This window comes from Enterobacter sp. UPMP2060, from assembly GCF_053709655.1.
The window spans coordinates 457,149-511,023 of sequence record NZ_JBSKJQ010000001.1 but is presented as its reverse complement, the minus strand read 5'-3'; the positions used below and the strand labels follow the sequence as shown (position 1 = coordinate 511,023).

Genomic DNA, 53,875 nt, shown 5'->3' with positions numbered 1-53,875 from the left:
ATCCGCAGTTCGCTACCCACAACGCCCATACCCTGGCGGCAATCTACAGCCTGGCCGGGCAAAACTACTATCCGGGACAGTACGAGTTCCAGTGCCTGCACGGCATGGGTGAACCGCTGTACGAGCAGGTCACCGGTAAAGTGGCGGACGGCAAGCTGAACCGCCCGTGCCGTATCTATGCTCCGGTGGGAACGCACGAAACCCTGCTGGCGTACCTGGTGCGTCGTCTGCTGGAAAACGGCGCGAACACCTCCTTCGTCAACCGCATCGCCGACACCACGCTGCCGCTGGACGAGCTGGTGGCCGATCCGGTGCAGGCCGTTGAGAAGATGGCGGCACAGGAAGGCCAGGTTGGCCTGCCGCATCCGAAGATTGCCCTGCCGCGCGAGCTGTACGGCAAAGGCCGCGTCAACTCGGCGGGTCTGGATCTCGCCAACGAACACCGTCTGGCGTCCCTCTCCTCTGCCCTGCTCAACAGCGCGCTGCAGAAGTGGCAGGCCAAACCGATGCTGGAGCAGCCCGTTGCAGACGGCGAAATGCAGCCGGTGATCAACCCGGCCGAGCCGAAGGATATCGTCGGCTACGCGCGAGAAGCGACCGAAGCGGAAGTGGATCAGGCGCTGGACAGCGCGGTGAACAACGCCCCTATCTGGTTTGCCACGCCGCCGCAGGAGCGCGCCGCGATTCTGGAGCGCGCGGCGGTGCTGATGGAAGATCAGATGCAGTCGCTCATCGGCATTCTGGTGCGCGAGGCGGGTAAAACCTTCAGCAACGCGATTGCCGAAGTGCGCGAGGCCGTCGACTTCCTGCACTACTACGCCGGTCAGGTGCGCGATGATTTCGATAACGAAACCCACCGTCCGCTGGGTCCAGTCGTCTGTATCAGTCCGTGGAACTTCCCGCTGGCGATCTTCACCGGCCAGATTGCCGCCGCGCTGGCCGCAGGCAACAGCGTGCTGGCAAAACCGGCAGAGCAGACCCCGCTGATTGCCGCGCAGGGCATCAACATTCTTCTCGAAGCCGGCGTGCCGGCGGGCGTGGTTCAGCTGCTGCCGGGCCGCGGTGAAACGGTCGGTGCCAAACTGACCTCCGATAACCGCGTGCGCGGCGTGATGTTCACCGGTTCGACCGAAGTGGCGTCTCTGCTGCAGCGCAATATTGCCACCCGTCTGGATGCGCAGGGCCGCCCTACTCCGCTCATCGCGGAAACCGGCGGGATGAACGCCATGATCGTTGACTCCTCTGCCCTTACCGAGCAGGTGGTGGTCGACGTGCTGGCCTCCGCGTTCGACAGCGCCGGTCAGCGCTGCTCCGCCCTGCGCGTGCTGTGCCTGCAGGACGACGTGGCGGACCACACGCTGAAGATGCTGCGCGGCGCGATGGCCGAATGCCGCATGGGCAACCCGGGCCGTCTCACCACCGATATCGGGCCGGTGATCGACGCGGAAGCCAAAGCCAACATCGAAAACCACATTCAGACCATGCGCGCGAAAGGCCGCCCGGTGTTCCAGGCGGTGCGCGAGAACAGCGAAGATGCGCGCGAATGGCGGACCGGCACCTTTGTGCCGCCAACGCTGATTGAGCTGGCAAGCTTCGACGAGCTGAAAAAAGAGGTCTTCGGCCCGGTGCTGCACGTGGTGCGCTACAACCGTAACAACCTGAACGAGCTGGTTGAGCAGATCAACGCCTCCGGCTATGGCCTGACGCTCGGCGTGCATACCCGTATCGACGAGACTATCGCGCAGGTCACCGGCAGCGCCAAAGTGGGCAACCTGTACGTTAACCGCAACATGGTTGGCGCGGTCGTGGGCGTGCAGCCGTTCGGCGGCGAAGGCCTTTCCGGCACCGGTCCGAAAGCGGGCGGTCCGCTCTACCTGTACCGCCTGCTGGCGAACCGTCCGGAGAACGCCCTGGGCGTCATCCTGGCACGCCAGGATGCGGACTATCCGGTGGATGCGCAGCTGAAAACCGTGCTGACCCAGCCGCTGGAGGCGCTCATTACATGGGCAGAAAAACGTCCTGAACTGCGTGCCGTCGCGAAGCAGTACGGCGAGCTGGCGCAGGCGGGCACGCAGCGTCTGCTGCCGGGGCCAACCGGCGAGCGCAACACCTGGACGCTGATGCCTCGCGAGCGCGTGCTGTGCGTGGCCGATAACGAGCAGGACGCGCTGGTGCAGCTGGCCGCCGCGATGGCAACCGGCTGTGAAGTGCTGTGGCCGGAAGATGCCCTGCATCGCGATCTCGCCAAACAGCTGCCGAAAGCGGTCTCGGCCCGCATTCGCTTCGCGAAAGCCGATAGCCTGCTGACCCAGCCGTTTGATGCGGTGATCTACCACGGTGATTCCGATCAGCTGCGCGAACTGTGCGAGCAGGTTGCGGCCCGCAGCGGCGCCATCGTTTCCGTGCAGGGCTTTGCGCGCGGGGAAACCAACCTGCTGCTGGAGCGTCTGTACGTGGAGCGCTCGCTCAGCGTCAACACCGCGGCGGCAGGCGGTAACGCCAGCCTGATGACAATAGGCTAACGCTGTGTTAATAAGGCTCCGGAGACGGAGCCTTATTTTATTGGGGAGTATATGAAACGATTTCTTATCGCCAGTGCGGCACTGCTAATGAGCGCCAGCGCGCTGGCCGACGAGTGCGACAACGCGACCACCCAGCTTGAACTGAATACCTGTAGCGCGCAGCAGTACCAGGCTGCCGATAAAAAACTCAACCAGACGTATCAGGCCGCCATCAAACGCGCGGCAGCTCCTCAGCGCGACCTGCTGAAAAAAGCGCAGCAGGCGTGGATTACCCTGCGCGATGCGGACTGCGCGTTTATCGGTTCGGGGACGGAAGGCGGGAGCGTCCAGCCAATGATTGTTAACCAGTGCCTGGCGGAAAAAACCGTGGAGCGCGAAGCGTTTCTGGCCTCGCTGATGCAGTGTGAAGAGGGCGACTTAAGCTGCCCTCTCCCGCCGGGCTGAGGGATCCCCACAAAATAATACCTGCGCGGACGGCCCCCTCTCCCTTGAGGGAGAGGGCTGGGGTGAGGGGAAACTAGCGCAGGCGGATCCCTTCGATAATCATCCGCTGCACGTTTTCCAGGGTGCTGTGGAAAAACGCCTCGTCCTGGAGCGTTTTACCGGTCACCGCCTCAACCTGGGCCGCAAAGTCAGCGTAATGCTGGGTGGAGGCCCAGATCATAAAGATCAGATGATGCGGGTCGACCGGGGCCAGTTTTCCGCTGGCGACCCATCCGGCAATAATGGCCGACTTATCGTCCACCAGCTGCTTTAAATCTCCGGTTAATTCCGCCTGCAGCAGCGGCGCGCCCTGCAACATCTCAAGACAAAACAGTCGCGACGCCTGCGGGTAATCGCGCGACACCTCCAGCTTCAGGCGAATGTACTCTTTGATCGCCACCAGCGGGGCCAGCTCTGCGCGGAACGCTTTGAGGGGCGCCAGCCAGATATCGAGGATCTGCTGCATAACCGCCACATAGAGCGCCTCTTTCGACGGGTAATAGTAAAGCAGATTGGTTTTGGATACGCCGGACTGCTCCGCCACCTGCTCCAGGCGCGTGCCGTGAATACCAAACTGCGAAAAAGTCTCCAGCGCCGCGCTGAGGATCGCCTGCTTCTTGGCGCTCACCGCCTGCGAACGTTTACCTGGTGTTTTCACTGCGCCTTGTGCCATTCCCGCTCTCCTTATTCTGCGTTGCCCTCAGCATAGCAAAACCCCCGACTCGCCACGACACCCTGCACTCCGATCGCGCATGAATGCCTGTTTTCTGTGCAATGTTTTTGACCAGTTAGTCCACATTTGGCCGCATCAATCCACCAACTTCTGATTAACACATTAATAACACAGCCATTTTCAAAACTGGCACCGCCTTTGCAAAAACACCGATACACCTGCGACGTAATGAAGAGAGGTTCGTGATGAAAATTGGCGTATTTGTACCCATCGGCAACAACGGCTGGCTTATCTCGACCACTGCACCGCAATACATGCCGACCTTTGAGCTCAATAAAGCCATCGTGCAGAAAGCAGAGCACTACCATTTCGACTTTGCGCTTTCGATGATCAAGCTGCGCGGCTTTGGCGGCAAAACTGAATTCTGGGATCACAACCTGGAGTCCTTTACCCTGATGGCCGGGCTGGCCGCGGTCACCTCGCGGATCCAAATCTACGCCACCGCCGCCACGCTCACCCTGCCCCCGGCGATCGTCGCGCGCATGGCCTCCACCATCGACTCCATCTCCGGCGGGCGTTTTGGCGTCAACCTGGTCACCGGCTGGCAAAAACCGGAGTACGAGCAGATGGGGCTCTGGCCGGGTGACGAGTACTTCTCGCGTCGCTACGACTACCTGACCGAATACGTGCAGGTGCTGCGCGACCTGTGGGGGACCGGCAAAAGCGATTTCAAGGGCGATTTCTTCACCATGAACGACTGCCGCGTCAGCCCGCAGCCGTCGGTGCCGATGAAGGTGATTTGCGCCGGACAAAGCGACGCGGGGATGGAGTTTTCCGCGAAATACGCCGACTTCAACTTCTGCTTCGGTAAAGGCGTGAACACGCCTGCCGCCTTCGCCCCGACCGCCGCGCGCATGAAAGAGGCCGCCGACAAAACCGGGCGCGACGTGGGCTCCTACGTGCTGTTTATGGTGATCGCCGACGAGACCGACGACGCCGCGCGCGCCAAATGGGAGCGCTATAAGGACGGCGCCGACGAGGAGGCCCTGAGCTGGCTCACCGAACAGAGCCAGAAGGATACCCGCTCCGGGGCGGATACCAACGTTCGCCAGATGGCCGACCCGACCTCCGCCGTCAATATCAACATGGGCACGCTGGTCGGCTCGTACGCCAGCGTCGCCAGAATGCTGGACGAAGTGGCGGCCGTGCCCGGTGCGGAAGGCGTTCTACTGACCTTCGACGATTTCCTCACCGGCGTGGAGACCTTCGGCGAGCGCATCCAGCCGCTGATGCAGTGCCGCGCCCACATCCCTGCCGTCACGAAGGAGGTGGCGTAATGACGACCCTTAACGCACGCCCGGAAGCCATCACCTTCGCGCCGCAGCAGAGCGCGCTGATCGTGGTGGACATGCAAAACGCCTACGCCAGCCAGGGCGGTTATCTGGATCTGGCTGGGTTCGACGTCTCCGCCACCCGGCCGGTGATCGAGAACATTAAAACTGCCGTCGCCGCCGCGCGCGCCGCGGGCATGCTCATCATCTGGTTCCAGAACGGCTGGGATGACCAGTACGTCGAGGCAGGCGGCCCCGGCTCGCCCAACTTCCACAAGTCGAACGCCCTGAAAACCATGCGTAAACGGCCCGAACTGCAGGGCAAGCTGCTGGCGAAAGGCGGCTGGGACTATCAGCTGGTGGATGAGCTGGTACCGCAGGCGGGCGATATTGTTCTGCCCAAACCGCGCTACAGCGGCTTTTTCAACACCCCGCTCGACAGCCTGCTGCGCAGCCGGGGCATTCGTCATCTGGTGTTCACCGGCATCGCCACCAACGTCTGCGTGGAGTCGACCCTGCGCGACGGCTTTTTCCTCGAGTATTTTGGCGTGGTGCTGGAAGACGCGACCCACCAGGCCGGGCCGGAATTCGCCCAGAAAGCGGCCCTGTTCAACATCGAAACCTTTTTTGGCTGGGTCAGTAACGTCAATGATTTCTGCGACGCCCTGACTCCCCCGCTCGCCCGTATCGCCTGAGGAGACGCCTGATGCCAAAATCCGTGATTATTCCGCCGGGCACCAGCACGCCGATTGCCCCGTTTGTTCCCGGCACCCTCGCCGACGGCGTGGTGTATGTCTCCGGCACGCTGCCGTTTGATAAAGACAACAACGTGGTGTTTATCAACGACCCAAAGGCGCAAACCCGCCACGTGCTGGAGACGATCAAAACCGTGATCGAAACGGCGGGTGGCACGATGGAGGATGTGACCTTCAACAGCATCTTTATCACCGACTGGAAAAACTACGCCGCGATTAACGAGATTTACGCCGAGTTCTTCCCCGGCGATAAACCGGCGCGGTTCTGCATTCAGTGCGGGCTGGTGAAGCCAGAGGCGCTGGTTGAGATCGCCACCGTTGCGCACATCGCGAAGTGAGGCAGGTATGAAACTTTCCGTCTCGCCGCCCCCGTACGAGGGCGCGCCCGTGGTGGTCTTTATTTCCGGTCTCGGCGGCAGCGGCAGCTACTGGCTGCCCCAGCTGGCCGCGCTGGAGCCGGAGTATCAGGTGGTGTGCTATGACCAGCGGGGAACTGGCAATAACCCCGCCACCCTGCCGGAAGGGTACAGCCTTGCGCAGATGGCGGACGAGCTGGCCCAGGCGCTGGCTGAAGCCGGGATTGTCCGCTACAGCGTCGTGGGTCACGCGCTGGGGGCGCTGGTCGGCCTGCAACTGGCCCTCGACAGGCCCGACGCCCTCACCGCGCTGGTGTGCGTTAACGGCTGGTTGACCCTCAACGCCCACACCCGCCGCTGCTTTCAGATCCGCGAGCGCCTGCTGCATTACGGCGGCGCACAGGCGTGGGTCGAGGCGCAGCCGCTGTTTCTCTACCCTGCGGACTGGATGGCCGCCCGCGCCCCCCGTCTGGAGGCCGAAGAAGCGCTGGCGTTGGCCCATTTCCAGGGCAAAACCAACCTGCTGCACAGGCTCAGCGCCCTGAAAAAGGCCGACTTCAGCCGCCATGCCGCGCGCATTCGCTGCCCGGTACAGATTATCTGTTCTGCCGACGACATGCTGGTGCCCTCAGTCTGCTCATCCGAGCTGCAGGCGGCGATCCCGCACAGCCACAGCGTGGTAATGCGCCAGGGCGGGCACGCCTGCAACATCACCGAGCCGGATACCTTTAACACCCTGCTGCTGAACGGGCTTGCCAGCCTGCTGCACAGCCCGGAACCCGCTTTATAAGGAGCTTTAATGAGCGAAGCCATTACCCCCGCCGCGCTGGAAACGCTGTTCACCGGCGCGCGCACCCACAACGGCTGGCAGGATATGCCCGTCAGCGACGAAACGCTGCGCGAAATCTACAACCTGATGAAATGGGGGCCCACGTCCGCCAACTGCTCCCCGGCGCGAATTGTGTTTGTGCGAAGCGCGGAGGGAAAAGAGAAGCTGCGCCCGGCGCTCTCCAGCGGCAACCTCGAGAAAACGCTCACCGCCCCGGTCACGGCGATTGTCGCCTGGGACGGTGAATTCTACGAGCGCCTGCCTGAACTGTTCCCGCACGGCGATGCAAAGAGCTGGTTCACCACCAGCCCCGCGCATGCGGAAGAGACCGCCTTTCGCAACAGTTCAATGCAGGCCGCTTACCTGATTTTCGCCTGTCGCGCCCTGGGGCTGGACACCGGCCCGATGTCGGGATTTGACCGCCAAAAGGTCGACGAAGCCTTTTTCACCGGCACGACGCTTAAAAGCAATCTGCTGATCAACATTGGCTACGGCGATACCCGCAAACTTTACGGGCGCCTGCCGCGTCTGGACTTTGACGATGCCTGCGGGCTGGCGTAAGGAGCGATGATGACAACACCGGATAAACAAACCTTTCGCGACGCCATGGCCTGCGTTGGCGCGGCGGTCAACATCATCACCACCGACGGCCCGGCGGGGATGGCAGGCTTCACCGCCAGCGCGGTGTGCAGCGTCACGGATTCACCGCCCACCCTGCTGGTGTGCCTGAACCGCGGTGCGTCCGTCTGGCCAACGTTTAGCGAAAACCGCACCCTTTGCGTGAATACCCTGAGCGCCGGACAGGAGCCTTTATCTAACCTGTTTGGCGGTAAAACGCCGATGGCGGAACGCTTTGCCGCCGCCCGCTGGCAGACGGGCGACACGGGCTGTCCGCGTCTGGAAGATGCGCTGGCCTCGTTTGACTGCCGCATCAGCCAGGTGGTGAGCGTCGGCACCCACGACATTCTGTTTTGCGACATTATTTCGATTATTCGCCACCCCGCGCCGCAAGGGCTGGTGTGGTTTGACCGCGGCTACCACGCGCTTATGCGACCCGCCTGTTAACCCGCCTTAAGGAGACAGACCATGTTCGGATTTCCCCACTGGCAGTTGAAATCGACCTCCACAGAAGCAGGCGTGGTCGCGCCGGATGAACGTCTCCCGCTCGGGCAGACGATGGTGATGGGCGTTCAGCACGCGGTCGCCATGTTTGGCGCCACGGTGTTGATGCCGATGCTGATGGGACTCGATCCCAACCTGTCTATTCTGATGTCGGGTATCGGCACGCTGCTGTTCTTTTTCGTCACCGGCGGGCGCGTGCCCAGCTATCTCGGCTCCAGCGCCGCCTTTGTCGGCGTTGTCATCGCCACCACCGGGTTTAACGGCCAGGGGATCAACCCCAACCTGAGCGTGGCCCTCGGCGGCATCATTGCCTGCGGCCTGGTGTACACCCTGATTGGTCTGGTGGTGATGAAAATCGGCACGCGCTGGATAGAGCGAATGATGCCTCCCGTCGTGACGGGCGCCGTGGTGATGGCAATTGGCCTCAACCTCGCGCCAATTGCGGTCAGGAGCGTCTCCGCCTCGCCGTTTGAAAGCTGGATGGCGGTGATCACGGTGCTGTGCATCGGCCTGGTGGCGGTGTTCACGCGGGGCATGATCCAGCGTCTGCTGATCCTGGTTGGGCTGATTGTCGCCTGTCTGGTCTACGCCCTGCTGGCTAATGTTTTCGGTCTGGGCAAGCCGGTTGACTTTACGCTGCTCCATCAGGCCGCCTGGTTCGGCCTGCCGAAGGTGACCTCGCCCACCTTTAACACCCAGGCGATGATGCTTATCGCACCGGTGGCGGTGATCCTGGTGGCGGAGAACTTAGGCCACCTGAAGGCGGTTGCGGGGATGACCGGGCGCAGCATGGATCCGTACATGGGCCGCGCGTTCGTCGGTGACGGGCTGGCGACCATGCTCTCCGGTTCCGTAGGCGGCAGCGGCGTCACCACCTATGCCGAAAATATCGGCGTGATGGCGGTGACCAAGGTCTACTCGACGCTGGTCTTCGTGGCGGCGGCGGTGATGGCGATGCTGCTCGGCTTCTCACCGAAGTTCGGCGCGCTGATCCACACCATTCCGTCCCCGGTTATCGGCGGGGCATCGATTGTGGTGTTTGGGCTGATCGCCGTGGCCGGCGCGCGCATCTGGGTACAGCATCGCGTCGATCTCAGCCAGAACGGCAACCTGATTATGGTGGCGGTCACGCTGGTGCTGGGCGCAGGCGATTTTGCCCTGACGCTGGGCGGGTTTACGATTGGCGGGATTGGCACGGCGACCTTTGGGGCAATTCTGCTTAACGCCCTGCTGAGCCGCCGGATGGCCGCCGCGCCGCAGGGCGCCGTAGTGCATCAGGATTCGTGAAATCACCATGTCGGGTGACGGCCAGGCCTTACCCGACGTGTACATTCCTTCAGAACAACAGGTAATAAAGCAATCACTCTTGCTCAAACAGCCGTTCGATAGATTTTGTAGGGAAGAACAAAGAATGGCTGTTTTCAGCTGTCAGCGGGATAAAGCCCTGCTTCAGATAAAATCGTTTTGCCCGCTCGTTAAGGGCATCAACAAATATTCCGTGTACCCCCACAGCCTGTGAAGCCAGGTAGACAACGCGCATAGCATGCGCGACGAGCGTTGTTCCCCACTCGTTTCCCTGTAGTGTTTTATCTACAGCCAGACGTCCCAGCGTCACGCTGGGTACGTTGATATAAGGGATTCGGCGCTGCAGAGTCTTAGAAGGAAGCATCGCTCTTTCAAAACAGCTTCCCGATAACGTGTAATAACCCAGGACACGCGGACGATCGCGCTCTTTAAGCAGGTAGGCTCGTAAAATACGCCCATTGTGCTGACGCACCAGATGTTCAGCAAGGAAGGCATTTAGCGAGGGTTCGCCACAATCAAAATCCTCGAAGTCATAATCGGTTCCCTCTGATAACATTTCGATCGTGAGATTCTCCACGGCGCTTCACTCCATGTTTCGAAGCCGTTTTGCTGCTCGTTTCAGGCGTTCATTTGGCTCAGGCGGATTGTCGATGGCATCCATCACCGCATTCCATGATGCTTCGTTTAATACGAGACGACGGTGCTGCTCAATGACCTCTGCAGCACGCTCTGACGCACTGTTCACCATAAACTGGGTGATCGTTTGGTTCGTCATCGCCGCCGCTTCTTCAATCATTGTTTTGTCTTCGTCCGTTAAGCGAAGATCGATACGCTGTTTTTTAAGTGCTGGCATGGTTTACATCACCGTGTACGGTATTTATCCGTACACATCGTAAATAAGCCTGTCCATTTTTTCAATCTAAACCTTCTTTTGCCGTCAAATCCCTGACCTCACTCCGACGTTTTCTGAGCTTTAACTCGCTCACCAGCACCCCGGCGACAATAAATGCCGCGCCCACCAGCGCCAGAAGCGGCAAACGCTCACCTGCAATGCGTCCGAAAATCCCCGCCCAGACCGGTTCGCCGGTATAAATCACCGTCGCGCGGGTTGGCGATACGCTGCGCTGCGCCCAGTTCATGGTGACCTGAATAATGGCGCTGAAAATACCCAGCCCCAGTGCGACCACCACCAGGCCGGTGGACATCGGCGGCACGGACTCACCTGCCGGCACCATCGTCGCAAACGCCACCAGCGACGCCGTGGCGAGCTGCACCACCGTTACCCGCTTGACGTCGACCTTGCCCGCCCAGGCGCTAATCAGAATAATTTCCGCCGCAATGGCAATCGCCCCTATCAGGGTGATGATTTCGCCCGGCCCCAGCGCAAGCAGGTTGTTTTCCGGCCCGGCCAGTAAGATCAGGCCGATAAACGCCAGCACGATGCCAATACAGGACATCAGCCCCGGCAGCCGCCCCAGGCACAGCCACTGCAGCAGCGGCACCAGCGGCACATACATGGCGGTGATAAACGCGGATTTACTGCTGGAGATGGTCTGCAATCCCCATGTCTGCAGGCTGTAGCCCATCGCTATCGCCACCCCAATCGCCACGCCGGCCTTAAGTTCTTTCAGCGTCAGCCCCCGCAGCGTTTTAAGCGAAATCAGCCCCACGGCAAGCGCCGCCGTCGCAAAGCGCAGGCCAACAAAAAAGAACGGATCGCTGAGGGTCACCGCGTACTGAACGGCCAGAAACGTCCCGCCCCAGAACATGGTGATGAGAATCAGGATGGCTTCCTGCGGTTTAACGGAGAATTTGAAGCGTGAAACAGACATGCGGCACTCGCAGTTAAGATCAATTCCCTAGTGTGCGTTGCCTTTGGTTACAGTTCAATGTTGCAGAAATAAAAAAACCGCCGGGAGATCCCGGCGGCAGGGGTTCAACCCGGCGTGTTACTTACTGCTGCCGTGGCTGTTTTTCCCCCCTTTCTTGCCAGCTTCAGATGCGCGTTGCGGGTCATTCTTGAAGTTGCCCCCGCTATGCTGGCCACCTTTACGGCCTGCTTCTGATGCTCTTTCACGGTCTTCTGCGAAATTACCTGAACCACCACGATGGTTTGCCATCTCTAACCTCCAGAATGTGAAACATTAGACATCATATTGCATTCAGTAAAAGAGGATTCTTTCACCTCGCAACACAAGGACAGTGCCTTTATCTGTGCCGCGTGAAACTAAGCTTAGTGGAATGCCGCTATCCGGCAAGCCGCAGGTAATATTCTGCAACATGAACTCAGCCTTTCGGGTGAGATGACGCGGCGGCGATTCATAAACCTTTCTTATCATTTCAAAAATCTGCTGCCAAAAAGTTGTTTCATTTTGCTACAAAGCCTTTTTGTAACCATATTGTTATAAATCAAAGAAATGCCGTTCATTTTTGCAGTCTGGCTGTGATGGCATATCTTTAAAAGAACGCAGCGATCCGCTGTCAGAAAAACCAACGAGGAGTGATGCAAAATGGCAAAAGTTCTGGTGCTCTATTATTCCATGTATGGACACATTGAAACCATGGCTCACGCGGTTGCAGAAGGTGCGAACAGGGTTGATGGCGTTGAGGTTGTGGTGAAACGCGTACCGGAAACCATGCAGGCGGAAGCCTTCCTGAAAGCCGGGGGGAAAACGCAAAACGCCCCGGTCGCCACCCCGCAGGAGCTGGCGGACTATGATGCCATTATCTTCGGCACACCGACCCGCTTCGGCAATATGTCGGGCCAGATGCGCACCTTCCTCGATCAAACCGGCGGACTTTGGGCATCCGGGGCGCTCTACGGCAAACTCGCCAGCGTATTCAGCTCTACCGGCACCGGCGGCGGTCAGGAGCAGACGATTACCTCAACCTGGACTACCCTTGCTCATCACGGGATGGTGATTGTGCCGATTGGCTACGGCGCCCAGGAGCTGTTTGACATTTCCCAGGTGCGTGGCGGTACGCCGTACGGCGCAACCACCATTGCCGGTGGGGATGGCTCACGTCAGCCAAGCAATGAAGAACTGTCTATCGCCCGCTATCAGGGTGAATACGTCGCGGGTCTGGCCAAAAAACTGAACGGCTAACACCCAACAGGAGGACAAGCATGCCAACTCAAGAATCCAAAGCTCACCACGTGGGCGAATGGGCAAGTTTACGCAACACCTCTCCGGAGATTGCCGAAGCTATCTTTGAAGTCGCGAAGTACGATGAAAAGCTGGCCGAGCAGATTTGGGAGGAAGGTAACGATGAGGTGCTGGTGCGCGCCTTCGAAAAAACGGATAAAGACTCGCTCTTCTGGGGCGAGCAAACCATCGAACGTAAAAACGTCTAAGCGTTTCCCCCCGCCGCAGCGGGGGGTTCTCTTTTACTTCGCCGCGTTATTCATCACCGCATTGAATTTATCGACAGGACAGAAGCCGTTCGCATCCACCGGGCAGCCTTTCAGCTCCAGCGTCACGCGCTGCGCGGGCGACTGCAGCGACAGGACGCTGGCGTTACGCAGCTGCTCTGAGCTCTGGTAGACATACTCAATTTTCATCAGCTCCTGGTTGGCATTTTTGTCATGCCAGCGCTGGAAGACAATCTTGCCGCCAATCGGGGTTCGCTCCTGCTGGTCGTGCAGCTGATACGGTTTGAAATCCAGGGCCGTCAGCAGGGAAGCAATGTTCGAGTCATGCCCCACCAGCAGGGTGATTTTCGGCGCTTTTGCCTGCTCGGTAACCAGCGTTTTATCAATGTACTTCACCAGCGGCTTCGCCACGTTTTGCGCCACTTCGGTGGAGGTAAACAGCGAGTCCTGATAGCCGTTCTTCAGCTTCGACAGCACGCGCCACTGCTGGTCGGTTTTGATTTCGCCCCAGGCCACCTGGTCGGCCGGGAAGCCTTCGTAATACTGCAGCGTGAACGCGTCCACCAGCGAGTTACCCACCTTCAGCGGCCCGGATACGCCAGGCTCTTTTTCATAGTCGGCGCTAAAGGTATCTTTCGCGTCCGCCAGCGAGCAGACCTTTTTCTCTTTGCAGGACGGGGAATCCGCGTAGTTCGTCATCTGCTCCAGCAGCTTATAGCTTTCGCCCAGCTGCATTTTCTGCCGCTCGGACTCCATCGCCTTGAGCGCTTTTTCGCGAAATTCCGGCGAGTTATCGGTAATCACCGGATTAAAGGTCGGATCCATGGTGCCCATTTTTTCCTGATGGTGCACGGGAACGTCGCAGCCCGGGAACGCGCCGGTGATGAAGAACTGCGCGGTGGCGACGGTACGCTGCAGGCTGTTGGCGTAAGCATAAACGCTATCCGCCGCTGGGCACTCTCCCGTCTTCACCATCCCCTGCTGCGCCAGCCACTCGCGCATGTAATGGCCCATATAGACTTCCAGCACGCCGCCCTTGGTGGTGAGCTGACCGCCCGGCACCTCCCACTCCGGCCACTGCTTGGGCGTGGACTGCTCCAGCACGCTGCCGTTATTGGCGAGCGGCGCGCGCAGGTTATGACGGCTCATGATTAAAACTTGCTCCAGCTGATACCCTTCCGGCGTCTCTTGCGCCTGCACGCCAAACGTTGCTGAAATGGAACCGGCGACTGCCAGCGCGAGTAGTGCTTTTCTCATCCCTAATTCCTCACTCGTTTTAAAATGTCGCGTTCAGTGTGACAGATTCGTGACAATTTTCCGGGAAGCATTTCTCAAACTGATGATTAACGTGCTTACGGTGTGCACCAATAAGTTTTATAATAAAACCACACCCCACCGGAGAATTGACCGTGAAACGTACCCGCCTCGAAGAGAGCACCTGCCCCGTCGCCCGTTCGCTGGATATCATCGGCGACTGGTGGTCGCTGCTGATTGTGCGCGACGCGCTGCGCGGGATTAAACGCTTCGGCGAGTTCCAGAAAAGCCTCGGCATCGCGAAAAACATGCTGACCACGCGGCTGAAACTGCTGGTCGACGAAGGCATCCTCCGGCTTCAGCCCGCGTCCGACGGCAGCGCCTGGCAGGAATACGTCCTGACCGACAAGGGGCGTGCCCTGCAAACGGTGCTGGTTGCCCTCTCCCAGTGGGGCAATGAATTTTTGTTTGCGGATAACGAATGCGGCACCGTGCTGGTCGATACCGAACAGCGCAAACCCCTGCGCAAACTGGCGCTTATCGCCGACGATGGCCGCGAACTGACGCCTGAAGAGATCGTGGCAAAACTCCCATCCTGATCGTTCCCGACGGCAACAGCACAAAATGCTCGCAAATACGGTTGCATTATAAAACCAAATAGCAGAAAGTTCATTCAGTTTCATCTTGAAACCAAATAAGCCACTTTGCCCTGAGGTAACACACGATGACTACGCAAATCACCACCGCCCTGATTACGGGCGCCTCTTCCGGAATTGGTGCTGTTTATGCCGATCGCCTTGCCGCGCGCGGCGCTAACCTGGTGCTGGTCGCCCGTCGCGAAGATCGCCTGAACACCCTTGCCGCCGACCTTCGCGCGCGCTACGGCGTGGCCGTCGATATTCTGGTGGCCGATCTTACCGATGAAGCCGGGATCCGCGCCGTGGAAGAGGCGCTGCGCAGCAATACCGCCATTGATACGCTCATTAACAACGCGGGCACCGCGCAGATGGCGCCGTTCCTCGCGGGCGATGTGGCGCAGCATCAGGCCATTAACACCCTGAACACCACGGCGCTGATGCGTCTGACCTACGCCATCCTGCCGCGCCTGGCGCAGAACAATCGCGGCACGCTGATCAATATCGCGTCCGTGCTGGCTCTGCACGTCCGGGCGGGCAGCGCGCTCTACAGCGCCACCAAGGCGTGGGTGTTGAGCTTTACCCGTGGGTTACAGGAAGAATTTGCCGACAGCAACGTGCGCATTCAGGCCGTGCTGCCCGCCGCCACGGCGACAGAAATCTGGAGCCATTCGGGCGTCACGGTGAACGATCTGCCGGAAGGATCGGTGATGACCACCGACGATATGGTGGATGCATCGCTGGCGGGTCTGGATCAGGGTGAACCGATCACCATCCCGCCGATGCATGACGCCGGCCTGTGGGATCGCTACGAAGCGGCGCGTCTTGAGCTGTTCAACAGCGCGCGCACCGGCATTCCGGCACCGCGCTACGCAAAACAGTAGCCTAACGCTCAAGCTGGTCGCCGTACTCGCTCATCCAGGCGGCCAGCGGGGAGAGTGCGTCCTGCAGGGTTAACCCCAGCGCGGTGATCTGATACTCCACGCGCGGCGGGATCTCCGGGTAGACCGTCCGCGTCACCAGCCCGCGCTGCTCAAACAGGCGCAGCTGCTTGGTCAATTCTTTCTGCGTGATGGGTGTGGCGGCCCGCAGCAGATCGCCAAAGCGTACGGGCGTGTTGAACACAATCAGACGGTACAAAATGGGGATCGCCCATTTACCGGAAATCAGGTTCACAAACTGCGTCATCGGGCAGGTATACGCCTCAGATTTTTTTTCACAGCACACCTCCAGCATTTCTGCCATAGCACACCTCTTGCCTCTTTAGTATCCATTTGGTACCTGGTTTCCTTTCGATACTAACGTTTCTATAGTGCTTTCTCCAGAGACATTTCAGGAGAAGAACATGGGTCGTTTAACAGATAAATATACGCTGATTACCGGCGGCACCAGCGGCATCGGTCTTGCCACCGCGCAGGCGTTTATCGCCGAAGGCGCGCGCGTCGCCGTGACCGGACGCAACCCGGACACCCTCGCCGAAGCAGAACGTATTCTTGGCGATAAGGCCTGGGTGATCCCGACCGATGCGGGAGATATCGCCTCGCAAAAAGCGCTGGCGGAAACCCTCGCCGCCCGCTGGCCACGCCTGGACGCGGTGTTTCTCAACGCCGGTGACGTGACGCACGCGCCGCTGGAAGCCTGGCAGGAGGAGGCGTGGGACCGCCTGATGGGCATCAACCTGAAGGGGCCGTTCTTTTTAATTCAGGCGCTGCTGCCGCTGCTGAATAACCCGTCGTCGGTGATCCTCTGCGGCTCGGTGAGCGCGCGTATCGGCCTGCCGACCAGCAGCGTGTATGCCGCGAGCAAGGCCGCCCTGCTGTCGCTGGCGCGCACGCTGTCGGCGGAGCTGCTGCCGCGCGGGATCCGCGTCAACGGCCTGAGCCCCGGTCCGGTGGAGACCCCGGCGTTTACCAAAACGGGCTTAAGCGACGAGGCGCTTAACGCGATGATGGCGGAGATCATCAAGCTGGTGCCGCTCGGCAGAATGGGCTCGACGACGGAGCTGGCAAAAGCCGCGCTCTATCTGGCCTCCGACGAGTCGAGCTACACGGTGGGAACGGAGCTGCTGGTCGACGGCGGAATGGGGAGTTTGTAACTCAAAAGGCGCTGATGCCGGTGACGATGCCGACATACAGCGCCGCCCATGCGCAGGCGGAAAGCAGGCTGACGGCGTAGACCTTGACTGCATTCAGCCTGAGCATTCCCGCCGCCAGCGGCACGATGTAGCGCAGCACCGCCAGAAAACGCGCGGTGAACAGGACCAGCACCCCGTTTTTCTGCAGCTGATGCTGCACCCGCAGCATTTTACCGGCGTGCTTTGCCGAGAAGCGGGTCATCCATCGCGTGTGCCCCATCAGCTGGCCGATATGGTAGTTCAGCACCGAACCCGCCGTTGCCCCTAGCACCACGGCCAGCCACGCCAGCGCAGGATGCATGCTCGCCTGGCTGACGGTAATGCCCGCCAGCAGCATCACCGAGGCGGGCGGCAGCACGGAGGAGACTAGCACCGTCGATTTACTCAGCGCCATCACAAATAACAGCGCGAAAAGATGTGCCGGATACAGCGCAAAATGATTCAGCAGATTATCAAACCACGCCATTATCCTCTCCTCCGTTGATTATTTAATCCTCCATTAGAAATGAATTAACCTAAATAAACCCTCAACATTTTATTAATAAAAATCGTCTAAACCGTTCTTAAACATTATTTAATTTTCTGAGCGGTAAATTTAAATAAGCGTATTATTCCTCACGTTTTACAACGATCTCGTTATGGCGAGGCTCCTGTACAAATACACGTTATCGCTCTGGTAGGTTCGAGAGAACCGACACAGGGTAAAACAGGCACTGTCGAATCAAGGCTTTGTCAGTATAACTTCCCTCGCGGGATACGGTGTACAGTGCTGAACCCAGGACGTGGGGATCTCCTCTTCGACATGCCCTGTCTTGCTCGCCCCTGAGAGATGTTATTATTCAAAGGGAATTCACTATGTCTTACGCTATTCACAACCAGAACCTGGCATTCAATGACAGCGCGATCGCGCAATATATGAATACCGATTTTATTGTCCTCGATATTTCATTATGCGTGGCGCTGGCGCGCGAGCAATTCTTCGAAAAATTAAAAGACGACGATATTCCGTCTCATATTTTTATTGAAGACAATGGCCGCCTGGCGGGCATGATTGCCGTGCGTAAATTGCTGCAGACCGCCGACACGGTACAGCCGGTGAAATCGCTGATGATTTCGCAGTTTTTGCAGGTCAAACCGGAGGATGAACGTGCCGACGTTGCCGGACTGCTGGCGCACGGCGGCGCGGATGTGGTGCCCGTGGTCACCCACGGCAAGCTCGTCGGCTGCCTGACCGAGCGCGAAATCGCCCATCTGCTGGAAGATGACGTCACCGAAGACGCCCAGCTTCAGGGGGCGACGCTGCCGCTGGAGAAGCCCTATCTGGACACCAGCCCGTATAGCCTGTGGAAGAAACGTTCCGTCTGGCTGCTGCTGCTGTTTGTCGCGGAGGCCTACACCAGCTCGGTGATCCAGCATTTTGAAGAGGCGCTGGAGTCCGCCATCGCGCTGGCGTTCTTTATTCCGCTGCTGATCGGCACGGGCGGCAACAGCGGGACGCAGATCACCTCCACGCTTGTGCGCGCCATGGCGCTGGGGGAAGTCCGCCTGCGCGACGTTGGCCGCGTGCTGCGTAAAGAGATGACCACCTCGCTGATGATTGCCGCCACGCTCGGTATCGCCGGGTGCATTCGCGCCTGGATGATGGGGATTGGGCTGGAAATTACGCTTATCGTCAGCCTGACGCTGGTGTGCATTACGCTCTGGAGTGCGATTGTGTCGTCCGTGATCCCGATGGTGCTCAAGCGCTGCGGCATTGACCCGGCGGTCGTCTCCGCGCCGTTTATCGCGACGCTTATCGACGGCACCGGGCTGATTATCTACTTTAAGATTGCGCAATATACGCTGGGGCTGGAGTAACGCGGTCCGCCAGCTGGATCACCGCTCGCGAAAACGCCTCAATCGCCAGGGCGACATCTTCAGCCATCACCGATTCCGCCGGATGGTGGCTGACGCCCCCTTTGCAGCGCACAAACAGCATGCCGACCGGCCAGCGTTCCGCGATGGCAATCGCATCGTGGCCCGCACCGCTGGGCAGCGATAGCGAGCGACCCTGTACCGAAGTGACGGCCTCCCCCAGCACGTTTTGCAGGTGGATATCGCACGGCGTGGCGGCAATGCGGTAAAACTCCTCGGCGCTGAAGTCCAGACTGCGGCGCGATGCGATCGCCTGCGCATGTTCCAGCAGGTCGTTAAGCAACCGATCCAGCGGCGCATCCTGCGGCCCGCGAATATCCAGCGAGAGCTGAACCTCGCCGGGGATCACGTTCACCGCCCCCGGCAGGCAGCGCAGCTCGCCAACCGTCGCCACCAGGTTCCCGCCCTGCTGTCGGGTAGCGTTTTCAATGATAACCATCCACTCGGCGGCGGCGGCCAGCGCGTCCCTGCGGTGGAGCATCGGCACGGTTCCCGCATGCCCGGCCTCGCCGGTAAAGCGGCAGTTCAGACGGCGCGCGCCGTTAATGGCTTCCACCACGCCAAGGGCGAGCGCCTCCTGCTCAAGGCACGGCCCCTGCTCAATATGCAGCTCCAGATAGGCGCTGAAATCCTCCTGACGTCGCGCGGCATGGAGCACGCGGGCAGGCTCGAGCCCCATCAGGGTCATCGCCTGCGCCACGCTGATCCCGCTGGCGTCGGCTTTTTCCAGCCAGCCCTGCGGCCAGGTGCCCGTCAGCCCCCGGCTGCCTAACAGCGTAATGCCGAAGCGGGTCCCCTCTTCGTCGCAAAAGCCGACAATCTCGATGGCCTGCGCCAGATGCACACCCAGCTGGTGCAGGCTGTCCACCACCTCAATGGCGGCAAGCACGCCAAGCATGCCGTCGTAGCGCCCGGCGTTACGCACGGTATCGAGATGCGAGCCGAGCAGAACCGCCTGCGCCCCTTCCTGCGCGCCCTCATAGCGTCCACAGATGTTGCCCACGCTGTCCTGCCAGACGGTCATTCCCGCCTGGCTCATCCACTGCCCCACCAGCTGGTTGGCCTGCAGATGCTGGGTGGAGAGATAAACCCTCGTCAGCGCATCCGGGGTTTCGCTGATAGCGGCCAGCGCGTCGGCGCGGGCCATCACCCGTTCTGCCGCCGGGCTCATTGCGGCGTCTCGCGACGATAGTGGTCCCACGCGGCCTGCATGGCGGCCCCCTGCGTGGTGGTGAATTTCAGGTAGTTCAGCACCGACTCCAGCGCGCTCAGGGTGGTCATCACGCAATCCTTGCGCGCGTTGTAGCCCATGGTGCCAATGCGCCACACTTTGCCGTGCAGCGGGCCAAACGAGGTGCCGATTTCAATCCCGAAATCCTCCAGCATCAGCTTACGCACCTGGTCGCCGTTGACGCCCTGCGGGATAACCACGCCCAGCACGTTGTTCATCTTGTGCTTCAGGTCGCCGAAGGTCTCCAACCCCATCGCCTGAATGCCCTTCAGCAGCGCATCGCCGTGCAGCTTATGGCGCGCGATGCCGTTATCCAGCCCTTCCTGCAGGATCAGACGCGCACACTCGCGGGCGCCAAACAGCGCGGTGGTGGCTTCGGTATGGTGGTTAAGGCGCTCCGGCCCCCAGTAGTCCATCACCATGCCGAGATCGAAATAGTTGGAGTAGATCATCTCCTCGTCGCCGTCGCGGTGGGCGTCGGTGCGGATGCCCTCCTCAACGCATTTACGGCGGCGGATCGCCTCCTCCATGCGCGCGCTCAGGGTGATCGGCGAGGTGCCCGACGGGCCGCCGAGGCACTTCTGCATCCCTGCCGATACCGCATCCAGTCCCCAGGCGTCGGTCTCCAGCGCGTTGCCGCCGAGCGACGCGGTGGCGTCGGTATAAAACAGCACGTCGTAGCGGCGGCAGATCGCGCCAAGCTCGGCGAGCGGCTGGAGCATGGTGGTGGAGGTATCGCCCTGCACGGTCAGCAGCAGGCGCGGACGAACACGCTTAATCGCATCCTCCACCTGATCCGGGGTAAACACCTCGCCCCACGGCACCTCGATGGTATGCACCTCCGCGCGGCAGCGGCGGGCAATTTCGCACAGCAGATGACCAAAGCGGCCAAAGACCGGCACCAGCACCTTATCTCCCGGGCGAATGGCGGAGACCAGAATGGCTTCAATTCCCGCGCGGGAGGTGCCGTCCACCAGCATCGTCCAGCGGTTCTCGGTGCGGAACACCCCGCGATAGAGCGCCATCACCTCGTTCATGTAGTGGGTCATGGCCGGATCGTACTGGCCGATCAGCTGGCTCGACATGGCGCGCAGCACGCGCGGGTCGGCGTTGATCGGGCCCGGCCCCATCAGCAGGCGCTGGGGCGGGTTGATTTGCGGAAAGCGTGCGATATCCATTGTTAAGTCCTTATCAGTTGAGGCCGCGCACGGAGGAGATGAACTGCTTCAGTTCCGTGGTCTGCGGGTTGGCGAACAGCGTTTTGCTGTCGCCCTGCTCCCAGACTTTCCCCTGGTGCATAAACACCACGCGGTCGCCCACTTCGCGGGCAAAATTCATTTCATGGGTAACAAGTATGAGCGTCATCCCCTCGGCCGCCAGCTGCTCCAGCACCTTGAGCACTTCGCCCACCAGCTCCGGGTCGAGCGCGGAGGTGATCTCGTCGCAGAGTAAAACTTTCGGCGACATCGCCAGCGCGCGGGCAATCGCCACGCGCTGCTGCTGGCCGCCGGAGAGACTCGACGGGTAGTAATCCAGACGATCGCCTAAGCCCACTTTCTCCAGCATCTGCTGCGCCAGCTCGCGGCATTCGGCGGCGCTTTTCTTCAGCACCCGACGCGGGGCGAGCATCACGTTTTCCAGCGCCGTCATGTGCGGAAACAGGTTGAAGCTCTGGAACACCATCCCGACCGAGCGGCTGATTTCGCGCGCCTGAGAATCCCGGTCGGTAATGGTCATGCCGCCCAGCTTGATGCTGCCGTCCTGATAGCCTTCCAGTCCGTTGATGCAGCGCAGCAGCGTGCTTTTGCCCGATCCGCTGCGCCCGATAATGGAGATCACCTGGCCCATGTCGATATCCAGATCGACGCCCTTGAGCACGTGGTTATCGCCGTAGTACTTCTGCACCTGATTAATGGTGATGAGAGGCATTGAATTTCGTCTCCAGATAGCGGCTGTAGCGCGACAGCGGATAACACAGAATGAAGTAGCCGAGCGCCACCAGCGCAAAGACCTTAAACGGCTGATACGTCACGTTGGTCAGCATGGTCCCGGCCTTGGTCAGCTCGATAAAGCCGATAATCGACGCCAGCGCGGTGCCCTTGATCACCTGCACGGCAAAGCCGACCGTCGGGGCGATGCCGATGCGCAGCGCCTGCGGGGCGACCACGCGAAACAGGGTCTGGCCAAAGGTCAGCCCCAGACAGCGCGAGGCTTCCCACTGCCCCTTGGGCAGAGCGCGAATGCTGCCGAACCAGATATCGAGCAGAAACGCGCTGGTGTAGAAGGTGAGCGCCAGCGAGGCGGCGGTCCACGGCGAGACGTCGATGCCGAACAGCGCCACGCCGAAGAAGGCCAGGAACAGCTGCATCAGCAGCGGCGTGCCCTGAAACAGCTCAATATAGCCGCGGATGATGCGCCTGACCGTGCGCCCGCCCGTCAGGCGCAGCAGCAGGAGCGGCAGCGTCACCGCCGCCCCGCCGACAAACGCCACCAGCGACAGCAGCACCGTCCAGCGTCCGGCCAGCAGCAGGTTACGAATAATGTCCCAGTCGGTAAAGGTGGTCATCATGCCTGCCCCCCCAGCCATTTGCGTCCCGCCGCCATCATCAGCTGGCGCAGGGTAATCGACAGCGCTAAGTAAATCCCGGTTGTCACCAGATAAACCTCAAAGCTCAGAAACGTTCTGGACTGGATCAGGTTGGCGGCGAAGGTCAGCTCTTCATACGAGACCTGCGACACCACCGACGAGCCGAGCATCACGATGATGCACTGGCTCACCAGCGCCGGGTAAATGCGCTGCAGCGCGGGCGGCAGCACCACGCGGATAAAGGTCTGCAGGCGGGTCAGCCCCAGCACGCGTCCGGCTTCCCACTGCCCTTTCGGCGTGACCTGAATGCCCGCGCGGATAATCTCGGTGCTGTAGGCGCCCAGGTTCACCACCATGGCCAGCAGCGCCGCTTCCCCCGCCGTCATCTTCAGCCCCAGGTTCGGCAGGCCGAAGACGATGAAAAACAGCTGCACCACAAACGGCGTGTTGCGGATGATCTCCACGTACGCGCCCCAGATCCGGCTGTACCACGTTGGGCGCGCGCTGCGGATCGCCGCCCCGAAAATCCCAATCGCCAGGCCGCCGACGGTCGCCATCACCGTCAGCTGAATAGTGACCCACAGCCCCGCCAGCAGCTCCGGCCAGTGCGGCCAGAGCGCGGAAAAATCAAGTTGCTCCGTCATCGGCTCAGGCGCCAAGGTTGGCCGGCAGCGGGGCCTTCAGCCATTGCTCGGACAGGCCGTTCAGCGTGCCGTCCTTGATGCCCTGCTCAATCAGCGCGTCCACTTTTGCCTTCAGGGCCGGTTCGTTTTTCTTCAGGCCAATAAAGCACGGCGAATCTTTCAGCATAAAGCTCGGCACCGGAGCTTTATCCGCGTTCTGGCGCGAAATGGCCGCCACCACCAGGTTGCCGGTTGCCACGTACTGCACCTGTCCGGAGAGGTAGGCGGAGAGCGTGGTGTTGTTATCTTCGTAGCGCTTCACGTCCGCGTCTTTCGGCGCCAGGCCGGTCAGCACCATGTCCTCCACCGCCCCGCGCGTCACGCCGATGGTTTTTCCGCTCAGCGCGGCGGCGTCCTTCAGCTCGGCCCCTTTCGGACCAAACACGCCGAGGAAGAACGGCGCGTAGGCGCGGCTAAAGTCGATCACCTTCTCGCGCTCGGGGTTTTTACCGAGGCTTGAAATGACCAGATCCACCTTATCGGTTTGCAGGTACGGCACGCGGTTGGCGCTGGTCACCGGCACCAGCTGCAGCTTGAGCTTCATCTGTTTGGCAAGATAGCGCGCCATGTCGATGTCATAGCCCTGCGGCTGCAGGTCGGTCCCCACCGAGCCAAACGGCGGGAAGTCCTGCGGAACGGCAATGCGAATGGTGCCGCGCTTCTCGATATCCTGAAGCTGGTCAGCCTTTGCCGGCAGCTGTGTGAAGAGACATGCGGCCCCGGCCAGTGCAATCAACAATTTTTTCATGGTGCTTCCCCGTAACGTTAACATGAAACAAAAGATTCTTTGAGAGTGATTTTGCAACTAATGTGCCAGATAGGGCGAAGCGGAAAATATTCTTGCGAAGCCTGATAAAACGCGGACGGGTCGAAAAAACGTATGTTTTCCCGACCCGTCAGATGCACCATTTTAATGCAAAGCACCAGCCTGATGCCCCATTATCGCTGTTCGAGTTCGTCCAGCTGCTGGTAAAGGGAGGCAATCTCGTGAATGCGCGGACGGCCTTTATCGAGACTGTCATGCAGGAAGGCGTTTGCCAGCAGGTTAATCAGGCTGTTGACCGAGGAGTAGCTGTCATAGGCCGAGACGCTGTCCAGCGGGGCGCAGAGCTGCCAGCTCGCCAGCGGAAACAGGCTGTGCGCCTGCGGCTCGCACATCAGCAGCACCGGAGTACCGCCGCTCTGAAGCTGCTGCATCAGCGGGCGGATGATGCGCGGGCGGCGGCGAAAGGCCATCATGACCACCAGATCGTCCGGCGTTAAATCCACCAGCTCCTCGCTCAGGCTCTGCCCCGGCTGCGGCAGGACCAGCACCTGACCGCGCGCCTGCAGCAGCTGCTGGCGCAGGTGCAGCGCCGCCGGATAGGCGTTACGCATGCCGATAATGACGATGCGCCGCGCCTTCACCATGCAGGCCATCGCGTCGGCAAACTGCTGCGCGTCGAGGGCATTGACCCACTGGGTCAGGTTCGCCATCTCCTGCTTATAGTGGCGCGCCAGCAGCGTATTGCCCTGCACCGCGTCGCGGTTATCGGTGAGCGGCATCCCGCTCTGGCGCAGGGTGCGCAGCTCGTCGCGCATGTCCTTATATTTCTCATAGCCCAGACGCTTAAACAGGCGGCTAACCGTGGCTTTCGACACCCCGCTCAGCTGCGCCAGCTCGGCGCTGTTGTAGCTAATGAGATCGTCAAAATGATCGAAAATAAAGTCCGCCACCCGCTGCTCCTGCGGCGACAGCGACGGGTACTGTGCTTTCAGACGTTCATCCAGTTGTTCCATAGCGCCTCTGTAACTTTTGTTTCATCACATTGTACCTTTTATTATGCGTATTCATTATACGTGCCAGTTTACTGAAACTTTTCTTTCAGAACTGGAACAGCTTTTGCAGCGCCTTGTGACTTTCAGGGTTACGAGGACTCTATATGCAAAGTAATGTCTCCACGCACGGCATGGCCGTTGCGCCCCACCATCTTGCCAGCCAGAGCGCGCTGGCGGTACTGCGCGAAGGCGGCAGCGCGATAGAGGCGATGGTCGCCGCGGCGGCCACCGTTGCCGTCGTTTACCCGCACATGAACGGGCTGGGTGGCGATGGCTTCTGGCTTATCGTGCCGCCGGACGGCGAACCTGTCGCCATTGACGCCAGCGGCGCGGCGGGATCGCGCGCAACGCTCGCCGCCTACGACGGGCTGGCGCACATCCCCCATCGCGGCCCCCGCGCGGCGCTGACCGTCGCCGGTACGGTGAGCGGCTGGGACGAGGCGCTGAAGGTCTCGCGCGAGATGACCGGCAAGGCGCTGCCGCTGTCCCGACTGCTGGCCGACGCCATTGACTATGCGCAGAACGGCACGCCGGTCACGGCCTCTCAGGCCCACGCCACGGCCAGCAAATTCGACGAGCTGAAGGACATCCCCGGCTTCGCGGAAACCTGGCTGGTGGACGGTAAGCCGCCGCAGGTCGGGAGCCGCTTTTACCAGCCCGCCATGGCCACGACGTTGACGCGCCTGGTGGAAGACGGTCTGGACAGCTTTTACCGCGGCCCGCTGGCGGACGTGCTGGCGCACGGCATGGAGACGCTGGGCCTGCCCGTGACGCTGGCCGATCTTAACGCGCACGCTGCACGGCGCACCGCACCGCTGAGGCTGCAGCATCAGCAGGGGGAGATCTTTAACCACGCCCCGCCGACGCAGGGGCTGGTCTCGCTGGCGATACTCGGCATCACCGACCGCCTGAACATGGCCGAGGCCGACGACGCCGATACCATTCACCGCATCGTTGAAGCCACCAAGCTGGCCTTTGGCCTGCGCGATGCCCACATTACCGACCCGCGCGAGCTGAAAACCGATATTCAGGGTCTGCTGGATCCCGCCGCCCTGCAGGCGCTTGCCGACAGGGTTGACGACGGCCGCGCCGCGCCGTGGGGGACCGGAAAAGGCCCCGGCGATACGGTGTGGATGGGAGTGATGGATAACAGCGGGCTTGCCGTGTCGTTTATCCAGAGTATCTATCACGAGTTCGGCAGCGGCGTGGTGCTGCCCGACACCGGCATCGTCTGGCAGAACCGGGGCGCATCGTTCAGCCTCGATCCCAATCATCTTCTGGCCCTCGCGCCGGGCAAGCAGCCCTTCCATACACTGAACCCGGCGGCGGCGCGTCTTAAGGACGGGCGCGTGATGGTCTACGGATCGATGGGCGGTGACGGACAGCCGCAAACCCAGGCCGCGCTTTTTACCCGCTACGCGATTCAGGGCGTGCCTTTACAGGAGAGCATTTCCCGCCCGCGCTGGCTGCTGGGGCGCACCTGGGGACAAACCTCGGACACGTTAAAGCTGGAAGGACGCTTTACCGCTGAGACGGTCTCACGGCTTCAGGCACTCGGGCACGAGGTGGAAATGTTCCCTGACTTCAGCGAAGCGATGGGCCACGCGGGCGCGATTGTCCGCCACCCCAACGGGCTGTTCGAAGGGGCATTTGACCCGCGCAGCAACGGCGCGGCCGCCGGATTCTGAGGAGAAAACTATGACGACACAACAACCCGACTGGCAGGCGTATCTGGCACAAATGGAGTCCGTGCTCGGCGTAACGCTGGACGATGCCCGCCGCGCCGAGCTGCAGGTGCAGTTCAGCCGCATAGCAAGCATGGCCGCCCCGCTGATGGCGCTGCCGCTCGACGACCGTCTGGAGATCGCAGGAGTGTACAAAGCATGAGGCTACACGAGATGAGTATCAGCGCGATCCAGCATGCGCTGAGCGCGGGCGGGCTGCTGACCGGGATGGTGAATATGGACGCCTACGCCTACGGCTTCACAACCGAAAACAGCCATTACGGCACGACGCGTAACCCGCACGATCTGGCGCGCATTGCGGGCGGGTCGTCCGGCGGCTCGGCCGCCGCCGTGGCCGCCGGGCTGGTGCACTTTTCGCTCGGCACCGACACCAACGGCTCGATTCGCGTTCCGGCCTCCCTGTGCGGCATCTACGGCCTGAAGCCCACCTTTGGCCGCCTGTCGCGATCCGGCAGCCATCCGTTTGTCGCGAGCCTGGATCATATCGGCCCCTTTGCCCGCCGCGTGTGCGATCTGGCGTCCGTATACGATGCGCTGCAGGGCCGGGACGGCAGCGACGCTTTTCAGGCAGAGAGCTCGCGCGAGCAGACGCGCCCGCTGCTCGATCGCGGGCTTGACGGCCTGCGCTGCGCGGTGCTCGGCGGCTACTTCACCACCTGGTGCGACGCGGATGCCAGAGACGCCGTGGCGCGGGCGGCGAAGGCGCTCGACGTGCGGGATGAGCTGCAGTTCCCGGACGCCGAACTGGCGCGCTCCGCGGCGTTTATCATCAGCGCCTCCGAAGGGGGAAACCAGTACCTGCCCGCGCTTCGCCGCGAGCCCGAGCGTTTTGAGCCGCACTCCCGGGAACGCCTGCTGGCAGGCGCGATGATCCCCTCCGCCTGGTACATTCAGGCCCAGCGGTTTCGCGCGCACGCCCGACAGGCGTTTAAAACCCTGTTCGCGCAGGCCGACGTGCTGATCGCTCCGGCAACGCCGCGCAGCGCCACGCTCGCGGGTGAGCAGACCATGGAGATTAACGGTCAGCCGCTCCCCATTCGCGCCAGCATGGGGATGCTGACCCAGCCGATTTCATTTCTGGGCCTGCCCGTGACCACCGTTCCGCTGCGTACCGCGCAGGGTGCGCCGATTGGCCTGCAGCTGATTGCCGCGCCGTTTAACGAGCAGGCCTGCCTCCGCGTCGCGCGCGTGCTGGAAGAGAGCGGCATCGCCGATGCAAGCCCGGCGGAGGTGGCCGCATGATGAATCACGATGACATTAACCTGCCGTGGGTGGTTGCCGAGGTGACCGCCGCGTTTTACCGCTATGAAGACGCGCTGGTCAGCAACAACGTTGCGGTGCTGGACGAGCTGTTCTGGCACGACAAAAACACGGTGCGTCTGGGGGCGGGTGAAAACCTGTACGGGATTGATGAAATCCGCGCCTTTCGGGCGGCGCGCCCCGCCGCCGGGCTGCAGCGGACGTTGCGCCACACCGTCATCACCACCTTCGGCGAGGATTATGCCGTGTGCAGCACCGAGTTTACCCGCGAGGGGACGGAACGCATTGGCCGCCAGCAGCAGACGTGGGTGCGGTTTGCCTACGGATGGCGGATCGTGGCGGCACAGGTGAGTTTGATGTCGTAGTCGTAGGCCGGGTAAGGCGCAGCCGCCACCCGGCAAAACACGGCACACTTACTTCTCAAATGGATGCACATCCCGCCAGTGGTCGGCAATCTGCTGGCGGGTACAGACCCACACCCGCTCGTGCTGCTGCACGTAATCGAGGAACCGCTGCAGCGCGCGAAAACGCCCCGGCCGCCCCAGCAGGCGACAGTGCATGCCGATGGACATCATCTTCGGCGCGCTTTCCCCCTCTTCGTACAGCACGTCAAAACTGTCCTTCAGATACGTATAAAACTGCTCGGCGGTGTTAAACCCCTGCGCGGTGGCGAAGCGCATGTCGTTCGCATCCAGCGTATACGGCACGATCAGGTGCGGTTTACGGGTGCCGTCGCCGCAGGCCACTTCCGTCCAGAAGGGCAGATCGTCGCCGTAGTAGTCGCTGTCATAGTCGAAGCCGCCGTGCTCCACCACCAGCTGGCGGGTGTTGGGGCTGTCGCGCCCGGTGTACCAGCCCGTCGGCGGCTTGCCGAACAGGTCGGTCAACACGTGCACCGCCTTGTGCAGGTGTTCGCGCTCCTGGCTGATATCCATGCTCTGGTAGTGGATCCAGCGCCAGCCGTGGCTGACCACGTCGTAGTCCGCTCCCTTGATTGCCTCGACGATCTCAGGATGACGCGCCAGCGCCATCGCCACGCCGAAAACCGTCAGCGGCAGGCCGCGCTTTTGAAATTCATTGTGGATCCGCCAGAACCCGGCGCGGCTGCCGTATTCGTAGAGGGAGTCCATCGACATGTGTTTATCCGGGTAGCTGGCCGCGCCGATAATGTCCGACAGGAACTGCTCGGATCCAGCATCGCCGTGCAGAACGTGGTTTTCCGCCCCTTCCTCATAATTGAGCACAAACTGCACGGCGATACGCGCCTGATTCGGCCACCGCGCGTGCGGCGGGTTGCCCGCGTAGCCGCGCAGATCCCGCGGGTAATCCTGTTCAAAAAGCCCCATTGCCACCCCCAAAAATTAAAATGGATTCAGTGCCTGAAAATGTCCGCTTAACGCTTTTTTCTCCGGGAACGCCAGATCCCCGTGCTTGCTGGTCGACAGCCCCAGCGCCACCAGCGATTCCACCATCTTCACCGCCGCGCTGACGCCGTCGATGACCGGCACGCGCAGCTCGCGCGTCAGCTCCTGCGCCAGCGTCGCCATGCCGCCGCAGCCCAGCACGATGGCGCCGCAGCCATCCTCTTTCAGCGCCTGTATACAGCGCGCGCGCACCTTCTCCTGCGCCACACCGCTGCCGTCTTCCAGCGCCAGCACCGGGAGATCGATAGCGTGCAGCGCCGCGCACCTGTCCTGAAAGCCATACTGGTGCAGCAGATGGCGGGCAATAATCAGCGTGCGCGGCAGCGTGGTGACCACCGAAAAGCGCGTCGCCACCAGCGTCGCCATATGCATGGCGGCTTCGGCGATACCGACCACCGGCCCCTGCGCCAGCTCGCGCGCCGCCAGCAGGCCCGGATCGCCAAAGCAGGCGATGACGTGACCATCGACGCCCTGCTCTCTGCCGAGCTTAACCTGTTCGAGAACCCCCACGGCGGCGATGGCCTCATCAAAGTGGCCTTCTATAGACGGCACGCCCGCGCTGGGGCAGACCGCGAGGATCTCCGTTCCCGGCGCCGCCACCGCGCGGGCCGCCGCGCCGATGGTTTCCGTCATCGCGAGGCTGGTGTTGGGGTTGATCACTTGTATACAGACAGATGACATTACGACTCCTTGTGGCCGGCAAACAGCCGGGCAAAATCAGGCAGGCACTCGCCCGCCCGCTCGAAGCAGAGGCTGGCAACGATGTGTTCAAAATGGTGCATTAAGGCATCGCTGAGCGGCTGGAGCGCCTTCTGGCGCAGCAGATCCACAAGCTGTTCGTGATCGTTGCAGCGGCACCCCTGACGCCACGGCGCGCCCCAGGTGGCAATCACCAGCGAGGAGCGCTGGCTCAGGCCGGTCACCATCTCCGTCAGCACCTGGTTGCCGGAGATGGCCTGCAGCTGAATGTGGAAATTGGCGGAGTGGCGGATTGCCGCTGGGCCGTCGTACGCCTCGTGCGCCTGCTGCTCCTGACGAATAATGGCCTCCAGCGCGGCAAGGTGCGGCGGCTGGCAGCGGGCCAGCACGTCCGGCAGGTTGGCGACCTCCAGCAGCGCGCGGGTGCGGAAGATATGCTGCGCCTCTTCCACCGTCGGGCTGGCAACGTGTGCACCACGCTTGGGCGTTAAGGTGACCATTTGCACAGCCGCGAGTCGTTGAAGCACCTTGCGGATGCCCGTGCGGCTTACGCCAAAGACCTCGGCCAGCGCCTCCTCCGGCAGTTTGCTCCCCGGCAGCAGCTGATGTTCGACAATCGCGGTCATCAGCGCCTGAAAGATCGATTCGTCTTTTTCATGCAGGTCTGGCGCGGTCTGCAGGGCGTTTATGTTGTTCATTCACCACTCCGTCTTTTACTCTTCGTTATCGAATCGTATACATAAAAATAAAATATTGCATACAAGATTTATTATTTTGGCCTGAATCCTGCAACACCGTCTGCACTCCCGCTTAACGGGTTTTCATTCACAGGAGCAGGTTTCATGCCAAACAGTCAAAACGCGCAGCAGGGTACGGCCGCTGATTCCGGTGCGGTTTACAGCCCACGTCTTTGCAATGAGGATCTGGCACCGACGCGTGACCAGAACTGGAGCTGGTACAACATCTTTTCGTTCTGGATGTCGGACGTTCACAGCATGGGGGGTTATGTTGTCGCCGCGAGCTTCTTTACGCTCGGTCTGGCAAGCTGGCAGGTGCTGCTCTGCCTGCTGGTGGGGATTTGCATCGTGCAGCTGTGCGCCAACCTGGTAGCCAAACCGAGCCAGATGGCGGGCGTGCCCTACGCGGTGATCAGCCGTCAGGCGTTTGGCGTGTTCGGGGCCAATATTCCGGCGGTGATCCGCGGGCTGATCGCCTTCGCGTGGTACGGCATTCAGACCTACCTGGCCGCCAACGCCCTGATGCTGGTGGCGCTCAAGTTCTGGCCGTCGCTCTCTTCGCTCACTACCGGCGCATTTCTGGGCCTGTCGCATCTCGGCTGGATCTGCTTTGCCATCATGTGGGTGCTGCAGGCGATGGTCTTCTGGCACGGCATGAGCGCTATCAAGCGCTTTATTGATATCGCCGGTCCGGCGGTCTACGTGGTGATGCTGGCCCTCGCAGGCTGGATTGTATACAAGACCGGTTTTGACGGCATTTCCTTCACTCTCGCCAGCAAATCCCTGAGCGCGGGGGAGCAGACCTGGCAGATGATCACCGCGACCGCGCTGGTGGTGTCTTACTTCTCCGGCCCGCTGCTCAACTTTGGCGACTTCTCCCGCTACGGCAAAAGCATGGGCGAGATCCGCCGCGGCAACCGCTGGGGGCTGCCGTTTAACTTCCTGCTGTTCTCCATCGTCACCGTGGTGATTGTCTCCGGCACCCAGTCGCTGTTTGGCCGCATGATCACCGACCCGATCGAAACCGTCAGCCGCGTGGGCAACGATCTGGCCGTAGCGATTGGCCTGCTGACGATGATCACCGCCACCATCGGGATCAACATCGTCGCGAACTTCGTCTCCCCGGCGTTTGATTTCTCTAACTGCTCGCCGCAGAAAATCAGCTTCCGCACCGGGGGAATGATTGCCGCCGTCGGCTCGATCCTGCTCACCCCGTGGAACCTGTTCAACTCGCCGGAGCTTATCCACTACACCCTGGACGTGCTCGGGGCGTTCATCGGCCCGCTGTTCGGCATTCTGATTGCCGACTTCTACCTGATTAAGCGCGGCAAGGTGTCGGTTGACGATCTGTTCGACGACACGCCAAAGGGCAAATACTGGTACCGCAACGGTTTCAACCCGAAAGCCATTGGCGCGCTGATCCCGTCCGTTGCCGTGGGCCTGGTGATCAGCTTTATTCCGGCCCTGCATGAGGTGGCGAACTTCAGCTGGTTTATCGGCGTCTTCCTCGGCGGCGTGACCTACCGCTGGCTGGCGCGGGAAGATCGCGAGACGGCGGGCGCGACGTCGTTCGGCTCACGCGTGGCCACGCAAAAAGAGTAAATTCCTCCTTCCGGCCGCAGCCTATCTGCGGCCCGTTCATTCTGGCACCGTTCTTGCTGAGCCTTATCACCCCGTTATGTACACAATAAGGCAGGAACCATGATGGATTACCAGACAGCGATCCGCGGCGCATTTTTTGATATTGCCCAGGTCTGCGACAGCGCAGACGCGATTGCTCGGCACGCGCGCTACCTTGAGGACGGGGTGCTGTTTATACAGAACGGAAAAATTCTGGCGCAGATGCCGTGGCAGGAAGGCGAGCAGTATCTTGACCCCCACAAGGGCTACACCGACCTGCGCGGTAAGCTACTGCTGCCCGGTTTTGTCGACACCCACGTCCATTATCCGCAAACGGAGATGATCGGCGCCTTTGGCGAGCAGCTGCTGGAGTGGCTGACCACCTACACCTTCCCGGTGGAGAGCCAGTTTGCTGATGAAGCCTACGCGAAAGAGATCGCCGAATTTTTCATTCACCAGCTGGTAAGCAACGGCACCACCACCGCGCTGGTGTTTTGCACGCTGCATCCGGAATCGGTCGAGGCGCTGTTTACCGAAGCCCTGCGCCTCAACATGCGCCTAATCGCCGGAAAAGTGATGATGGACAGACACGCGCCGGACTACCTGAGCGAAGACGCGAAGCAGAGCTACCGGCAGACGCGGGCGCTGATCCAGCGCTGGCACCACCGGGGACGGCTGGGCTACGCCATTACCCCGCGCTTTGCCCCGACCTCATCCCCCGAGCTGCTCGCCGCGGTCAGCCTGCTCAGAGAGGAGTTCTCGGATACCTGGATGCAGACCCATCTGAGCGAAAACCCCAACGAAGTGGCCTGGGTGAGCGACCTCTGGCCGGAGCACGAGCGCTATCTGGACGTGTATCATCACTACGGGCTGACCGGCGAGCGCAGCGTGTTTGCCCACGCGATTCACCTTCACCACAGCGAATGGCAGTGCCTGCATGACACCGGTTCGGCGGTGGCGTTTTGCCCCACCTCTAACCTGTTTCTCGGCAGCGGGCTGTTTCGCCTGCCCGCCTGCTGGCAGCACAGGGTGCGGATGGGCATCGGCACCGACGTCGGTGCGGGCACCACCTTCAGCATGCTGCGCACCCTGGGGGAAGCCTACAAGGTCGGCCAGCTTCAGAGCTACCGCCTGCGCGCCAGCGAGGCGTTTTATCACGCCACGCTGGGCGGTGCGCACGCCCTCAGGCTCGACGATAAGATTGGCAACTTCGCGCCCGGCAAAGAGGCGGATTTCGTGGTGATCGACCCTGACGTGACGCCGCTGCAGCGCCTGCGCAATCGCCGCTGTCAGGATATCTACGAGCAGCTTTTTGTGCTAATGACCCTCGGCGACGAGCGCAACATCAGCGAGACCTGGGTCAACGGCGAGCGGGTGTGGTCAACTTCCCCGGTAGGTTGACCATCCGCCGGGCGCAATCACAAACGGCAGATGGAAATGCTCGTCTGCCGCTTCTCCCGTCACAAAATCAATTTGCGCGCAGGGGTATAGCGTGTCGCGACCGGTTTCGCTAAACCACGCGCCGATCTCCGCCACCAGCCGATAGCGGCCTGCGGGCAGAGAGGGAACGAACGCGGCGATACGTCCCTGGACGTTGGTCACGCCCGAGGCCAGCGTGTTCCCGTCCTGTTGTAGATGAACCGTCACGCCCTCTGCGGGTTTGCCCGTCGAGATATCCAGAATATGGGTGCTGAGTGTGCTCATTCGCTAATGACTCCTTCCAGCCGTAGCAGCGTAATTTCCTGCAGCTGTTCCAGCGCGGCACGGACTTCCTGCGCGTCGCTGTTCTCCAGCCGCGCGTGCAGCGCCTGTAAAATCTCCTCGCCGCGGCGGCCCTTCGCGCGGATCAGAAACACGCGTCCGAAGCGGGCCTCGTAGCGGGCATTGCCCTCGCGCAGCGCCCGGGCAAGGGCAGCATCGCCTTCATTCACCGCGCCCTGCTCCTGGCGCGACAGCGCCGCCTCCGCCTGTGAACCTGCGGGCTTTTCCCCGATGCGTGGATGGGCGCTCAGGGCCTGCACCAGCGCCGCTTCGTCCCAGTTTTGCGTCAACGCATTTGCCGTACTGAACAATTCGTCCCGGCTGGCGTAGGGTCGCCCGCGAACCAGCGCATCGGCCCAGCCGGGGAGCGCCACGCAGGGGTGAATCAGCGCTAACGCCTTTTCGTGGGGAAGATGATTGAAGTCGTGCAGTGCGATCATAGCGTCTCCTTTATTGTCTTCCTCCGGGCTGTTGCACAAACCACGCCACTCTGAGCGCGGGCGTGAAACAGTCGATTCCGTATAGCTCAACTGGAAATTTTTGATTCAAAAAAAGGCACGCTCACCGCGTTTGCGCACCTTAGCAGTGCAAACTCACCTCTCACAACGCCGTTTTCGCCACTCTGCAGCCTGGTACGCAAATTGCTGAATGTCTTTACACCCTGCAAAAGGAGAGAAGCATGAGAGCAATCGTCATTGGTGCGGGTATTGGCGGCCTGAGCGCCGCCGTCGCGCTGAAGAAAGCGGGCATCGACTGTACCGTGTTTGAAGCCGTCAAAGAGATCAGGCCCGTCGGGGCGGCCATCTCCATCTGGCCTAACGGCGTGAAATGCATGCAGCACCTCGGCATGGGCGACATCATCGAGACCTACGGCGGGCCGATGCGTTTTATGGCCTATAAGGATTACCGGCGCGGCGAGACCCTGACCCGCTTCAGCCTTGCCCCGCTGGTTGAGCGTACCGGCGGGCGCCCCTGCCCCGTCTCGCGCGCTGAACTTCAGCGCGAAATGCTGGATTTCTGGGGGCGCGACAGGGTGCAGTTCGGCAAGCGCGTCGAACGCGTAAGCGAAGACGACGCGGGCGTGAGCGTGACCTTCACCGACGGCACCACGGCAGCCGGCGATTTTCTGATTGCCGCCGACGGCAGCCACTCCGCCGTGCGCCCGTACGTGCTGGGGTATACCCCGGAGCGCCGCTACGCCGGGTACGTGAACTGGAACGGGCTGGTGAAGATTGACGAAGAGATCGCCCCGGCGCACCAGTGGACCACCTTCGTTGGCGAAGGCAAACGCGTGTCGCTGATGCCCGTTTCCGGCGGACGCTTCTACTTCTTTTTTGACGTGCCGCTACCCGCGGGCCTGGCGGAGGATCGCACCACCCTGCGCGCCGATCTCACGGGCTACTTCCGCGGCTGGGCGCCGCCGGTGCAGAAGCTTATCGCGGCGCTGGATCCTGAAACGACCAACCGCATTGAAATCCACGACATTGAGCCGTTCGACAGCCTGGTGCGCGGCAACGTCGCGCTGCTCGGCGATGCCGCCCACAGCACCACGCCGGATATCGGCCAGGGCGGCTGTGCGGCGATGGAAGACGCCGTGGTGCTGGGTGAGTGCCTGCGTGAAAACCACAGCATTACGCTGGCGCTGCGCCAGTACGAAGCGCTGCGCTGCGACCGGGTGCGCGACCTGGTGCTGAAGGCGCGTAAACGCTGCGACGTCACCCACGGGAAAGACATGGCTCTGACGCAGGCCTGGTATCAGGAGCTCAAAGAGGAGACCGGTGAGCGCATCATCAACGGTCTGTGCGAGACCATTCAGGGCGGCCCGTTAGGCTGAACGCAAGAGGGACAATGATGAAAAGAGAACCGACTCCACCCGCCCACTGCACGTTTGAGCCCGAGGACTGGCTGCGCCTGGCGAAATGCTGGCATCCGGTCGCGCGCGCCTGCGACGTCGGCCCGGCGCCGGTCAAAGCGACCCTGCTGGACGAGCAGCTGGTGATTTACCGGATTAACGACCAGGTCGTGGTCGCCCGTGACGTCTGCCCGCACCGCGGCGTGCCGCTGACGCTCGGCTTTCACGACGAGCACGGGATTATCTGTCCTTACCACGGCTTACGCTTTGGAGAAGACGGGCGCTGCAACCGTATTCCGTCCAGCCCCGACCAGCCCGTTCCGGCGAAGCTGAACCTGATTAACTACGCCGTGGAGGAGCGCTTCGGCCTGATCTGGACCTGCCTGGCGTTTGACCCGGACAATCCTGTGCCGCTGCCCACCATGCCGCACTGGGATGACGACGGATTTCAGCAGATCAACTGCCCGGCGTTTGAGGTGAACGGCTTTGCCGGTCGTCAGGTAGAGGGGTTTCTGGACGTGGCGCACTTTGCCTGGATCCACACCGATACCTTTGCCGACCCCAATAATCAGCGGGTCCCCACCTATCAGCCGCAGGAGACGCCGTTCGGTTTTGTTGCCGATTACTGGAGCTCCGTGAGCAACTATCCCGCCAGTTCACCCGTGCAGGCGCCGGAAGGGTTCCGGTGGCTGCGCCATTTTGAAATGCATCTGCCGTTTACCGCCACCCTGACGATTCATTTTCCGGGAGAATCCCGACTGGTCATCATGAACGCCGCGTCGCCCGTGTCATCGCGAGTCACCCGCATGTTCGCCCCTATCGCGCGTAACTTTGACCTGCATATTCCGGTGGAGGATGTGCATGCCTTCAATCTGCGCATTTTTGAAGAGGATCGCCTGATGGTGGAAACCCAGCGCCCGGAAAGTCTGCCGCTGGATCTGACGCTGGAAGCGCATATTCCCGCCGATAAGAGCTCAATTGCCTACCGTCGGGGACTGAAGAAGATGGGCTTTGGCGAATTTTTCCTCGTATGACGGAGGCCGATATGCTGAGCGTAATTGTTGACGGGCTGTGGCGCGAGGGCGACAAAAGCCTCGCCGTCAGGCTGGTGGCTGAAGACGGTAACGCGCTGCCGGCGTGGCAGCCCGGCGCGCACATTGATGTCCACTTGCCCTGCGGCGCGGTGCGCCAGTATTCCCTGACCGGTGCGTGTGGAGACGAGAGCTATCTTATCTGCGTGGGGCGGGAAACCGCCTCGCGCGGCGGATCGCGTTACGTTCACGAGACGCTGCGACCCGGGCAGAAATTAGCAATCTCTGCCCCGCGCAATCTGTTTCCGCTGCATCAGGCTGAGCGGGTGTTGCTGCTGGCGGCGGGCATTGGCATTACGCCGCTGTATGCAATGGCCCTGCAGCTGAAGGCGGCCGGAACGCCGTTTACGCTGCACTATTACGTCAAACGCCGCGAAAGCGCGGCCTTTGCGCGCGAACTCTCCCGGTTCGGTGAGTGCCAGATTCATACCGCCAGCCCGCGCACGGCGCTGGCAGAGCATCTCCCGGCACCTGAGCCGGGGCTTCACGCCTGGATCTGCGGCCCGGCAGGGTTTATGGAAAAAGTGCGAGACGTGGCGACGGCCAGGGAATGGGATGATGGCCATCTTCACAGCGAGGCGTTTCAGCCCGCGGCCCCTGCCGCACGCGGTGACGCGGGCGAGATCTTTACGGTCAAACTCGCCTCCACCGGGGAGCGCTGGCCGGTGCCTGCGGATAAGACCATCGCTCAGGTACTACAGGAAAACGGCGTGGACGTGCCGCTGTCATGCGAAATGGGGATCTGCGGGGCGTGCCTGACGCCGGTGATTGACGGCGTGGTGGATCACCGGGATAGCGTGCAGTCGGAGGCAGAAAAAGGCGGGACGGACCAGCAGGTGGCGCTGTGCTGTTCGCGGAGCCATTCCGGGGAGCTGGTGATTGCCCTGTAAAACGAAAAAACCCTGCGATATTGCTATCGCAGGGTTTTCAAATTTGGCGGAAGCGTAGAGATTCGAACTCTAGAACCCTTTCGGGTCGCCGGTTTTCAAGACCGGTGCCTTCAACCGCTCGGCCACGCTTCCAAAGTGAGGCGCACTATAAACATCTATTAGCCCCTTGTAAAGCAGGAATTTTTCTATTTTCACCCGCCGGCGTTTGACTGCGCAAAAATCACCCAGGCGCTTGCCGCGCACCGGTCACAGCCACCTTGTACATACCGTTACACAGCAACGCTCATCCTTTTAAATCGCTCTGGTATAGAATGCCACAAAAATAAACGGTCATTTGTTGTGTAATTGTTATAAATCTGAGTACCCGCAGATTTAGAAATTACTGCCATGCAGTGTTACTGGTTGATGATGAAAATCAAAAATACGCTTTGCTTACATATCCTGATGGCAACCCTGGCCATTTTGTTCCTCTGTGTTCACCCGCTGGTGACGAGCTTCAATCCGCCCCTCACCTTCCAGCCGCTGATTAAATCAATGGCGGGCACGCCGAAAGAACAAGCGGAAAAAATTGCGACTATTTCCCATGCCTTAGAAGGGAATGCTATTTTCTTCATTGGCGCGTCTGAGGTGGCCACCTCAGAAGATGAACATTACGCTGTATATAATTACTTTAATAAGCAATTACACAAACCCGTCGTGGCGTATGGCGATGCGTTCGTCGATGATGAAACGCAATTTTTACTGTTCTCACGTTTTAAAAATAGCCTTAACGCAAACAGTAAAGTTGTTTTGCTTCTGGCTCCTGACAGCTTTTATTCAAAAGGGCTGCCACCGGCTATCTATGCCGATAATTTCCCCGGCTCTATTTTTAATCCGCTGATGAAGGATCCGCAGGCGCGCCCGCTGCTGGTTAATTATTTAAAGCATATTGATAGTAAAGAAATAAGCCATTTAACCTTCGGCCAAATGCGGGTCTTTGGCTGGCACCCCGATCTGATGTGGGACGAGCTGAGCTTCCAGTTTGCCAACGTCTGCACCCTGATAAAAAACGACTGGCTGGCGCTGCTCAACATCACGCCCCAGACGGTACAGCCCTGGCCGCAGCAGCCAGCCGCCCACATTGCCCCCGACTGGGATAAAGAGCTGGCGAATGCGCGCGAGTTAAATAAAAAACGCCAGCAGAGCGCGGCCACCCTGTGGATGGACAAAACGATTTACGAGGAGGACAGTACGCGGCAGCAGTGGGATGACACGCCGGTCGTGCCTGCGCAAATCGCCGCCTTCAGTAAAACCGTCCAGCTGTTGAAAGAACGTCACGTGCAGGTGATTGCTATCGTCGACCCGGTTAACCCCTGGGCGCTTTACAATACCGATACCTTCCGCCCGGTTGATAAACAAATAAAAACCATTCTGGAAAAGAACCAGATCCCTTATTTAGATATGTACGCCATGCCTTATCAGAATGGCTGGAACTGGGATCGTTTGCACCCTTCCGAACTGGCCTGGGTTCCTATGATTCGCTTTATTGCACAGAGTTTTAAATGATGAAAATCGCGATCCGTCTTTTTTTACTTTATCTCCTGCTGGCGATCACCATCGTCGCGTGGACCTCTGTCGATGACAGCATGAGTATGCAGCTGCATTTTGAATATCAAAAGTTCTGAGGCCGAATGATGTACAGCTCAGGAATGTTTTTTGTTTATTTGTTTTCATCCGCGCTGGCGTTTGCGCTGGTTAATCGCGTATTACGCCATCGTCTGACCTGGTTATCTGCACTCTCGGTGCTGACGGCGCTGGGATGGGGATATATATTTCAGGGGGATTATATTGTCCCCGTCGCCGTTTTTTTCAGCTTTTATGTTTTTGCCACGCTAAAAGAGAAGGGATGGTTAAAAACGTGGCAGGCGGTCGTTCTGACATTATTGCCGCTGCTGCTGGTGAAATTACATTTAAATAACCACTGGGGCATGATCGGCCTCTCGTTTATGACGTTCCGCGCGCTGGACGTGCTGCTCTATCGCAGTAAAAAAGAAGGTCAGAATTTCCTGCACTATTTCTGTTATCTGTTTATGCCCTTTATTATCCTGGCAGGCCCAATGTACCGCTGGCGGACGTGGATGAGTGACGTCAGCAAGCCCGTATTTGCCCTTAACCGCGAACAGTTTTTAGTCGCGTTAGAGCAAATCATTACCGGCATTGTCCAGAAGTTCCTGTTTGCCATGCTGATTGATTCCCTTGTCGTGCAGCCCTGGAGCCATAAGCCGTTTACGCTGACCGTGGGCGTGGTGATGTCGATTGCCTACAGCACCTACCTGTACTTTGATTTTGCGGGCTACAGCAATATGGCCATCGGCGCGGGCCGCCTGTTTGGGCTCAGCATTCCGGCAAACTTTAACATGCCGCTTCTGGCAAAGAACCCGCAGGATTTCTGGCGCCGCTTCCACATCAGCCTGTCTGAATGGCTGCGCGATGTGGTCTTTATGCCCGTTTATATGAACCTGATGAAATTCAACTTTTTCCGTCAGAACAAAACGCTGGCGCAAAATATCGGTATTTTTTGCACCTTATTCTGTATGGGGGCATGGAATGGCCTGGAACGCCATTACGTCATCAGCGGCGCGCTGTTTGGCGCGATTTCCGTCGCTCACAATATGCTGCTGTGGTCAGCCAAACGCAGCCCGGCATTGCACCGCGGCCTGCAGTATCCGGCCGTTGCGTTTTTAGGGCGAATTCTGACGCTGGGAAGCGCCGCAGGATCCCTTTACATCTTTAGTGGAATGTCACCTCTATGAAAAATCACTCCGATCTTCAGGAACTGCAGGATTTCTTACGTGCGGCATTATGCGATCCCGCCTCCCCGCAGCAGCTGGCCATCAGCGGCAGCGACGAAGCCTTAAGCTGGCTACAGCTTTCTGCTTCCGTGACGGACTGGGCGCAGCGCTATCAGCGCTGCCAGCCTGCTGCCGGTACGCCGGTCGTATTGTACGGTCACCAGCAGGCTGAGTTCGCCGTGGCGATTTATAGCTGCCTGCTGCACAACATTCCGTACATCCCGGTGGACTGCATTTACCCGCAGGAGCGCCTCCGGGAGATCTGCCATCTGGCCAGCGCCCCTTACTATTACGACGTCGCGACCCGGCAGTTCATCGCCACCGGGGAACCGGGCAAGGTACTGGAGGAGCAGGATCTGGCCTACATCATGTTTACTTCAGGCAGCACCGGTAAACCTAAAGGCGTGCAGATTGGGCGTGAAAGCGTATGGCACTTCATGAAATGGGTCAGCCAGGACTTTTCACTGCCGGAAAAACCGGTCCTGATGAACCACGCGGTATTCAGCTTTGACCTCTCCCTGATCCCTTTGCTGGCGAATCTGGCGATGGGCGGACACATCGTGCTGAACGCCAAAGAGGACATTCAGAAAGAGAACTGGCTGGAGCGACTGAAAAGCAACGCGGTCTCCGCCTGGGTTTCAACCCCCTCTTTTGCATACCAGCAGCTGCTTTCCCCGCAGTTCAACAGCGAGTATTTGCCTACGCTGAGCGTCTTTATCTTCATTGGTGAAGTGCTCAATAAAGCGCTGGTTAAACAGCTTCGCCGCCGCTTCCCGCAGGCCAAAATCATTAACTCGTATGGCCCTACGGAAGCGACGATTGCGACGACCGTGGTTGAAATCACGGATGCGATCCTGAACAGCGACAGCGCCGTGCTGCCGGTGGGGGTCATGATGCCTGAGAGCAAAATGGAAATTTCCGCCGACGGCGAGCTGATTATCTGGGGTAAAAACGTCATGCGCGGCTATCTCGGCCTGCCGCAGGAGAACGCGGCGAAATTACTCCGTCGGGAAGATGAAGCGTTTCGCGGCTACCGTACCGGCGATCTGGGCTATGAAGCGGGGCTGATCTACTGTCAGGGCCGCAACGACAGCCAGGTCAAACTGAACGGCTACCGTATTGAAATCAACGAGATCGAGAACCGCCTGCTGGCCATGTCCGGCATCAACGAAGCGGTGGTCCTGCCGCTGATGAAATCCTGCGGCAGCGTACTGCGCATTGCCGCGTTCTGCGTGACGGATATGGCACCGGACACCATCAAAACATCGCTTTCGAAGGTCGTTCCGCACTATATGGTGCCTTCACAAATTATCGTAAAAGACGCTTTGCCGCTGAATCCTAACGGCAAAATTGACCGCAAGCTGCTGGACGCTTACGCCCGCACAAATTAATGACTCCAGGAAAAATTATGGAACAAGAAATTCTCGCCCTGTTCGAAAAAGTGTTATCCCGCAAGGTGGGCTTTCACGATGAACTGATTGAATCCGACATTCTCGACTCCATCCTGGCGGTCGATATGGTGCTGGAAGTGCAGGACGTTTACGGCTGCATGATCCCGCCAACTGACGTGGCGACGGTGCTAAAAACCCCGGCGGACCTGGCCCGCTATATTGAAGAAAACCGCTAAACGCCCCTGCTGTTAATGCTGCCCTGAAGGCTCTGGAGGATCTCTCCAGAGCCTTCATTCGCTCCCCCTCCCCCTGAACGCTGTTCTGCACCCTTTCACAGGAATGAAACCGACTGCTTTTACTATTTCTCCTACACTTTAGGAGTACTGTCGGTACGGGAAAGAGAAAAAAGCCAACTTAATTAAGGCATTAATGATTCGCTGTGCGCTCAGCCGGGGAACGTTTTGCCTTTAACAGAGGAGTCTGCGGTATGGCATTCGTAACAACGAAAGACGGCGTCAATATTTACTACAAAGACTGGGGCCCAAAAGAGGCTCAACCCATCGTATTCCACCACGGCTGGCCGCTAAGTGCCGATGACTGGGATAACCAGATGCTCTTCTTCCTCGCTGAAGGCTATCGCGTTATCGCTATCGATCGTCGTGGACACGGGCGTTCGGACCAGGTGAGTGAAGGCCACGATATGGATCATTACGCGGCCGACGCGTCGGCCGTGGTTGAAAGCCTGGACCTGCGCAATGCCGTGCACGTCGGTCACTCCACCGGCGGCGGACAGGTCGCCCGCTATGTTGCGCAGTACGGGCAACCGCAGGGGCGCGTCGCCAAAGCGGTGCTCGTCAGCGCCGTCCCGCCGCTGATGGTCAAAACGGACAGTAACCCCGGCGGAACGCCCATCGAGGTTTTCGACGGCTTCCGCAAAGCGCTGGCGGCTAATCGCGCCCAGTTTTACCTCGACGTCGCCAGCGGGCCTTTCTACGGCTTTAATCGGGATGGCGCGGACGTTTCACAGGGCACGATCCAGAACTGGTGGCGTCAGGGAATGATCGGCAGCGCAAAGGCCCACTACGAGGGGATTAAGGCGTTTTCAGAAACCGACCAGACGGAGGATCTCAAAACCATCACGGTTCCCGTTCTGGTGTTGCAGGGCGACGACGATCAGGTCGTGCCGTATAAGAATGCAGCCCTGCTGCAGGACAAGCTGCTGGCGAACAGCGTACTGAAAATTTATCCGGGCTTCCCGCACGGGATGCATACCACGCACGCGGATACCATCAACGCGGACATTCTGGCCTTTATCCGCTCTTAAACGTCGCCTTTATTGCCGGGTGGCGCTGCGCTTACCCGGCCTACACTCCTGCATCCGCAACGATATCGCTAAATTGCCAGTTCAATGCATGAACGCCACCCGCGGGTGGCGTTGTTTATTCCGCTTAGCGATTATCCAGCTGGGCGCGAACGTTGTTCAGCCCGGTAGTGTTGATGCGGTAAGGCTGCCCGTTCACGGAACGGATCAGCTTTTTGGTGCGGAGTTTTTTAAAGACGCTAAGCGTGCAGTCGCTCAGCACCAGCCCTTCACGGGTGTAGCACTCTACGGAAGTGACGCGGCCAGAGCTGTCGCGGACGTGCACAATACGTCCACCTTTGGCGAGAACGTGTAAGGTGCGTTGTTCCTGACGGGATAAATTCATACTGGAAAACCTGTGTAATCATCATGCGTAAAAACGAGCCCACACCCGCAGGTGCGCGCGTAAGGTTTAAGCGCAGCGATAACCAGTCCGTCCTGAAAAGGGCGGGAAACTGATTATCTGATGAAAACATTCTCCAGCATCAAAGCCTCGGTAAGAGATAGCAATATATTTACGGGATGAATGATAACGCCTGTTTTTTACAGGGAAATAGCAGAGTCTTAAAAGTGTGAGGCGGATCGATCCTAAAAATCGTGTTTAGTCAGTTTTACTGCCAGACTGGGATCCCCTGATGGACACTGACTGGAGCTTTTTTATGCCTGATAACTATACCGTTGTTGAGACCGTCCCCACTGCAGAAGCGTTTTGTCGGCTGCGCGAAATCTCGGGCCTCAGCCCTCGTCCTCTCGAGGCAGCCCGGAAAGCACTGCCTGGCAGCTGTTACGGCATGCATATTCTTTATGAGGGTAAACCAGTGGGTATGGGGCGAATCGTGGGGGACGGTGCGTTGAATTTCGATATTGTCGATGTCGCCGTTGATCCCCTTTATCAGGGGAAAGGGCTTGGCAGAGTCATTATGGAAACGCTTGTAGCCTGGCTGGATACCCATGCCTGTAAAGGGGCCTACGTTTGTTTAATGGCGGATGTGCCTGAGCTTTATGCAAAATTTGGTTTTACGCTCGTTCGCCCGGAAAGCGAAGGAATGGCCAGAATCTGGTAACAGACAAACCCGCGTTAAGACAAAAGAAAAACCCCAGGTTAACGAGTAACCTGGGGTTTATATCTGGCGGAAGCGCAGAGATTCGAACTCTGGAACCCTTTCGGGTCGCCGGTTTTCAAGACCGGTGCCTTCAACCGCTCGGCCACACTTCCTAAGTGAGGCGAACTATAAACACCTCACCGCGAGCTGTAAAGAGTGGCTGCACTCGTTCGCTGTAAAAATAGTCAAAACGTGTTTAATCGGTTGAACTGACGACACATCGACGATTTTATCAGCACAGGCCTAGTGTTTTTTGATGTACATGTCTTTCGTGAAATAGTACCCCAGCTTATCCGGCGTAAATCCGCCTACCCACGGTTTCACCAGGTGCGTGCGGACGTAGTGATAAACCGGAATGGCCGGTACATCACGCCCCAGCAGATCTTCCGCCTGCTGGTAGAACTTACCCCGCTCTTCCGCTGATTTGGCTTTTGCGGCATCGAGCAGCGCCCGATCGTAGTCCGGATTGCTGTACTGGCTGGTGTTTTCGCTGTCGCCAGAGCGGAAGTTGTTCAGGAAGGTCGCCGCATCGTCGTAATCGGCAATCCACGCGTACCGCACCGCGTCAAAGTTGTGGGTGTGCATGGTATCCAGCATGGTTTTCCACTCCTGGTTTTGCAGCTTTGCCTCCACGCCAAGGTTTTTCTTCCACATGGAGCTGGCCGCAATCGCGATGCGCTGGTGCGATTCAGAGGTGTTGTAGAGCAGGTTGAAGCTCAGAGGATGGCTGGCGTTATATCCGGCCTCGTTCAGCAGCTTTTTCGCCTCCGCGATGCGCTTGTCAAGCGGCCAGCTGGCGTAATCCGGGTTCTGTAGCTTCACGCCGCCGATATCCGGCTGGCTGATGAGCCACGCCGGGCGCTGCCCCTGCCCTAATACTTTTCCGGCAATGATGTCTTTATCCAGCGCCATGTTCAGCGCCTTACGCACGCGCGCGTCGTTAAACGGCGGCCGGGTGGTATTGAATTCGTAGTAATAGGTCGCCAGCTGAGGTGAAACGTCCAGCTCGCTGCCCAGGGTTTTCTTGAGCTGGGCAAACTGGTTGATCGGCACGTGTACACGATGTCAATTTCGCCCGCCTTATAGCGGTTCACATCCGAGGCCTCAGAGGTGATGGGCAGGTAGGTGACTTTGTTAATCACGGTATGCGCGTTATCCCAGTAGCGCGGGTTACGCTCTGCCACGATGCGTTCGTTGACCACCCACTGCGACAGCTTATACGCCCCGCTGCTGACGAAATGCTCCGGCTTGGTCCACTTATCCCCGAAGCGGCCAATCAGCACTTTATCCACCGGCACCAGCGACGGGTGCGCCAGCATCGCGAGGAAGGCCGCGTTTGGCTGCGTGAGCGTCACTTCCAGCGTGGTGTCGTTAATCGCTTTTACGCCCAGCGTATCGGGCGCTTTTTTTCCCCTGAGCAATATCGGCCGCGTTGACGATATGCATGTTGCCCGGATAGCTGGCATACGGCGAAGCCGTTTTCGGATCGATCAGGCGCTGCCAGCTCCAGACCACATCCTCAGCGGTAATCGCCGTGCCGTCGCTCCAGGTGATGCCCGGGCGCAAATGGAACGTCCAGACGGTGTTGTCCTTGTTCTCCCATTTTTCCGCCAGTCGCGGTTGGACTTCGCCTGTCGGGGAGACGCTGACCAGCCCTTCGAATAAATCGCTGATAATATTGAATTCGACATCGCTTTCGACTTTATGCGGGTCGAGCGAAGCCGGTTCACTGCCGTTGTTTCTGACCAGTTCCTGTTTGTCGGCCAGCGCGGTTCCTGTCGGCACGTTAGCCGCCCAGGCTGCCGTGCTGGCGCACAGGATCCCTGCGGTTAACAAAGAGAGCGTAAAGTGAGTACGTGTTTGTGGTTTCATTTCCTTCGCCTTATAGTCTGTTTTATGACGATCCGGAAATAACTCTTAGCGTTCGAATGGTAATAACGCAATATTTTTCAGTAACCTATAAGAGCTTGATCTGGTAAATTGTCGCAAACCGCTGTTCATACTGGCGAAACGGATTTCTGCAGAAGAAATAACCGCCTCCAGCGCTAACGTGCTGAGTAAAGATGGGTAAAACCACTTTGAGACTGGCGTGCCGTTTCCTATTCTTTCCACTAATTACATCTGTCATAAGAGAGTGACTCATGGATCGTATAATTACTTCTTCACGCGACCGCACATCGCTACTCAGCACCCACAAGGTGCTGCGCAATACCTATTTCATGCTCAGCCTGACGCTGGCTTTCTCAGCGATCACCGCCACCGCCAGCACCGTGCTGATGCTGCCGTCTCCGGGGCTGATCCTGACGCTGGTGGGTATGTATGGTCTGATGTTCCTGACCTACAAAACCGCTGACAAGCCCGTCGGCATTCTGTCCGCGTTTGCCTTCACCGGCTTCCTGGGCTACATCCTGGGGCCGATGCTGAATGCGTATCTGTCTGCCGGTATGGGCGATCTTATCGGCATGGCGCTGGGCGGCACCGCGCTGGTGTTCTTCTGCTGCTCGGCCTACGTGCTGACCACGCGCAAGGACATGTCCTTCCTCGGCGGTATGCTGATGGCGGGTGTTGTGGTAGTGCTGGTGGGCATGGTGGCAAACATCTTCCTGCAGCTGCCTGCCCTGCATCTGGCAATCAGCGCCGTGTTTATTCTGATTTCTTCAGGCGCGATCCTGTTTGAAACCAGCAACATCATTCGCGGCGGCGAGACGAACTATATCCGCGCCACCGTGAGCCTGTATGTGTCGCTGTACAACATCTTCGTCAGCCTGCTGAGCATCCTGGGCTTCGCCAGCCGCGATTAAGCACAACGGATACGAAAAAGGAGAATGCCTGTGGCATTCTCCTTTTTTTATGCCCTACTCACCCCGGCAAATATAGGTGGGATAGCGCCGGTCCTGAATCAGCCACACGGAAGGCGAGAGTTCAGAGATCGTCAGGTAGTAGCGTGCGGTCGGATTGGCGAAGCTACCCCACTGAGCATCAGGCGTATTGTCATTGTGCCGACGCCAGGTTTTGGTGTAGCTCAATACGATGACGTTATCATCGTCCCGCTGCTGCCAGGTAAAATCCACATCCCTGTCAACGATCAAACATTGCCCGCCAGCCCTTGCCGCGCCTTTATAGGTGGTCAACCCGGTACCGTCCCGATGAAAATAGAACTGGGCAACGGTATTGACCTTCACTTCACTGGCTTTTCCCTCATTGCGCGTGAAATTAAATTCAGTGCTGCAGGCCAGCACATCCTTTTTACCCACGCTGCCGGAATAGTAAAAAAATGCCAGCGAACAACCAACCAGTACACCGCCCACGCCAAAAAGAAGTTTTATTTTCATTTTTGTGCCCCGCTTTTATAACGTATGGTTTTACACAGGCTGGTTTTGCTGACCGGACAGGCACCAATAAACACCTCATCTGCAGCGGAAATAGTAAAACGGGCGCTGAAATAATAAATGTCGTACTCCTCCCGTCCGCACGCCACGTTATTAGCCTCCAGCCGCTCCGCTAATTTCGATAGCACCAGCGGTCGTCCGTGATCGTTGATAATCCAGATGCTGCAACGCGCGATTTTTTCCTTAACCGGCTTGAGTTTCGCCGGAATGAAAATCCCCTGCTGTCGGCTGAAGTAGAGGCTCGTCCCCAGCGCAGCGACGATCAATACGGCCACAATCGCCCATTTTTTCATGGAGGCGCGTTGAGGCTTTACTTCTTGCGGTGCGACCGAGGGTTGCGGATCGACGGATGGAATATTCTCCCCCGGCTGAAAAATCACCTCAGCATCAAAGCGAAATCCGTAACGGGGTACGGTCACAATAAATTCGTGCCCCTCTCCCAGAGACTGGAAGCTTTTACGTAATTCGCTTACCGCTTTATTGAGATTATTTCCCGATGGCGTAAAGCCAAATTCCTCCCAAACGCGAGTGATCAATTCCTCCCGACTCAGGTCGTGCCCTTTGTGTTTTATAAATTCCTGCAAAAGCCGCACGGCTGGCGCCGAAAGCGTTAATACAGATTCTGGTTGTCCAACAAGACTTATTGCATGTGCTTCAGGATCGAATAACAACGAATTATTGCATATAATAAACATCTTTTATTCTCGGCTGTTACCGCATGCTTTTTTAATCCCTGGTACATCGACATGAAAACCGCCTCCTGACCTGCTTATTTTTTCATCAGAAGGAATTTTCTTCCTATCCCTGGCCGCGGTATTTTCGCTTAACTATACAACCTTAAAGACAGAAAAGCAGGATAAAAACCTGTATTTAACGAGTTAATTAATACAAATTTTCACAAACCGCTGTTCTGGTTAAAGTTTCCCTGCCCTGAAGCAATACGAAAGCAGACGGTGTCCTGGTGTTAACGCGCCGCCGATGAACTCAGAGCAGGCAGACTGAATGTGAAACAGAAAAATAGAGTGAACATGACAACCGCCTTTTATGTCGCCGCGCTGTCATTGCCATTTTTCTCAGAAATGGCAATGGCCAATATGAGCGTGTACCCCATGGAACTGAATGTGGACAGGTCCGGTGCGGCGCAAATTAAGGTAGCGTCGAAAACGGATGATATTCAGTTCATTCGGGTGAGGCAAAAGAAAATTCTTAATCCCGGCACGGCCCAGGAAAAAGAGATTGATGTGGCCTCGTGGAAAGAAGGCGGCGTTGTTGTCACGCCCGAAAAATTTGCCCTCGCGGCAGGCGCCATGCGCGTCGTTCGTCTGGTATCGCTTACGCCACCGGAAAAAGAGACCACCTGGCGCGTCTATTTTGAAGGGGTAAAGCAGCCTGACAGCATTATTCCCGGCAAGGCAGAAAGCCCGGCTGCGACGGCGACATTGGGCGTCAATGTGATCTGGGGCGCCCTGATCCACCTCGCCCCGGAAAAAAGTGTGGTTTCACTCTCGATAGACCCTAGCAGGGGCACGTTAAAAAACAACGGTACGCTGCGCGTGCCGCTGAGAGAGATCGGTATTTGTGACGCAGATTCGTCGTGTAAATGGGTTAAAGAAGACGTGACGATTTATCCGGATACCGAACGGAAATTAAAAACGCTCACAAATACACAAGGCCAGAAATATAAATTCCGCTACTTCAACTGGGTGAATAAAACCGCTGAAGAAGCTGATTTACCCGTCGTGCAATAACACGACGTTACCGTAAAGACCCCAAAGGGTTTGTTTAAAGAGCCAGGGTGCTCATTTGTAAATATGGAGATATCAATGCGTAAGTACTTTAAACCTCTGATGATTGTTGCCGCGATGACCACGTCCGTTAGCGCGCTGGCGATCCAAAAAGATATTACCGTCAACGCCAGCGTTGATTCACAGCTGGACATGACCCAGGCCGATAACACGCCGCTGCCGGCAAGCATCGATATGCAGTATCTGCCTGGCCGCGGTCTGGAAAGCTATCGCCTGAATACCAAGGTGTGGTCTAACTCCGCCACCAGCAACGTGAAAGTCCGTCTGGTAAGCGCCGCGAAGCTGGCAAATGCCGACGGTGCTGAGACCATCCCAATGACGGTGAAGCTGGGCGACAAAACCCTCTCTACCGCCGATGTGGAATATACCGGTACCGAACTGTTCCCGGGAAGCATTGAAAACGGTTCAGCGGTACTGCCGCTGACCATTTCTCAGACCACCAAAGGCATTCTGAAAACCGGTCAGTACAGCGGCGTTGTCAGCCTGATGCTGACGCAGGCGACTACCACGGAAGGCGGTGCGTAACACCACAGCACCTAAGGAATAACGTCAGAGGGTGCCCACCCTCTGACGTCAGGATGATGTCGAGGCTCGTTCATGGCGTTTCACAGAAATACTCTCCTCTTTGTTGCTTTGTTACCCGCATCCATCCAACTCGCCTGCGCCGGGATGGCCGTCCCGGCAGGTTTTGAAGATCTGGCTAAAACGCAGCGCCTGTGGACAGAGGTCAACCTCTACGGCGAGTCGCTTGGACTTTTTGAAACGGATATCACGCTTGAAACGGTCAGTTTTGTCGCACCTGAAACCGTGGTTGCGGCCATCAAACGACGGTTTAACGACGACCCTGCTCTCGTTGGCACCGTGTCTGCCGCGCTGGCCGTTCCGCTTGCCCGTAACGGCAACCTGGCCTGCAGCAGCAACGGCTCCGCAGCGGGCTGCGATTACATTGATACCGACCGCGCGGCCATTATCTATGATGAGAATAACGCCCGTATTAGCCTGTTTTTGGACAAGAAATTTCTGCCTAAAGCCACCGCGGAAAATCAGTGGTATCAGCCCACGCAGGACACCGAAAATGCGCTGATCCATCAGCAGAATATTAACTTCGTTGCCGACAGGGATTATCAGTCGGCTACCGTGCAGGGCAACGGCGCGCTGGCGCTCACGCAGGACGGCTATGTTAATCTCGACTGGACCTGGCTGGGACAGCGTTCACGGCGTCAGCAGCAGCAGGAAATCACCGTCAACAACGCCTGGTTCCGCCAGGATATCCTGCGTCAGTACTATGTCCAGCTGGGCGAGATGGATACCCGCGATCTGTTCAGTAATGCCGGCGGGAATATCAACCTCAGCCAGCTGCCGCTGGGCAAAATTCGCGGTCTGCGCACGGGTTCAACACGGGCGTGGATTAATCCGGTTCAGCAGTCAAAGGGAACTCCTGTCACCGTACTGCTTTCCCATGACGCGCGTATCGACGCCCGCCGTGGCAATCAGCTGCTGGCCAGCTTTTACCTGAATGCCGGGGCGCAAACCCTCGACACGCGATCGTTTCCGGACGGGAGCTACACCGTCACGCTGTCGGTCTATGAAAATAACCGGCTGACGCGTACCGAGCAGGTGCCGTTTACCCGAACCGGCATTACGCCATTCGACCGCGTCGAGTGGTTCCTGCAGGCGGGTGAAACCGACAATAGCGATCGGAACGAAGAACGCAGCGCGGTTGCGCAGGCGGGTGTGCGCCTGCCCGTCACCCCGACCCTGGCGCTGACCAGCGGAGCAACGATAAAGAAAAACCAGCGTTTCCTGGAAAATGCGCTCGACTGGAGCCGGGGCTTCAACGCGGGCCCGATCGACGGCGTGCTGAGTACCCGGTTTAGCTACCTTTACGGCAGCGAAGGCCAGCGCGGCAATATTCAGCAAATCAGCTACAACGACGGTTTTTCGCTGAGCCTCTATCGCAACGCGCTATCAGCGGAAAACTGCAACACCCGAAGCGCGGGGTTTGACGCCGTGAACGGCTGCTATAGAACCCTCTCGGTGATGTTTTCCGTCCCTGTCGGCGCCTGGTATGCGAGCCTCGGATATTCGGATAACCGCAACGAAGGACGGTACGTTTCACGTCGGGAGCTCCCGGACAGCGACGATCGCCACGATGCGGGTTTGCCGTGGGAATCGGTCTATATGACCCGCTCGCGCTCGCGCGCCTGGCAGGGAGGGCTGAGCAATGCCTTTAGCACCCGAGGCCTCAACATTAACAGCAGCATTAACCTGTTCATGCGTCACGATGACGCCCGCGACGGCAGGGACAAAGGCGGCTACCTGAGCGTGAGCCTGTCCATGGCGCATAACCGTCAGGGTGATGCGTCGAGCTATACCTCTCTGGGCGCGACCTGGCAGCACCAGCAGCGTGAAAAAAATCAGCTGAGCTACAACGTGGCGCATAACTGGTACGCCGATGCACGCGGTGAAAACGAGTACGGTCTGAGCGCGTCGGGCATTAACAGCGACTCGCTCAATACTTCAGCCTATACGCGCCAGGGCGGGCGATACGGCAACGGCAGCCTGACCGTCAGCGACGCCTGGGATCGTCAGGACAGGCGCCATACGCTGAGCAGCAGCGGCAACTACAGCTCGACCCTTGCGCTGTCGCGTTCTGGCCTGTGGCTCGGCCGCTGGAGCGACGGTCGTCCTGCTTCCGCCGTCGCGGTTAACGTTGCCACACCGGAAGATACCCAGACTCCGAGCGTTGCCGTGTCGCTGGATAACAGCGGGAGCGCAGACATTCCGGGCAATAGCCGCGCCCTCTTCGCTGTGCCGGGCTACCAGCAGACAACATTGACGATTAACGAATCGCTGGACGTATCCCGGGGGGCCAGCAGTGAGATCACGCAAGGTTCAGGCAGCAGAACGCTGTTTATGGTGCCTGGCAAACTGCTGCGTCGGGATGTGCAAACCACCGCAAGCTACACCTGGCTCGGCCAGTTAATCGACGAGCGTCATTCGCCGTTTATCGGTGGCGTGCCGCTGAACGTTAACGGCTGGAGCGATCTCGGCAACGGCGGATTCAGCGCCCAGAGCGATGCCCTGCTGCATAACCTCTACCTGGTGCGCCAGCAGCAGTTTTATCAGTGCGAACTCAACGTGAAAAGTATGCGCGACGTGGTGCGCTATGTCGGCTCAATTCCTTGCCGGGAGTTAACCTTCTCCGCCCTGCCGGATGCCGTCCAGCAGCAGGCGCAGCTGATGCTCGCCGGACGATCGGTACCTGCCGGTCCAACTGCCATGAACGCCGACAACCTCACTAAAGGGAAATGATGTGATTAAGTGCTTCTTTATTTTACTGTTCTTAAGCCTGTGGACAGGCCAGGCGCTGGCGGGCGCCCCTGCGGGACGAAACACCAGCGTTGGGATCAGCTTCGATCGTACGGCACCGCCTGCGCGTTTCGATATCTGGTTTCATGAATCGGGCGGCTATGACCTCGCCGACCCGCAAAAGTGGGGACGTAATACCCTGACCTGTGAGTCCCGAACTGATACCACGAACGGGGCCTGCATGAACTCACCGGTCTGGTTCTCAGCTAACCCGGCCGCGCCCTATGCCATCAATTTACGTTTCACGCATGCCCTCACCAGCAAGACGGTGGATATCAAGGTATATGGCGATCACTACATGTTTATCAACAATAAAGTCTTTACCTTCGCCAGCTTTGTCACGGGGGGAACGGGCGATCTCAGCGCCTGGAACAGAGAGCCCTATTTCGATTTCTATATTGTGAAAAGCGAACTGGATAAGCTCGCCCTGCCGGGGATCTGGACCGCAACGCTGAAGCAGAACCTTCGTCAATGGGGGAGCGCCGACTGTGGCGGGAACTTCAATGACGTAAACGTCGGATGCCCTGGCTACCTCACCAT

General features: G+C 59.1%; 57 protein-coding genes, 2 tRNA genes, 3 pseudogenes and 1 riboswitch (2 of these 63 only partly in view). Of the genes and pseudogenes, 36 read left to right on the top strand and 26 right to left on the bottom strand.

Annotated elements, in window-relative coordinates:
- On the top strand, positions 1–2,522 hold the 3' portion of the coding sequence (gene putA, locus ACWKXN_RS02470; protein WP_454543269.1) for a trifunctional transcriptional regulator/proline dehydrogenase/L-glutamate gamma-semialdehyde dehydrogenase. Its footprint begins 1,441 nt before the window's first position; the window shows 2,522 of its 3,963 coding nt (coding positions 1,442–3,963); its start codon lies off the left edge, out of view; its stop codon occupies positions 2,520–2,522.
- Positions 2,523–2,573: 51 nt separating this feature from the next.
- Positions 2,574–2,966, top strand: coding sequence for a lysozyme inhibitor LprI family protein (locus tag ACWKXN_RS02465; protein ID WP_039261695.1), 393 nt, complete (start codon positions 2,574–2,576; stop codon positions 2,964–2,966).
- 73 nt (positions 2,967–3,039) lie between these two features.
- On the opposite strand, the gene rutR is transcribed toward ACWKXN_RS02465, so the two are convergent.
- Positions 3,040–3,678: an HTH-type transcriptional regulator RutR gene (gene rutR, locus ACWKXN_RS02460; RefSeq protein WP_032658081.1), complete on the bottom strand. Its 639-nt coding sequence runs from the start codon at positions 3,676–3,678 to the stop codon at positions 3,040–3,042.
- Between the two features lie 245 nt (positions 3,679–3,923).
- Here rutR and rutA point away from each other — a divergent pair, with 245 nt between their 5' ends.
- From rutA to rutG, 7 genes are read left to right on the top strand one after another with little or no spacing between them, the layout of a single operon-like run.
- The gene (gene rutA / locus ACWKXN_RS02455) at positions 3,924–5,015 is read left to right on the top strand and encodes a pyrimidine utilization protein A (RefSeq protein ID WP_045142971.1); all 1,092 of its coding nucleotides are present in this window, start codon (positions 3,924–3,926) and stop codon (positions 5,013–5,015) included.
- On the top strand, positions 5,015–5,704 hold the full coding sequence (rutB, locus tag ACWKXN_RS02450; protein WP_033145167.1) for a pyrimidine utilization protein B: 690 nt from the start codon (positions 5,015–5,017) through the stop codon (positions 5,702–5,704). The genes rutA and rutB overlap by 1 nt, the downstream gene beginning before the upstream one ends.
- Before the next feature lie 11 nt (positions 5,705–5,715).
- The gene (gene rutC, locus ACWKXN_RS02445) at positions 5,716–6,102 is read left to right on the top strand and encodes a pyrimidine utilization protein C (RefSeq protein WP_010429508.1); all 387 of its coding nucleotides are present in this window, start codon (positions 5,716–5,718) and stop codon (positions 6,100–6,102) included.
- 7 nt (positions 6,103–6,109) lie between these two features.
- A complete protein-coding gene (gene rutD / locus ACWKXN_RS02440) occupies positions 6,110–6,910 on the top strand; it encodes a pyrimidine utilization protein D (protein ID WP_454543268.1) in 801 nt (266 codons plus the stop codon).
- A 9-nt stretch (positions 6,911–6,919) separates the two neighbouring features.
- Complete coding sequence (locus tag ACWKXN_RS02435) at positions 6,920–7,510, top strand: malonic semialdehyde reductase (protein WP_047061542.1); 591 nt, start codon at positions 6,920–6,922, stop codon at positions 7,508–7,510.
- A 9-nt stretch (positions 7,511–7,519) separates the two neighbouring features.
- Positions 7,520–8,014, top strand: a complete 495-nt coding sequence (gene rutF / locus ACWKXN_RS02430) for an NADH-dependent FMN reductase RutF (protein ID WP_023311082.1) — start codon at positions 7,520–7,522, stop codon at positions 8,012–8,014.
- A 21-nt stretch (positions 8,015–8,035) separates the two neighbouring features.
- Positions 8,036–9,358: a pyrimidine utilization transport protein G gene (rutG, locus tag ACWKXN_RS02425; protein WP_023311081.1), complete on the top strand. Its 1,323-nt coding sequence runs from the start codon at positions 8,036–8,038 to the stop codon at positions 9,356–9,358.
- A gap of 73 nt (positions 9,359–9,431) precedes the next feature.
- Here rutG and ACWKXN_RS02420 read toward each other — a convergent pair whose 3' ends face one another.
- The 4 genes from ACWKXN_RS02420 to ACWKXN_RS02405 all read right to left on the bottom strand — a co-directional run bounded on the left by ACWKXN_RS02420 (position 9,432) and on the right by ACWKXN_RS02405 (position 11,496).
- Positions 9,432–9,953, bottom strand: a complete 522-nt coding sequence (locus ACWKXN_RS02420) for a GNAT family N-acetyltransferase (protein ID WP_454543267.1) — start codon at positions 9,951–9,953, stop codon at positions 9,432–9,434.
- A gap of 6 nt (positions 9,954–9,959) precedes the next feature.
- Positions 9,960–10,229 carry a type II toxin-antitoxin system TacA family antitoxin gene (locus ACWKXN_RS02415; protein WP_008499829.1) on the bottom strand — a complete coding sequence of 90 codons (270 nt, stop codon included), beginning with the start codon at positions 10,227–10,229 and terminating at the stop codon, positions 9,960–9,962.
- A 61-nt stretch (positions 10,230–10,290) separates the two neighbouring features.
- Positions 10,291–11,208 (bottom strand): DMT family transporter, encoded by a 918-nt coding sequence (locus ACWKXN_RS02410; protein ID WP_033145161.1) that lies wholly within the window; start codon positions 11,206–11,208, stop codon positions 10,291–10,293.
- A gap of 117 nt (positions 11,209–11,325) precedes the next feature.
- Positions 11,326–11,496 carry a con-10 family general stress protein gene (locus tag ACWKXN_RS02405; protein WP_023311077.1) on the bottom strand — a complete coding sequence of 57 codons (171 nt, stop codon included), beginning with the start codon at positions 11,494–11,496 and terminating at the stop codon, positions 11,326–11,328.
- A gap of 390 nt (positions 11,497–11,886) precedes the next feature.
- Between ACWKXN_RS02405 and wrbA the strand changes: the two genes are divergently transcribed.
- Entirely contained in the window at positions 11,887–12,483 is a 597-nt protein-coding gene (wrbA, locus tag ACWKXN_RS02400) for an NAD(P)H:quinone oxidoreductase (protein ID WP_023311076.1), read from the top strand.
- Between the two features lie 20 nt (positions 12,484–12,503).
- Positions 12,504–12,731 (top strand): YccJ family protein, encoded by a 228-nt coding sequence (locus tag ACWKXN_RS02395; protein ID WP_008499832.1) that lies wholly within the window; start codon positions 12,504–12,506, stop codon positions 12,729–12,731.
- Positions 12,732–12,764: 33 nt separating this feature from the next.
- Here the strand turns inward: ACWKXN_RS02395 and agp are convergent, their stop codons facing one another.
- Positions 12,765–14,006 carry a bifunctional glucose-1-phosphatase/inositol phosphatase gene (gene agp, locus ACWKXN_RS02390; protein WP_221702521.1) on the bottom strand — a complete coding sequence of 414 codons (1,242 nt, stop codon included), beginning with the start codon at positions 14,004–14,006 and terminating at the stop codon, positions 12,765–12,767.
- Between the two features lie 152 nt (positions 14,007–14,158).
- Here agp and ACWKXN_RS02385 point away from each other — a divergent pair, with 152 nt between their 5' ends.
- Both ACWKXN_RS02385 and ACWKXN_RS02380 read left to right on the top strand, forming a co-directional pair.
- The gene (locus ACWKXN_RS02385; RefSeq protein WP_032658095.1) at positions 14,159–14,602 is read left to right on the top strand and encodes a winged helix-turn-helix transcriptional regulator; all 444 of its coding nucleotides are present in this window, start codon (positions 14,159–14,161) and stop codon (positions 14,600–14,602) included.
- A 125-nt stretch (positions 14,603–14,727) separates the two neighbouring features.
- Complete coding sequence (locus tag ACWKXN_RS02380) at positions 14,728–15,522, top strand: SDR family NAD(P)-dependent oxidoreductase (RefSeq protein ID WP_047061538.1); 795 nt, start codon at positions 14,728–14,730, stop codon at positions 15,520–15,522.
- Position 15,523: 1 nt separating this feature from the next.
- Here ACWKXN_RS02380 and ACWKXN_RS02375 read toward each other — a convergent pair whose 3' ends face one another.
- Positions 15,524–15,883, bottom strand: a complete 360-nt coding sequence (locus ACWKXN_RS02375; protein WP_047061537.1) for a winged helix-turn-helix transcriptional regulator — start codon at positions 15,881–15,883, stop codon at positions 15,524–15,526.
- A gap of 100 nt (positions 15,884–15,983) precedes the next feature.
- On the opposite strand from ACWKXN_RS02375, the gene ACWKXN_RS02370 reads away from it, so the two are divergent.
- Positions 15,984–16,733, top strand: a complete 750-nt coding sequence (locus ACWKXN_RS02370; RefSeq protein WP_033145156.1) for an SDR family oxidoreductase — start codon at positions 15,984–15,986, stop codon at positions 16,731–16,733.
- 1 nt (position 16,734) lies between these two features.
- Here ACWKXN_RS02370 and ACWKXN_RS02365 read toward each other — a convergent pair whose 3' ends face one another.
- A complete protein-coding gene (locus ACWKXN_RS02365) occupies positions 16,735–17,238 on the bottom strand; it encodes a DedA family protein (protein ID WP_143347257.1) in 504 nt (167 codons plus the stop codon).
- 159 nt (positions 17,239–17,397) lie between these two features.
- Positions 17,398–17,567, top strand: a riboswitch (M-box (ykoK) riboswitch).
- A gap of 60 nt (positions 17,568–17,627) precedes the next feature.
- Here ACWKXN_RS02365 and ACWKXN_RS02360 point away from each other — a divergent pair.
- Positions 17,628–18,629, top strand: a complete 1,002-nt coding sequence (locus ACWKXN_RS02360) for a magnesium transporter (protein ID WP_029741838.1) — start codon at positions 17,628–17,630, stop codon at positions 18,627–18,629.
- On the opposite strand, the gene hpxK is transcribed toward ACWKXN_RS02360, so the two are convergent.
- From hpxK to hpxU, 7 genes are all read right to left on the bottom strand, one after another.
- Positions 18,595–19,857: an allantoate amidohydrolase gene (gene hpxK, locus ACWKXN_RS02355; RefSeq protein WP_454543266.1), complete on the bottom strand. Its 1,263-nt coding sequence runs from the start codon at positions 19,855–19,857 to the stop codon at positions 18,595–18,597. The two genes, ACWKXN_RS02360 and hpxK, sit on opposite strands and share 35 nt — an antisense overlap.
- Positions 19,854–21,095, bottom strand: a complete 1,242-nt coding sequence (locus tag ACWKXN_RS02350; protein WP_048976704.1) for a pyridoxal-phosphate-dependent aminotransferase family protein — start codon at positions 21,093–21,095, stop codon at positions 19,854–19,856. Before ACWKXN_RS02350 ends, hpxK begins: the two co-directional genes overlap by 4 nt.
- 13 nt (positions 21,096–21,108) lie before the next feature.
- The gene (locus tag ACWKXN_RS02345) at positions 21,109–21,846 is read right to left on the bottom strand and encodes an amino acid ABC transporter ATP-binding protein (protein ID WP_032638731.1); all 738 of its coding nucleotides are present in this window, start codon (positions 21,844–21,846) and stop codon (positions 21,109–21,111) included.
- Positions 21,827–22,483: an amino acid ABC transporter permease gene (locus tag ACWKXN_RS02340; RefSeq protein ID WP_071884868.1), complete on the bottom strand. Its 657-nt coding sequence runs from the start codon at positions 22,481–22,483 to the stop codon at positions 21,827–21,829. Before ACWKXN_RS02340 ends, ACWKXN_RS02345 begins: the two co-directional genes overlap by 20 nt.
- Positions 22,483–23,148 carry an amino acid ABC transporter permease gene (locus ACWKXN_RS02335; protein WP_454543265.1) on the bottom strand — a complete coding sequence of 222 codons (666 nt, stop codon included), beginning with the start codon at positions 23,146–23,148 and terminating at the stop codon, positions 22,483–22,485. The genes ACWKXN_RS02340 and ACWKXN_RS02335 overlap by 1 nt, the downstream gene beginning before the upstream one ends.
- A gap of 4 nt (positions 23,149–23,152) precedes the next feature.
- Positions 23,153–23,935 (bottom strand): transporter substrate-binding domain-containing protein, encoded by a 783-nt coding sequence (locus ACWKXN_RS02330; RefSeq protein WP_023311064.1) that lies wholly within the window; start codon positions 23,933–23,935, stop codon positions 23,153–23,155.
- Positions 23,936–24,126: 191 nt separating this feature from the next.
- Positions 24,127–24,966 (bottom strand): MurR/RpiR family transcriptional regulator HpxU, encoded by an 840-nt coding sequence (gene hpxU, locus ACWKXN_RS02325; RefSeq protein ID WP_454543264.1) that lies wholly within the window; start codon positions 24,964–24,966, stop codon positions 24,127–24,129.
- Positions 24,967–25,109: 143 nt separating this feature from the next.
- On the opposite strand from hpxU, the gene hpxW reads away from it, so the two are divergent.
- The 4 genes and pseudogenes from hpxW (at position 25,110) to hpxZ (ending at position 28,375) form a co-directional block, all read left to right on the top strand.
- A complete protein-coding gene (gene hpxW / locus ACWKXN_RS02320) occupies positions 25,110–26,693 on the top strand; it encodes an oxamate amidohydrolase (protein ID WP_454543263.1) in 1,584 nt (527 codons plus the stop codon).
- Positions 26,694–26,703: 10 nt separating this feature from the next.
- On the top strand, positions 26,704–26,892 hold the full coding sequence (gene hpxX / locus ACWKXN_RS02315) for an oxalurate catabolism protein HpxX (RefSeq protein ID WP_047174808.1): 189 nt from the start codon (positions 26,704–26,706) through the stop codon (positions 26,890–26,892).
- Positions 26,850–27,992: pseudogene (locus tag ACWKXN_RS02310) on the top strand (AtzE family amidohydrolase); the annotation flags it as partial. The gene hpxX and the pseudogene ACWKXN_RS02310, both read left to right, overlap by 43 nt.
- Positions 27,989–28,375, top strand: a complete 387-nt coding sequence (hpxZ, locus tag ACWKXN_RS02305) for an oxalurate catabolism protein HpxZ (protein ID WP_045354537.1) — start codon at positions 27,989–27,991, stop codon at positions 28,373–28,375. The pseudogene ACWKXN_RS02310 and the gene hpxZ, both read left to right, overlap by 4 nt.
- Before the next feature lie 48 nt (positions 28,376–28,423).
- Here the strand turns inward: hpxZ and puuE are convergent, their stop codons facing one another.
- The 3 genes and pseudogenes from puuE to ACWKXN_RS02290 all read right to left on the bottom strand — a co-directional run bounded on the left by puuE (position 28,424) and on the right by ACWKXN_RS02290 (position 30,831).
- A complete protein-coding gene (puuE, locus tag ACWKXN_RS02300; protein WP_409245264.1) occupies positions 28,424–29,323 on the bottom strand; it encodes an allantoinase PuuE in 900 nt (299 codons plus the stop codon).
- Positions 29,241–30,115, bottom strand: a pseudogene (gene hpxA / locus ACWKXN_RS02295) (allantoin racemase). Before hpxA ends, puuE begins: the two are co-directional and overlap by 83 nt.
- On the bottom strand, positions 30,115–30,831 hold the full coding sequence (locus ACWKXN_RS02290; protein WP_182931781.1) for a GntR family transcriptional regulator: 717 nt from the start codon (positions 30,829–30,831) through the stop codon (positions 30,115–30,117). Before ACWKXN_RS02290 ends, hpxA begins: the two are co-directional and overlap by 1 nt.
- 144 nt (positions 30,832–30,975) lie before the next feature.
- Here ACWKXN_RS02290 and ACWKXN_RS02285 point away from each other — a divergent pair, with 144 nt between their 5' ends.
- Together ACWKXN_RS02285 and guaD are read left to right on the top strand one after the other, a co-directional pair.
- On the top strand, positions 30,976–32,472 hold the full coding sequence (locus tag ACWKXN_RS02285) for an NCS1 family nucleobase:cation symporter-1 (protein WP_023335187.1): 1,497 nt from the start codon (positions 30,976–30,978) through the stop codon (positions 32,470–32,472).
- Between the two features lie 102 nt (positions 32,473–32,574).
- Positions 32,575–33,891, top strand: coding sequence for a guanine deaminase (gene guaD / locus ACWKXN_RS02280; protein ID WP_454543439.1), 1,317 nt, complete (start codon positions 32,575–32,577; stop codon positions 33,889–33,891).
- Here the strand turns inward: guaD and uraH are convergent.
- Together uraH and uraD are read right to left on the bottom strand one after the other, a co-directional pair.
- Complete coding sequence (gene uraH / locus ACWKXN_RS02275) at positions 33,871–34,194, bottom strand: hydroxyisourate hydrolase (protein ID WP_048976712.1); 324 nt, start codon at positions 34,192–34,194, stop codon at positions 33,871–33,873. The genes guaD and uraH overlap by 21 nt on opposite strands.
- The gene (uraD, locus tag ACWKXN_RS02270; protein ID WP_454543262.1) at positions 34,191–34,691 is read right to left on the bottom strand and encodes a 2-oxo-4-hydroxy-4-carboxy-5-ureidoimidazoline decarboxylase; all 501 of its coding nucleotides are present in this window, start codon (positions 34,689–34,691) and stop codon (positions 34,191–34,193) included. The genes uraH and uraD overlap by 4 nt, the downstream gene beginning before the upstream one ends.
- A gap of 239 nt (positions 34,692–34,930) precedes the next feature.
- Here uraD and hpxO point away from each other — a divergent pair, with 239 nt between their 5' ends.
- Genes hpxO through ACWKXN_RS02255 form a run of 3 tightly spaced genes read left to right on the top strand, consistent with a single transcriptional unit; the run spans position 34,931 to position 38,084 of the window.
- The gene (hpxO, locus tag ACWKXN_RS02265; RefSeq protein ID WP_094934924.1) at positions 34,931–36,085 is read left to right on the top strand and encodes an FAD-dependent urate hydroxylase HpxO; all 1,155 of its coding nucleotides are present in this window, start codon (positions 34,931–34,933) and stop codon (positions 36,083–36,085) included.
- A 14-nt stretch (positions 36,086–36,099) separates the two neighbouring features.
- Positions 36,100–37,137, top strand: a complete 1,038-nt coding sequence (hpxD, locus tag ACWKXN_RS02260) for a molybdenum cofactor-independent xanthine hydroxylase subunit HpxD (protein ID WP_454543261.1) — start codon at positions 36,100–36,102, stop codon at positions 37,135–37,137.
- An 11-nt stretch (positions 37,138–37,148) separates the two neighbouring features.
- Positions 37,149–38,084, top strand: a complete 936-nt coding sequence (locus tag ACWKXN_RS02255) for a PDR/VanB family oxidoreductase (RefSeq protein ID WP_047061883.1) — start codon at positions 37,149–37,151, stop codon at positions 38,082–38,084.
- 44 nt (positions 38,085–38,128) lie between these two features.
- Here the strand turns inward: ACWKXN_RS02255 and ACWKXN_RS02250 are convergent.
- Positions 38,129–38,216, bottom strand: a tRNA-Ser gene (locus ACWKXN_RS02250).
- Positions 38,217–38,492: 276 nt separating this feature from the next.
- Here ACWKXN_RS02250 and ACWKXN_RS02245 point away from each other — a divergent pair.
- From ACWKXN_RS02245 to ACWKXN_RS02220, 6 genes are all read left to right on the top strand, one after another.
- Entirely contained in the window at positions 38,493–39,629 is a 1,137-nt protein-coding gene (locus ACWKXN_RS02245) for a D-alanyl-lipoteichoic acid biosynthesis protein DltD (RefSeq protein WP_143347780.1), read from the top strand.
- On the top strand, positions 39,626–39,748 hold the full coding sequence (locus tag ACWKXN_RS02240; RefSeq protein ID WP_255640238.1) for a hypothetical protein: 123 nt from the start codon (positions 39,626–39,628) through the stop codon (positions 39,746–39,748). Before ACWKXN_RS02245 ends, ACWKXN_RS02240 begins: the two co-directional genes overlap by 4 nt.
- A gap of 9 nt (positions 39,749–39,757) precedes the next feature.
- Entirely contained in the window at positions 39,758–40,876 is a 1,119-nt protein-coding gene (locus ACWKXN_RS02235; RefSeq protein WP_048980325.1) for an MBOAT family O-acyltransferase, read from the top strand.
- Positions 40,873–42,306, top strand: a complete 1,434-nt coding sequence (locus ACWKXN_RS02230; RefSeq protein ID WP_454543260.1) for an AMP-binding protein — start codon at positions 40,873–40,875, stop codon at positions 42,304–42,306. The genes ACWKXN_RS02235 and ACWKXN_RS02230 overlap by 4 nt, the downstream gene beginning before the upstream one ends.
- Before the next feature lie 17 nt (positions 42,307–42,323).
- Complete coding sequence (locus tag ACWKXN_RS02225) at positions 42,324–42,542, top strand: acyl carrier protein (protein WP_008499867.1); 219 nt, start codon at positions 42,324–42,326, stop codon at positions 42,540–42,542.
- A gap of 251 nt (positions 42,543–42,793) precedes the next feature.
- Positions 42,794–43,630 (top strand): alpha/beta fold hydrolase, encoded by an 837-nt coding sequence (locus ACWKXN_RS02220; RefSeq protein WP_032658141.1) that lies wholly within the window; start codon positions 42,794–42,796, stop codon positions 43,628–43,630.
- 124 nt (positions 43,631–43,754) lie between these two features.
- Here the strand turns inward: ACWKXN_RS02220 and ACWKXN_RS02215 are convergent, their stop codons facing one another.
- Positions 43,755–44,012: a YjhX family toxin gene (locus ACWKXN_RS02215; protein WP_021240841.1), complete on the bottom strand. Its 258-nt coding sequence runs from the start codon at positions 44,010–44,012 to the stop codon at positions 43,755–43,757.
- Positions 44,013–44,325: 313 nt separating this feature from the next.
- Between ACWKXN_RS02215 and ACWKXN_RS02210 the strand changes: the two genes are divergently transcribed.
- Positions 44,326–44,730, top strand: a complete 405-nt coding sequence (locus ACWKXN_RS02210; protein WP_033146518.1) for a GNAT family N-acetyltransferase — start codon at positions 44,326–44,328, stop codon at positions 44,728–44,730.
- A 64-nt stretch (positions 44,731–44,794) separates the two neighbouring features.
- Here the strand turns inward: ACWKXN_RS02210 and ACWKXN_RS02205 are convergent.
- Positions 44,795–44,882: transfer RNA gene (locus ACWKXN_RS02205), tRNA-Ser, on the bottom strand.
- A 130-nt stretch (positions 44,883–45,012) separates the two neighbouring features.
- Positions 45,013–46,641, bottom strand: a pseudogene (locus ACWKXN_RS02200) (ABC transporter substrate-binding protein).
- Positions 46,642–46,910: 269 nt separating this feature from the next.
- Here ACWKXN_RS02200 and yccA point away from each other — a divergent pair.
- A complete protein-coding gene (gene yccA / locus ACWKXN_RS02195; RefSeq protein ID WP_023335168.1) occupies positions 46,911–47,570 on the top strand; it encodes an FtsH protease modulator YccA in 660 nt (219 codons plus the stop codon).
- 54 nt (positions 47,571–47,624) lie between these two features.
- On the opposite strand, the gene ACWKXN_RS02190 is transcribed toward yccA, so the two are convergent.
- Entirely contained in the window at positions 47,625–48,101 is a 477-nt protein-coding gene (locus ACWKXN_RS02190) for a hypothetical protein (protein WP_033145135.1), read from the bottom strand.
- Positions 48,098–48,853, bottom strand: coding sequence for a winged helix-turn-helix domain-containing protein (locus ACWKXN_RS02185; protein ID WP_454543259.1), 756 nt, complete (start codon positions 48,851–48,853; stop codon positions 48,098–48,100). The genes ACWKXN_RS02190 and ACWKXN_RS02185 overlap by 4 nt, the downstream gene beginning before the upstream one ends.
- A 309-nt stretch (positions 48,854–49,162) precedes the next feature.
- Here ACWKXN_RS02185 and ACWKXN_RS02180 point away from each other — a divergent pair, with 309 nt between their 5' ends.
- The 4 genes from ACWKXN_RS02180 to ACWKXN_RS02165 form a co-directional block, all read left to right on the top strand.
- The gene (locus tag ACWKXN_RS02180) at positions 49,163–49,906 is read left to right on the top strand and encodes a fimbria/pilus periplasmic chaperone (RefSeq protein WP_454543258.1); all 744 of its coding nucleotides are present in this window, start codon (positions 49,163–49,165) and stop codon (positions 49,904–49,906) included.
- A 75-nt stretch (positions 49,907–49,981) separates the two neighbouring features.
- The gene (locus ACWKXN_RS02175; protein WP_021240847.1) at positions 49,982–50,488 is read left to right on the top strand and encodes a CS1 type fimbrial major subunit; all 507 of its coding nucleotides are present in this window, start codon (positions 49,982–49,984) and stop codon (positions 50,486–50,488) included.
- Positions 50,489–50,560: 72 nt separating this feature from the next.
- The gene (locus tag ACWKXN_RS02170; protein ID WP_454543257.1) at positions 50,561–53,278 is read left to right on the top strand and encodes a TcfC E-set like domain-containing protein; all 2,718 of its coding nucleotides are present in this window, start codon (positions 50,561–50,563) and stop codon (positions 53,276–53,278) included.
- Between the two features lies 1 nt (position 53,279).
- On the top strand, positions 53,280–53,875 hold the 5' portion of the coding sequence (locus tag ACWKXN_RS02165; protein WP_064672239.1) for a CfaE/CblD family pilus tip adhesin. 562 nt of this gene lie beyond the right edge of the window; the window shows 596 of its 1,158 coding nt (coding positions 1–596); its start codon is at positions 53,280–53,282; its stop codon lies beyond the right edge, outside the window.

What these genes read in the sequence shown, in the direction of transcription:
- ACWKXN_RS02465 (WP_039261695.1), top strand. Translation starts at nt 2,574, where the DNA reads ATGAAACGATTTCTTATCGCCAGTGCGGCACTGCTAATGAGCGCCAGC.
- rutR (WP_032658081.1), bottom strand. Translation starts at nt 3,678, where the DNA reads ATGGCACAAGGCGCAGTGAAAACACCAGGTAAACGTTCGCAGGCGGTG.
- rutA (WP_045142971.1), top strand. Translation starts at nt 3,924, where the DNA reads ATGAAAATTGGCGTATTTGTACCCATCGGCAACAACGGCTGGCTTATC.
- rutB (WP_033145167.1), top strand. Translation starts at nt 5,015, where the DNA reads ATGACGACCCTTAACGCACGCCCGGAAGCCATCACCTTCGCGCCGCAG.
- rutC (WP_010429508.1), top strand. Translation starts at nt 5,716, where the DNA reads ATGCCAAAATCCGTGATTATTCCGCCGGGCACCAGCACGCCGATTGCC.
- rutD (WP_454543268.1), top strand. Translation starts at nt 6,110, where the DNA reads ATGAAACTTTCCGTCTCGCCGCCCCCGTACGAGGGCGCGCCCGTGGTG.
- ACWKXN_RS02435 (WP_047061542.1), top strand. Translation starts at nt 6,920, where the DNA reads ATGAGCGAAGCCATTACCCCCGCCGCGCTGGAAACGCTGTTCACCGGC.
- rutF (WP_023311082.1), top strand. Translation starts at nt 7,520, where the DNA reads ATGACAACACCGGATAAACAAACCTTTCGCGACGCCATGGCCTGCGTT.
- rutG (WP_023311081.1), top strand. Translation starts at nt 8,036, where the DNA reads ATGTTCGGATTTCCCCACTGGCAGTTGAAATCGACCTCCACAGAAGCA.
- ACWKXN_RS02415 (WP_008499829.1), bottom strand. Translation starts at nt 10,229, where the DNA reads ATGCCAGCACTTAAAAAACAGCGTATCGATCTTCGCTTAACGGACGAA.
- ACWKXN_RS02410 (WP_033145161.1), bottom strand. Translation starts at nt 11,208, where the DNA reads ATGTCTGTTTCACGCTTCAAATTCTCCGTTAAACCGCAGGAAGCCATC.
- ACWKXN_RS02405 (WP_023311077.1), bottom strand. Translation starts at nt 11,496, where the DNA reads ATGGCAAACCATCGTGGTGGTTCAGGTAATTTCGCAGAAGACCGTGAA.
- wrbA (WP_023311076.1), top strand. Translation starts at nt 11,887, where the DNA reads ATGGCAAAAGTTCTGGTGCTCTATTATTCCATGTATGGACACATTGAA.
- ACWKXN_RS02395 (WP_008499832.1), top strand. Translation starts at nt 12,504, where the DNA reads ATGCCAACTCAAGAATCCAAAGCTCACCACGTGGGCGAATGGGCAAGT.
- agp (WP_221702521.1), bottom strand. Translation starts at nt 14,006, where the DNA reads ATGAGAAAAGCACTACTCGCGCTGGCAGTCGCCGGTTCCATTTCAGCA.
- ACWKXN_RS02380 (WP_047061538.1), top strand. Translation starts at nt 14,728, where the DNA reads ATGACTACGCAAATCACCACCGCCCTGATTACGGGCGCCTCTTCCGGA.
- ACWKXN_RS02375 (WP_047061537.1), bottom strand. Translation starts at nt 15,883, where the DNA reads ATGGCAGAAATGCTGGAGGTGTGCTGTGAAAAAAAATCTGAGGCGTAT.
- ACWKXN_RS02370 (WP_033145156.1), top strand. Translation starts at nt 15,984, where the DNA reads ATGGGTCGTTTAACAGATAAATATACGCTGATTACCGGCGGCACCAGC.
- ACWKXN_RS02365 (WP_143347257.1), bottom strand. Translation starts at nt 17,238, where the DNA reads ATGGCGTGGTTTGATAATCTGCTGAATCATTTTGCGCTGTATCCGGCA.
- ACWKXN_RS02360 (WP_029741838.1), top strand. Translation starts at nt 17,628, where the DNA reads ATGTCTTACGCTATTCACAACCAGAACCTGGCATTCAATGACAGCGCG.
- hpxK (WP_454543266.1), bottom strand. Translation starts at nt 19,857, where the DNA reads ATGAGCCCGGCGGCAGAACGGGTGATGGCCCGCGCCGACGCGCTGGCC.
- ACWKXN_RS02350 (WP_048976704.1), bottom strand. Translation starts at nt 21,095, where the DNA reads ATGGATATCGCACGCTTTCCGCAAATCAACCCGCCCCAGCGCCTGCTG.
- ACWKXN_RS02345 (WP_032638731.1), bottom strand. Translation starts at nt 21,846, where the DNA reads ATGCCTCTCATCACCATTAATCAGGTGCAGAAGTACTACGGCGATAAC.
- ACWKXN_RS02340 (WP_071884868.1), bottom strand. Translation starts at nt 22,483, where the DNA reads ATGACCACCTTTACCGACTGGGACATTATTCGTAACCTGCTGCTGGCC.
- ACWKXN_RS02335 (WP_454543265.1), bottom strand. Translation starts at nt 23,148, where the DNA reads ATGACGGAGCAACTTGATTTTTCCGCGCTCTGGCCGCACTGGCCGGAG.
- ACWKXN_RS02330 (WP_023311064.1), bottom strand. Translation starts at nt 23,935, where the DNA reads ATGAAAAAATTGTTGATTGCACTGGCCGGGGCCGCATGTCTCTTCACA.
- hpxU (WP_454543264.1), bottom strand. Translation starts at nt 24,966, where the DNA reads ATGGAACAACTGGATGAACGTCTGAAAGCACAGTACCCGTCGCTGTCG.
- hpxW (WP_454543263.1), top strand. Translation starts at nt 25,110, where the DNA reads ATGCAAAGTAATGTCTCCACGCACGGCATGGCCGTTGCGCCCCACCAT.
- hpxX (WP_047174808.1), top strand. Translation starts at nt 26,704, where the DNA reads ATGACGACACAACAACCCGACTGGCAGGCGTATCTGGCACAAATGGAG.
- hpxZ (WP_045354537.1), top strand. Translation starts at nt 27,989, where the DNA reads ATGATGAATCACGATGACATTAACCTGCCGTGGGTGGTTGCCGAGGTG.
- ACWKXN_RS02290 (WP_182931781.1), bottom strand. Translation starts at nt 30,831, where the DNA reads ATGAACAACATAAACGCCCTGCAGACCGCGCCAGACCTGCATGAAAAA.
- ACWKXN_RS02285 (WP_023335187.1), top strand. Translation starts at nt 30,976, where the DNA reads ATGCCAAACAGTCAAAACGCGCAGCAGGGTACGGCCGCTGATTCCGGT.
- guaD (WP_454543439.1), top strand. Translation starts at nt 32,575, where the DNA reads ATGGATTACCAGACAGCGATCCGCGGCGCATTTTTTGATATTGCCCAG.
- uraH (WP_048976712.1), bottom strand. Translation starts at nt 34,194, where the DNA reads ATGAGCACACTCAGCACCCATATTCTGGATATCTCGACGGGCAAACCC.
- uraD (WP_454543262.1), bottom strand. Translation starts at nt 34,691, where the DNA reads ATGATCGCACTGCACGACTTCAATCATCTTCCCCACGAAAAGGCGTTA.
- hpxO (WP_094934924.1), top strand. Translation starts at nt 34,931, where the DNA reads ATGAGAGCAATCGTCATTGGTGCGGGTATTGGCGGCCTGAGCGCCGCC.
- hpxD (WP_454543261.1), top strand. Translation starts at nt 36,100, where the DNA reads ATGATGAAAAGAGAACCGACTCCACCCGCCCACTGCACGTTTGAGCCC.
- ACWKXN_RS02255 (WP_047061883.1), top strand. Translation starts at nt 37,149, where the DNA reads ATGCTGAGCGTAATTGTTGACGGGCTGTGGCGCGAGGGCGACAAAAGC.
- ACWKXN_RS02245 (WP_143347780.1), top strand. Translation starts at nt 38,493, where the DNA reads ATGAAAATCAAAAATACGCTTTGCTTACATATCCTGATGGCAACCCTG.
- ACWKXN_RS02240 (WP_255640238.1), top strand. Translation starts at nt 39,626, where the DNA reads ATGATGAAAATCGCGATCCGTCTTTTTTTACTTTATCTCCTGCTGGCG.
- ACWKXN_RS02235 (WP_048980325.1), top strand. Translation starts at nt 39,758, where the DNA reads ATGTACAGCTCAGGAATGTTTTTTGTTTATTTGTTTTCATCCGCGCTG.
- ACWKXN_RS02230 (WP_454543260.1), top strand. Translation starts at nt 40,873, where the DNA reads ATGAAAAATCACTCCGATCTTCAGGAACTGCAGGATTTCTTACGTGCG.
- ACWKXN_RS02225 (WP_008499867.1), top strand. Translation starts at nt 42,324, where the DNA reads ATGGAACAAGAAATTCTCGCCCTGTTCGAAAAAGTGTTATCCCGCAAG.
- ACWKXN_RS02220 (WP_032658141.1), top strand. Translation starts at nt 42,794, where the DNA reads ATGGCATTCGTAACAACGAAAGACGGCGTCAATATTTACTACAAAGAC.
- ACWKXN_RS02215 (WP_021240841.1), bottom strand. Translation starts at nt 44,012, where the DNA reads ATGAATTTATCCCGTCAGGAACAACGCACCTTACACGTTCTCGCCAAA.
- ACWKXN_RS02210 (WP_033146518.1), top strand. Translation starts at nt 44,326, where the DNA reads ATGCCTGATAACTATACCGTTGTTGAGACCGTCCCCACTGCAGAAGCG.
- yccA (WP_023335168.1), top strand. Translation starts at nt 46,911, where the DNA reads ATGGATCGTATAATTACTTCTTCACGCGACCGCACATCGCTACTCAGC.
- ACWKXN_RS02190 (WP_033145135.1), bottom strand. Translation starts at nt 48,101, where the DNA reads ATGAAAATAAAACTTCTTTTTGGCGTGGGCGGTGTACTGGTTGGTTGT.
- ACWKXN_RS02185 (WP_454543259.1), bottom strand. Translation starts at nt 48,853, where the DNA reads ATGTTTATTATATGCAATAATTCGTTGTTATTCGATCCTGAAGCACAT.
- ACWKXN_RS02175 (WP_021240847.1), top strand. Translation starts at nt 49,982, where the DNA reads ATGCGTAAGTACTTTAAACCTCTGATGATTGTTGCCGCGATGACCACG.
- ACWKXN_RS02170 (WP_454543257.1), top strand. Translation starts at nt 50,561, where the DNA reads ATGGCGTTTCACAGAAATACTCTCCTCTTTGTTGCTTTGTTACCCGCA.